The sequence below is a fragment of the Azotobacter bryophylli genome, assembly GCF_042643485.1.
GTDB lineage: Bacteria > Pseudomonadota > Gammaproteobacteria > Pseudomonadales > Pseudomonadaceae > Azotobacter > Azotobacter bryophylli.
This window is the reverse complement of the sequence record NZ_JBHRSJ010000012.1, coordinates 427,832-482,691: the sequence shown is the minus strand read 5'-3', so window position 1 is coordinate 482,691 and position 54,860 is coordinate 427,832. Positions and strand designations below refer to the sequence as shown.

Genomic DNA, 54,860 nt, shown 5'->3' with positions numbered 1-54,860 from the left:
CGAGCGGGTCTACCGGCCGTGGCTCAAGGACGTGCCGGTGGTAGTGCTGAGCAACAACGACGGCTGCGTGATCGCCCGCACCCGCGAGGCCAAGCGCCTGGGCATCCCCATGGGCGCCCCGTATTTCCAGTGGCGGCAGCGCCTGCGGCAGTGGGGCGTGGCGGTGTTCTCCTCCAACTACGAGCTCTACGGCGAGATGAGCGCACGGGTGATGGCGACCCTGGAAGGCCTGTTCCCCAAGGTGGAGGTCTACAGCATCGACGAGGCCTTCGCCGACCTCGCGGGCCTGCCCGGCGATCTCGAGGCCCTCGGGCAGCGGGCGCGGGAGCGGGTCTGGCGCTGGACCGGCCTGCCGGTAGGAGTCGGCATCGGGCCGACCAAGACCCTGGCCAAGCTGGCCAACTGGGCGGCGAAGACCTGGGGCAAGTGCGGCGGGGTGGTCGACCTGCGCGACCCGCTCAGGCGCGAACGCCTCCTGCGGATCGCCGAGGTGGGCGAGGTCTGGGGCGTGGGCCGGCGCCTGTCCGCCCGGCTCGCGCCGCTGGGCATCCGCAGCGCCTGGGACCTGGCGCACTTCGAGCCGGCGACCCTGCGCCGCCACTTCAGCGTGGTCCTGGAGAAGACCGCCCGGGAGCTGCGCGGCATTCCCTGCCTGGAACTGGAGGAGGCGGCGCCGCGGCAGACGATCTGCACCTCGCGCATGTTCGGCCGGCGCCTGCACGAGCTGGCGCCGATCCGCGAGGCGCTGGCGAGCTACGCCTCCACCGCGGCGGAGAAGCTGCGCCGCCAGGGCTCGCTGGCCGGCGCCCTGCAGGTGGCGATCCGCACCGGCATGCACGCTCCCGGCGAGCCCCGCTACTGCGGCGTCATGCCCTGTCCGTTGCCGTATCCCACCGACGACACCCGGGTGCTGGTCGACGCCGCACTGCGCGGCCTCGAGGCGATCTACCGGCCCGGCTTCGCCTACAGCAAGGCCGAGGTCCTGCTGCTGGACCTGCGCCGGCGCGGCGAGTTCACCGGCGACCTCTTCGCTCCGCGCCCCCGTCCCGGCGCCGACCGCCTGATGGCGACGATCGACCGGATCAACGCCCGCCAGGGCCGCGGCAGCATCCGCCTGGGGCGAGTGCCGGCCGAGCCGGCGTGGGCGATGCGCCGCGAGCTGATGTCCCAGCGCTACACCACGTGCTGGGACGAGCTGCTGCAGGTGAGCTGAGCGTCCTCCTCGATCCGCCACCAGGACGGCAGCAGGCGGCGGACTTGGGGGCGGGCGAAGCGGTCGTCGATCAGGTGCACCACGCCCTCGTCCTGCGGCGTGCGGATGACCCGGCCGGCGGCCTGCACCACCTTCTGCAGGCCGGGGTAGAGGTAGGCGTAGTCGTAGCCGCTGCCGAACAGCGCCGCCAGCCGCGTCTTGAACTCCTCGTTCACCGGGTTGACCTGGGGCAGGCCGAGGGTGGCGATGAAGGCGCCGATCAGCCGCTCGCCGGGCAGGTCGATGCCCTCGCCGAAGGCCCCGCCGAGCACGGCGAAGCCGATGCCGCGCCCGCCCGCCTGGAAGCGCTCGATGAAGGCCTGGCGCGCGTCCTCCTCCATGCTGCGGGTCTGCTCCCAGAACGGGATGTCCGGATGGCGCTCGGCCAGCAGGGCGCTGACCTGCCGCAGGTAGTCGAAGCTGCTGAAGAACGCCAGGTAGTTGCCGGGACGCTCCCGGTACTGGCGGGCCAGCAGCTCGACGATGGGTTCCAGGGAGGCGGCGCGGTCGCCGTAGCGGGTGGAGATGTGCCGGGCGATGCGCACGCTGAGCTGCTCGGCGCGAAACGGCGAGTCCGCCTCCAGCCAGACGCTGTTGGTCGGCAGGCCCAGGGTGTCGGCATAGAACCGGCGCGGGCTCAGGGTGGCGGAGAACAGCACGGCGGAGCGCGCCTGGGCCAAGCGCGGGGCGAGGAAGGGCGCCGGCAGCACGTTGCGCAGGCACAGCCGGGAAGCGGCACGGCCCCGGCGATCCGGCGGCAGCAGGCTGCAGTCGAACAGCGAATGGCGGTCGAACAGCTCGGCCAGGCGGCAGAACTGCAGCATGTCGAAGTAGAAGGCCTGCAGTTCGACGTCCAGCCCGGCCGGGGCGTCGGCAAGGAAGTCGTTGATCGCGCCGATGGCCTGCTGCAGGGCGGCGAGCAGCTTGCCGGGCAGCTCTTCCTTCACCTCGTAGGGCCGGACCTGCTCGCGGGCGAGGGCGCTCCAGGCGCGCTGGATGCGCTCCAGCGGCTTCTTCAGTTCGGCCGGGGCCTGACGGCGGGCGGCGCGCAGGTCGCGCTGGTCCAGCTCGGCGCTGTACATGCCGCGGCCGCGCTCCAGCAGGTTGTGGGCCTCGTCCACCAGCACGCCGACGCGCCACTGGTTGGCCTGGGTCAGGCCGTGGAGCAGGGCGGTCAGGTCGAAGTAGTAGTTGTAGTCGCCGACCGTCACGTCGACCCAGCGCGCCAGTTCCTGGCCCAGGTAGTAGGGGCAGACCCGGTGGGCCTGGGCCACCTCGCGCAGCCGGGCCTGGTCGAGGAAGGGCGTCTCCAGGGCTGCGGCGCGAGCCTCCGGCAGGCGGTCGTAGAAGCCGCGGGCCAGGGGGCAGGACTCGCCGTGGCAGGCGAGATCCGGATGCTCGCAGGCCTTGTCCCGCGCCGTCAGCTCCAGCACCCGCAGCGGCCGGCCGCGGCCGAGGGTGGCCAGCGCATCCAGCGCCAGGCGCCGGCCGGAGGTCTTGGCGGCGAGGAAGAACAGCTTGTCCAGTTTCTGTCCGGGGCAGGCCTTGAGCTGCGGGAACAGGGTGGCCAGGGTCTTGCCGATGCCGGTGGGCGCCTGGGCCATCAGGTGGGTGCCGGTGCAGGCGGCCTTGTACACGGCCTCGGCGAGCTGGCGCTGGCCCGGGCGGAAGTTGGGGTAGGGGAAGCGCAGTTCGGCGAGGGCCCGGTCGCGGGCCTCGCGGTGCGCCAGCTCCTGTTCCGCCCAGGTGAGGAAGGCCTGGCACTGGGCCTCGAAGAAAGCGCGCAGCTCTTCGGCATCGCGGCGCTCCAGAAGCAGGGTTTCCTTCTGGCTGGCCACGTCGAAGTAGACCAGCGCCAGCTCGATGGCGGGCAGGTTGCGGCTCCGGCACAGCAGCCAGCCGTAGACCCTGGCCTGGGCCCAGTGCAGCGCGCGATGGTTGGCCGGCTGGCGGGCCAGGTCACCCCGATAGGTCTTGATCTCCTCCAGGCGGTTGAGCGCGGGGTCGTAGCCGTCGGCGCGGCCGCGCACCAGGAGTTCCCCGTAGCGGCCCTCCAGCGCGACCTCGCGCTCGTAGCCTGCACCGCGCCGCCCGGTCACCAGGCCATGGCCGACGATGCCTTCCTGGGCGCTGGGCGAGGGGGTGAAGCGCAGGTCCAGATCGCCCTGCTTGGCAGTGAACTCGCAGAGGCTGCGCACCGCCACCCGGTAGCTCACCGCGGCTCCTCCGCCCACTGCACGTAGCACACCGCCACGGGAATGCCGTGCTCCAGGGCGTAGTCCAGCCAGCGGCACTGGTTGTCCTGCAGACGGTCGCCGGGCCCCTTCACCTCGATCATCCGGTAGCGCGCCTCCTCCGGCCAGAACTGGATCAGGTCCGGCAGGCCCGAGCGGTTGGCCTTGACGTCGCGCAGCAGGCGTTCGAAGACCAGCCGCAGGTGCCGCGCCGGGATGCAGGCCAGGGCCTGGCGCAGCAGGGGTTCGTCGAGCAGGCCCCAGGCGACGAAGGGCGACTGGAGGCCGTGTTTCTCGGCGAAGGTACGCAGGATGGCCTCGTGGTGGCTGCCGTCGTCCAGGCGCGCCAGGCAGCGCTCGAACGGCTCGCGGCGGCGCTCGGCGAAGTCCGGCCGGGTCAGGTCGGCCGGGCCGCTGTGGAAGGGGTGGAAGAAGGCGCCCGGCAGCGGGGCGAAGATCGCCTCCCAGCAGAGCAGGCCGAGCAGCGAGTTGAGCAGGGTGTTCTCCACGTAGTGCACCGGCGCCTCCGGCCGGTCGAGGTGCTCGCGTACCGCCCATTCCACGCCGGCTGCCGGCTGTGGCAGGCGCAGATCCAGGCGCTCGACGCGGCGCGCGGCGCGGCGGGGGACGGGCGGCTGGCCCAGGGCGCGGCGCAGGCGCGGCAGCAGGCGCTCCAGCTGCTGGGCTTCGGCCTCGCTCTCCGGCGCGGCCTCGGCCGCCAGGGCCAGCTCCAGCGCCGCCTCGACCTGAGCGCAGCGCTCCAGCATGCGGATGCAGCGCTGGCGCGCCTCCGGGTAGCGGTTGCCGGCGTGCAGGCGCAGGGCTTCCGGCCAGTTGCCGTCGCGCTCGTGCTGCTGGGCCAGGCGGAACAGCAGCTTGCCGCGCCGCCGCTCCAGCCAGGGGTTGGCGTAGGGTTCGGCGGGGATCCCCGCCAGCACCGCGTCCGGCGCCGCGCCGGCCTCGAAGCGCTCGCGGCAGCGCTGCAGGTGCAGGTAGTCGTCCAGCTCCCGGCGGCTGTGGAAGGCCCGCGACTCGGCGGAGAAGGGCACCTGTTCGTAGCGGTAGATCCCGAGGTCGGCGAGGACGAACTCGCTCCAGTCCTGCCGCAGGTTGCCGAAGAACATCAGGCGCAGGCGCTCGCAGAGTCCGTCGATGGCCAGGCCCAGGACCCGCTCCGGCAGCGCCGGGCACCATTCGGCCAGCGGTCGCGGCGGCTCTGCTTCGGCGGCCAGGGCGGCGCGCAGCTCGTCCTTGCGCAGCTTCGCCGGCAGGCCGAAGGCCTGGGCGATCTCGCCCTTGGTCAGCAGACCGAACAGCTCGTCGAGGCCGAGCGCCGGCGCCGCCTCGACCCAGCCTTCGGCGATCAGTGGCGCGGCGGCTTCCAGCGGGCAGCCGATCTCCGCGTAGCGCAGCTTGCCGGCGCGGAACAGCCGGCCCTTGCGCATCGCCATGCGCACCAGCAGGGCGCGGGAGGCGCGGGGCAGTCGCGGGAAGCGGTCGAGGAAGGCGCGCTCGGCCTCGTCCAGCAGATCGCCGTGGCGCACGCCGACCCAGTCCAGCACCTGCTGGAAGTTCTCCAGGTAGTAGAAGGGGTTTTCCAGGGACTGGCGCGGCGGGCGCTCGCCGGGTTCGAGGTCCTGCATGTCGGGTCCGAAGGCAAAAAACGCTGTACTTATCCACAGGCCGCCCGGCTTGGCAATCGTCGGCGGATCGGTGGCGGACGCAGCCGCGCCCGGGTGGCGCGGCGATCGGCTGCTATGATGCCTTCTGGTCGTTTTTCATACACCCGCAAATGCGCCCGCCGCCCATCGACCCCGTGCGGCCGCCGCTGCCGCTGGCCCTGCCCGGCGGGCAGCGCGGCCGGCTGATCGCCCTGCCGCCCGGTTCGCGGGCGGCGGCGCTGCTGCGCGTGGGAGCCGGCTCCCACGACGAGCCGGCGGAGTATCCGGGGCTGGCGCACTTTCTCGAGCACCTGCTATTTCTCGGCAGCCGCGCCTATCCGCAGGCACGGAGCCTCATGGCCTTCGTCCGGGGCTGCGGCGGCCGGCTCAACGCCTCGACCCGCGAGCGGCATACCGACTTCCTCTTCGAGGTGCCGGCCGATCTGCTCGGCGAAGCCCTCGGGCGCCTGCTGGACATGCTCGCCCGGCCGCTGCTCGACATCGATGCGCAGCTCGCCGAGCGCGAGGTGCTGCAGGCCGAGTTCCAGGCCCGCGGTGCCGAGCGGGAGACCCTGTGCGACGCGGCGCTCGGCACCGCCCTGGCGGCGCCCCATCCGTTCGGCGCCTTCCATGCCGGCAACCGCGCGACCCTGCCAGTGGAGCGGCCGGCCTTCCAGCGGGCGCTGCGGGAGCATCACCGGCGCTTCTACCAGGCCGGGCAGAGCGAGCTGCTGCTCGCCGCCCCGCAGCGGCCGGCGGCGCTGGCAGACTTGCTGCGGGCGACCGAATGCCGGCTGGCCCGCGCGCCCTGGGTGGAGCGCCGGCCGCCGCCGCTGGGGCTGACGGCCGGGCGCTGGCTGCGCCTGCAGAGCGACGGACGGCCGCGCCTGGAACTGGCCTTCGCCGTCGAACACCTGCCGGCGGGCGGCGAAGCGGCACTGGACCTGCTCGCCGACCGACTGACCGGCGAGGCGCCCGGCGGCCTGGCCAGCCGGCTGCGCGAGGCGGGCTGGTGCGAGGCGATCGATCTGCGCACGCCGTACCGGTTCGCCGGCCAGGGGCTGGTGGCGATCGGCCTGGAGCTGACGGAAACGGGGCTGTCGGCGCGGGCGGCGTTGGTCGAGGCGGTCTGCGACTGGCTGCGCTTCTTCGCCGAAGCGGCCGACTGGCATCGGTGCTGGGACGAATACCGCCGGAGCCGGCAGCGACAGCTGTCGTGCCTGGGGCCGCTGGAGCGGGTGCGCTACTGGGCGGAGCCGGGGGCCTGGTCGGCGGCGACCGCCGAGGCCGCCGTGCGCCAGGCCCTGTCGGCGCTGCTCGGGCAGATGCGGCGCCTGCGGCCCCTAGTGCTGACCTGCGACCGGCGGCCCTGCGAGCCCCGGCAGGCGGGCGGCTTTCCCCTGCGGCTGGACGGCGAGGTGCCGCCGCGGGCCGAACCCCGGCGGTGGCGCTGGCGCCAGCCGGAACCCAATCCCTGGCTGCGGCCGGCTCCCGCGGCGCTGCCGGCGGCCGCCATCGACCCGGCCCTGCGCTGTCTGGAGCGGGGCGATACGCCCGGGCCGGGCGCCCTGTTCCTGCGCTGGCGCCTGGCCGAAACGCCGCCGGGGCTCTGGCGGGCGCTCGGCGCGGCATTGCGCCCGACGCTCTGGGCGGCGCGGCAGGCCGGCGTCGAGTCGCGCTTCGAAGACGGCGAGGGCGGCTGGAGCCTGCAGCTCCACGGTCCGGCGGACCTGCTGCCGCAGGTTCTGGGTGCACTCGCCGGGCTGCTGCGCGCGCCGCCCCGGGCGGCGCTGGCCGAGGCGCTGCGGCGGCAGGCGGACGAGGCGGGCGACGGCGGCGAGATGCCGATCCGCCGGCTGCTCCGGCGCCTACCTCAGTTCTGGACGGCCGAGTCCGCCGCGGCGTCCCGGCCGCAGGATCTGGCCCGGGCCTGGCATGGCGCCCGCTGGGACGGCCTGGCCGCGGGCCTGCCGGCGGCGTCGAGCGGCCGGCTGCAGGCGGCCCTGGCAAGACTCCCCGGCCAGCCGGTGCGCGGCGATTCGGCCGGGCTCGCGCCGGACGCCGGCCTGCGCTGGTGGCAGGCGGCGGATTCGGGCGAAAGCGCCCTGCTGCTGTTCTGTCCGCTGCCGTCGTCCGCGCCGGCTACCGAGGCCGCCTGGCGTCTGCTGGCGCAGCTGATGGAGGGGGCGTTCTACCAACGGCTGCGTGGCGAACTGCAGCTGGGCTATGCGGTGTCCTGCAGCTTTCGCCAGGTCGGCGGGCGGAGTGGCATCCTCTTCGCCGTGCAGTCGCCGAGCGCGTCGGTCGGGCAGCTCCTCGCCCATGTCGAGGCCTTTCTCGACGAACGGCAGGCATGGCTGCAGGCCCTCGAAGCGGCGCCCTTGGCCGAGGAAAAGGCCCGGCTGGTGGCGCGCCTGGCCGATGCCGCCTCCAGCCCGCACGAGCTGGCGGAATGGGCCTGGCAGGCCCGTCTGGCTGGCCGGGACACGGGCCATCCCGAACGGGTGCGGGCGGCGCTGGAGCGCCTGCGCCGGGACGAGGCGGTGCGCCAGCTGGCGGCCCTGCGCGCCGCGGCGGGCGGCTGGTGCGCCCTGGCCAACGCGCCGCCCCCGCCGGGCTGGCGGCGTCGCTGAGGCCGGCGCGGCGAGGGACGCTCCGTCGGCGCGGCGTTGAAGAGAACCGCCGGGCCGACTAATGCTTTCCTGTGTGAGTCGGTGCCGGAAACCGCCGGGCCGACGGCCAGCAGGAGGAGATCCGCCATGTGGAGCAAACCCGCGTTCGTCGATCTGCGCATCGGCTTCGAAGTCACCCTCTACGTCGCCAACCGCTGAGCGCCGGCGCGCCTGCCGTGCTCGTCCGGGTGCTCGGCTCCGCTGCCGGCGGTGGCTTTCCCCAGTGGAACTGCAACTGCCGCAACTGCCGGGGCCTGCGCGAGGGGCGGCTGAACGCCCGGCCGCGCACCCAGTCGTCCGTCGCCCTGTCCGACGACGGCGCGGCCTGGGTGCTGTGCAACGCCTCGCCGGATATCCGCGCCCAGCTGGCGTCCTTCCCGGCCCTGCAGCCGGCGCGCCGGCCGCGCGACACGGCGATCGGCGCGGTCGTGCTGCTGGACGGGCAGATCGACCATGCGGCGGGCCTGCTGAGCCTGCGCGAGGGCTGTCCCCTGGACGTCTGGTGCAGCGAGGCGGTCCACCGCGACCTCAGCGACGGCTTCCCGCTGTTCGCCCTGCTCGCGCATTGGAACGGCGGCCTGCGCTGGCGCCCCATCGCCCCGGACGGCCCGTTCCGCGTGCCGGCCTGCCCGGCCCTGCGCTTCACGCCGGTGCCGCTGGGCAGCGCCGCGCCGCCGTATTCGCCGCGCCGACGGGCCCCGCAGCCGGGCGACAGCCTCGGCCTGCTGGTCGAGGACGCGAGCAGCGGCGGCCGGCTGTTCTACGCCCCGGGCCTGGGCCGGGTCGATGCGGCGCTGCGGGAAGTCCTGCGCGGCGCCGACTGCCTGCTGCTGGACGGTACCTTCTGGCACGACGACGAGCTGCGCCGCTGCGGCGTCGGCGACCGGCTCGGCAGCGAGATGGGCCACCTGGCCCTGAGCGGTCCGGGCGGCCTGCTGGAGGCGCTCGAAGCCCTGCCGGCGGTGCGCCGGGTGCTCGTTCACATCAACAACACCAACCCGATCCTGGACGAGGCCTCCGCCGAGCGGGCGCTCCTCGACCGGCGGGGCATCGAGGTGGCCTGGGACGGCATGAGCATCGAGCTGTAGGCGCGGCGGCCCGGCCGCCAGCGAACCCCGGTGCGTCCGCGCACCCCTGGCCACAGGAGCCGACATGGGCACGACCGCCATGAGCCCCGCCGAATTCGAGCAGGCGCTGCGCGCCAAGGGAGCCTGCTACCACATTCACCATCCCTTCCATCGCGCCATGCACGAGGGCCGCGCCAGCCGCGAGCAGATCCGTGGCTGGGTGGCCAACCGCTATTACTATCAGCGCAACATCCCGACGAAGGATGCGGCGATCCTCGCCAACTGCCCGGACCGCACGGTCCGCCGCCAGTGGCTGCGGCGCATCCTCGAGCAGGACGGCGCGCAGGAGGGCGAGGGCGGCATCGAGGCCTGGCTGCGCCTGGCCGAGGCGGTCGGCCTGGAGCGCGGGCAGGTGCTGTCCGAGGAGCTGGTGCTGCCCGGCGTGCGCTTCGCCGTCGACGCCTACGTCGATTTCGCCCGCCGCGCCAGCTGGCAGGAGGCCGCCGGCAGCTCGCTGACCGAGCTGTTCGCCCCGCAGATCCACCAGTCGCGCCTGGACGGCTGGCCGCGCCACTACCCCTGGATCGAGCCGGGCGGCTACGACTACTTCCGCCGCCGCCTGGGCGAGGCGCGCCGGGACGCCGGGCACGGCCTGCGCATCGTCCTCGAGCACTGTCGCAGCCGCGAGTCCCAGGAGCGCATGCTGGAGATCCTGCAGTTCAAGCTGGACGTGCTCTGGAGCCTGCTCGACGCCCTGAGCATGGCCTACGAACTGGGCCGCCCGCCGTACCACACGGTGACCGCCGAGCGTGTCTGGCACCGGGGGATCGCCCCGTGAGCGCGCACGACGAACGCCTGGACAAGGTCCCGGCGCTGCGCCGCGGTTTCCGCTTCCAGTGGGAGCCGGCGCAGGGCTGCCACGTGCTGCTCTACCCCGAGGGCATGGTCCGGCTCAACGACAGCGCCGGGGCGATCCTCGAACGGGTGGACGGCCGGCGCAGCGTCGCCGCCATCGTCGACGAACTGGCCCGGCGCTTCCCCGAGGCCGGGGGCATCGAGGCGGACATCCTGGAATTCCTGGAGGTGGCCCGTGAACGCTTCTGGATCGAACTGCGCTGAGCCCGCTTTCGCGCCTGGCCCGCCGCTCTGGCTGCTGGCCGAGCTGACCTACCGCTGCCCGCTGCAGTGCCCGTATTGCTCCAACCCGCTGGATTTCGCCGGCCAGGGCGAGGAGCTGTCCACCGCGCAGTGGATCGAGGCGTTGCGCCAGGCCCGCGAGCTGGGCGCGGCGCAGCTCGGCTTCTCCGGCGGCGAACCGCTGCTGCGCCGGGACCTGGTCGAGCTGATCCGGGCTGCCCATGAGCTCGGCTATTACACCAACCTGATCACCTCCGGCATCGGCCTGGGCGAAGCGCGCCTGGACGCCTTCGCCGCGGCCGGCCTGGATCACGTCCAGATCAGCCTGCAGGCCGCCGACGAGGCGCTGAACGACCGCCTTGCCGGTTCGCGCCGGGCCTTCGCCCGCAAGCTGGCCATGGCCCGCGCGGTCAGGGCCCGCGGCTTGCCCATGGTGCTCAACGTCGTCGTCCACCGGCACAACATCGACGACATCGGCCGCATCATCGAGCTGTGCCTGGAGCTGGAGGCCGATGCCGTCGAGCTCGCCACCTGCCAGTTCTACGGCTGGGCTCGGCTCAACCGCGCCGGGCTCCTGCCGAGCCGGGAGCAGCTGGCGCGGGCCGAGCGCATCACCGGCGAGTGGCGGGCGAAGCTGGCGGCGCGGCGGCATCCGTGCAGGCTGATCTTCGTCGTCCCGGACTACCACGAGGAGCGGCCCAAGGCCTGTATGCACGGCTGGGGCAGCCTGTTCCTCGCCATCGCCCCGGACGGCACCGCGCTGCCCTGCCACAGCGCGCGGCAGTTGCCCCTCGAATTTCCCAACGTGCGCGAATACGGCCTGAAGCACATCTGGTACGACTCCCCCGCCTTCAACCGCTTCCGCGGCTTCGACTGGATGCCCGAGCCCTGCCGCTCCTGCGCCGAGCGGGAGCGGGACTTCGGCGGCTGCCGCTGCCAGGCCTTCCTGCTCAGCGGCGACGCCAGCAACGCCGACCCGGTGTGCAGCAAGTCGCCGCACCACGACAAAATCCTCGCCGCCCGCCGGGAAGCGGAGCGGACCCCATCCGCCGCGGACCGGCTGATCCTGCGCAACGCCCGGACCTCCCGGCTGATCGCCAGGGCCCGCTAGAGCAGCGAGCGGTAGCCCTCTTCCTCGAGCACCTGGCGCACCGCCCGGCGCTGCAGCAGCCGCCGGTAGTGGTCGCGGCAGTTGGGCGGCAGGGGGATGCCGATGCGCTGGGCCCAGAACTCGACGTAGAACAGCGCGCAGTCGGCGATGCCGAAGCGCCCGGTGACGTATTCCTGCCCGGCCAGCCGCGGGTCCAGCCCGGCGAAGCCCCGGTCGACGATCTCCCGGCCGCGGGTCCGGATCGCGGCGTGCTCGGCCGGGTCGGCGCTGTAGCGCTCGGTGGTGAAAATGCGGGTGAAGCCCTGGCCGTGCAGGTGCTGGGTGACGTACTCCATCACCTCGCGCACCCGCGTCTCGGCCTCGGTGGTTTCCGGCAGCAGCTTGCCGCGCGGGTAGTTGCAGGCCAGCCACCAGGCGATGGACTGGAAGTCGGTGAGGGGGCTGCCGTCGTCCAGCACCAGGCTGGGGATGGTGCCCTTGGGGTTGATCGCCAGGTATTCCGGCTTGAGGTGGTCGCCGGCCGGCAGGTTGACGACATGGGCTTCGAACACCAGCTCCAGTTCTTCCAGCAGGATGTGGATGCCCGTGCTGCAGGAACCGGGCGTCATGTAGAACTTCATCAGTCGGCTTCCTCCTGATCGTGCCGGGGGTTGAGCAGACCCCGTTCGCGGATCGCTGCCTTGAAGCCTTTCATCACCGGCCGCGAGATGACCGTTTCGGCCAGCACGCGCTGCTCGTAGACGCGCTCCCTCATGGCGTCGTCGAGCCGCGCGCGAGCCTCCCGGATCAGCTCGTGCACGGCGGGATCCAGGCGTTCGCCCGGCTGCGTTCGGATCGCGTCGTAGAGCAGCGCCATGACCTGCTTCTCGGTCGGACGCATCTTGCATTTGCCGTCGAGGATCTTGAGCATCACCGCCGTGGCGCAGTCCACCTGGATCGGCGTCAGGGGATTGGCCCGCAGCCAGTCGGCGACCTGCGCGGGCGTCATGCCGGGACCTCGCCGGCGGCGAGGCGTCGGGCGTAGTCGAGCAGGGACTCCTCGATGGCTTCCCAGGCGTAGCCCGAGACGGCGCGCACGCCGATGGCCGCCAGTTTCTCCGTCGGCCCGTCGCCGATCTTGGCGACGAACACCGCCTGGCAGTCCCTGATCGCTTCGAGGATGCCGGCCATGGCGCTCTGGCTGGAGCTGTTGCCCAGGCAGTAGTGCTCCACCTCGCGGGTTTCCAGCAGGCGGCAGCTGTCCGGTGCGACCGCGTAAATGGCGAAGCGCTTGGCGTGGCCGAAGTGCTCGCTGATCGCCCGGCCTTCCTTGCTGGCCACCGCCAGCTTCAGCGGGAAGGCGGTCATGCGGCGGTATGCCGGAGCAGCTTCAGGCAGGCCCGCGAGGCCGCCAGCTCCACCGCGCGCATGTCGTCGAAGTTGCGCACCTGCGGATCGGCACCGGCCTCGAGCAGCAGTTCGAGCAGCTCCGGGCGGTCGCTGGAGGCGGTGTACATCAGCGCGGTGGAGCCGGCGTCGTTGCGGTTGTCCAGCTCGATGCCGGCGGCGATCAGCTCGCGCACGAGGCCGGCGTCGCGGGACACGCAGGCCAGCCAGAGGGCGGTGTTGCCGTCGTCATTGCGGGCGTGGAGGTCGACGCCGAGGGCCAGCAGTTCCCGGACGATCTCGCCCTGGCCCTGCAGCGCGGCGCGCATCAACGGGGTCAGGCCGTGCAGGCGCCTGGCGTTGAGGTCCTTGGGATCGAAGTCCCAGTCGAGGAGGAAGGCCGCCAGGGCCGGGCTGAGGTCGGCGGTCGGCTCCGGCGCGGCCGGTGCGGCCAGGGCGGTGGCCAGCGGCCGGTAGCCGCCGTCGACGCTGTAGACGCGGGCGAAGCGGAAGTCGCTGAACGTCTGGGCGAAGGTCTTGCTGGAATTGCCGTGGTAGCAGTAGACCAGCACCGGGGCCTCCTTCGGCAGGCGGCCAAGCCAGAGCGGCAGGCGGTCCTCGGAGAGGTGCATGGCGCCGTCCAGGTGCTCCTGCTGGTAGCTGTGCAGGTCGCGCACGTCGAACAGCTTGAGGTCGGGTTCGGCGCGGATCAGGGCTGCGGCCTCGGCCGCGGAGAGGCATTGGTAGGGAATCCGTTCGGTTGTCGCCATGGGTATCTCCGCCGTCATCGGGGGGAAGGGTCGTCGGCATAGGCCGGGGCGGACTCGATGCGCGGGTCGTCCAGCGGCCGGCCGACGGTGAAGTGATAGAGGCTCTGCCAGGCGCTGCCGGCCAGGCCGAGTAGGTCGTGCACCGGGTCGTCGAAGAAGCAGCCGATGCCGGTGCCGCGCAGGCCCTGGGCCTCGGCCTCGAGATAGAGCGCCTGGCCGATCAGCCCGGCCTCGCGGTACAGGCTCCGGTAAGCGGCCGGGCCGCCGGCCAGGGCCGCGTCGAATTCGCTGAGCATGCCGAGGGCGAAGCAGGCGTTGGCGGCCAGTTCCTGGTGGCAGTGCAGGCCGCGGGCGATGCGCTGCAGCACGGCGGGCTCGAAGAGGCTCAGGCGTAGCAGCCCGTCGACGCCGGGCACCGGCTCGGGCTGGAAGCGCTCGCCCAGCAGTTTGAGCAGGGCGACCTGCTGGGCCTTGCTGCGCGGCAGCAGATAGAGGCCCGGCTGCAATCCCTCGACCCGCGAGACGAACAGCGCCAGCGCCGCGCGCGGCGTTTCGCCGAAGGTATCCCAGGGCAGGCCGGCGGCCGGCAGCAGGCGGGCGAGGATGGCCGCGAACTGGGCGAGGGGCATGACGTGGCGGTGGTCGAAGCGCTGGGCGCTGCGCCGCTCGCTCAGCAGCTGGCGCACCGGCTTCTGCGCCATGCCGGCCGGCCGCGGCGGGGCCGGCGGCAGGGCGGCGGGCGCTTGCGGCTGGCCGTCGGCGCGGCGGGTGGCCCGTGCCACCTCGGCGATCACCGGCCAGCCGTACATGGGATGGCGGTCGATGGTCGAAGCCATACCGTGCCAGCGGGCGGTCTCGGCCAGGGCGCACAGTTCGGCGGGCGCCAGCGGGGTTGGCGCTGCCGCGTCGAAGCCCACCGCCAGCAGGATCTCCGCTTCCTCCACCTCCGTCTCGGCGCGGCGCCGGGCCGGGAATTCCGCCAGCCGGTCGATGCCGGCCAGCCGCGCCAGGGTATCGCTGCCCACCTGCGGCTGCTCGGCCAGCCGCCAGCCGAGGCTCGCGGCGGCATAGCGCAGGGCGCCGGCGGCATGGCCGGTGTCCAGCTGGCAGTAGCGGAAGGCGCGCTCGCCGTACTTCCAGGCTTCGCGCCACATCACCGAGGTCAGCAGGATGGCCAGGCGCGGGCCGCCACCGGCGGCCATGTGGGCGGCGCGCAGTTCGAGGGCATGGTCTTCCGGCCGGTAGTGGTAGAGCCCGTCGGCCAGGCCGTCGATGCCGGCGAGCAGCAGGTAGGCCTCGGTCGGGTGCAGATTGCCGCTGGAGGGATTGGCGCGTACCGCCCAGCGGTCCGGGCCGTAGCTTTTCCAGGCGGTCAGTCCGAGCGACAGCTGCAGCAGGGCGCCGATGCTCTCCAGGTCGGGCGGCAGGGGCGCCAGGCCCGGTTCGTCGAGTGCGGCGAACGGCCGCTGCAGGGCGCGCTGCAGGGCCGTGTCGGGGGCCTGCCGGGACAGGCGCGGCAGCCGCACCTGGGGGGCGCCGACGAAATGGCGGAACGGCGCCGGCTGCTCGTCCCAGTCCAGGGTGCCGGGGCCGGCCGCATAGGCTTCGAAGCGGTGCTTGGTGCGCTGGTGGTAGTCCCGCACGACCGCCAGGTCGGCGGCGGAATCGGCTATCTGGATCGGCATGAATGGGCACACTCGGGTAGTCCGGGGGAATTTTGCAAGACTAGTACCACTGCCCCGGCCCGCGCGCCATGCGGGCTGCGGGCGATCGGCCGGGGCGGCGAGTGCGACATTGTCGGGTTTGCGACTGTCGTTCCGGAAAAGGCGGGCGTCAGGCGGCGGCGGGCGAGCGGTCGGTCTCCGCGTCGAGCAGGCGCGCGAAGTCCGCGTAGGGCAGGGGACGCGAGAGCAGATAGCCCTGGAACTCGTCGCAGCCCTGCTCGCGGAGGAAGTCGAACTGCGCCTGGTTCTCCACGCCTTCGGCGACCACGGTCTTGAGCAGGCTCTGGCCGAGGGAGATGGCGGCGCGGGCGATCATGGCCTCATCGCCCTCGTGCTCGATGCCGGTGACCAGCGAGCGGTCGATCTTGATGATGTCCAGGGGGAAGCGGCGCAGGTAGCCGAGGGACGAATAGCCGGTGCCGAAGTCGTCCATGGCCAGGCTGCAGCCGAGCGCCTTGAAGCCGCGGAGAATGGCGATGGCGCGCTCGCCGTCGCCGAGGAAGACGTTCTCGGTGATCTCCAGCTCGACCAGAGAGGCCGGCAGCTGCGCCTCGCTCAGCAGGCCGGCGATGTGGGGCACGATGTCCTCGCCGAGGAACAGCTGCGGCGACAGGTTCACCGCCAGGCGCAGCGGCGTCTGGCGCTCCCGGTTCCACTGCCGTGCGGCGGCGAAGGCGCGGCGCAGGATGGCGGTGGTGAGCGGCAGGATCAGCCCGGCCTCCTCGGCGATGGGGATGAAGCGGTCCGGGGTGACGGTGCCGAGTTCCGGGTGGAACCAGCGCGCCAGCGCCTCGACGCCGATGATCCGCCGGCGGTGGTCGACCTTGGGCTGGTAGTGCACGTCGAACTCGTCGCGCTCCAGGGCGCCGCGCATGGCGGTCTCGACGGTCAGCCGTTCGTTGGCGAGACGGTTGAGTTCGTGGGTGAAGAACTGGAAGTTGTTGCGGCCGCGCCCCTTGGCCGCGTACATGGCGGCGTCGGCGTGCTTGAGCAGGGTCTGCGCGTCTTTGCCGTCGTCGGGATACAGCGCCACGCCCAGGCTGGCGCCGATGTGGAAATCGCGCCCGGCGAGGCGCACCGGCCGGCCGATCTCCTGCAGCACGTGTTCCAGCACGGTGATCACCGTGCCGGGCTGCTGGTGGTCGTTGAGCAGCAGCACGAACTCGTCGCCGCCCAGGCGCGCCACCGTGTCGGACTCGTGCAGGCTGCCCCTGAGGCGTCCGGCGATCTGCTTGAGCAGCTCGTCGCCGGCGGCGTGGCCGAGGCTGTCGTTGATGAGCTTGAAGTTGTCCAGGTCGAGGAACACCAGGGCGAGCCGGCGCTCCAGCTCGGCGGCGCGGGCGATGCCCTGGCCGATGCGGTCCTGGAGCAGGGCCCGGTTGGACAGGCCGGTCAGCAGGTCGTGGCTGGCCTGGTATTCCAGCTCCCGCTGGTAGCGCTTGCGCTCGGAGATGTCCTGCACCGTGCCCTCGTAGCAGATGAACTCGCCCTCGGGGCCGCGCACGATGTGGGCGTTTTCCGAGATCCAGAGGCGCGAGCCGTCCTGGCGGTAGACCTCGGACTCGAAGTCGTGCACTTCGCCGTAGAGTTCCATCAGGTGGTGGAAGTCGTCCCGCCGGCGGCTGTCCACGTAGAGCCGCCGGCCGATGTCGGACAGGTCGGCGATCAGCTCCTGCGCCGTGGCGTAGCCGTACAGCCGGGCCAGCGCCGGGTTGGCGGCCAGGTAGCGGCCGTCGCTGGTGGTCTGGAAGATGCCCTCGCTGGCGTGCTCGAAGATGCTGCGGTAGCGCAGCTCGGCCCGCTCCAGCGCGACATGGGTTTCCTGCTGCGCGGTGATGTCCTCGATGAAGCCCTCGAGCACCAGTTCGTCCTGCTCGTCGGTCACGGCGATGCCCCGCTCGAGGACCCAGCGGATCTCGCCGGACAGCATGACGATCCGGTAGCTCACGGCGAAGCGCTGGCGGTTGTCCATGGCGCGCCGGATGCTGGCGCGGACCCGCTCGCGGTCTTCCGGATGGGTGATCTCCTCCCAGCTCACCCGGCTGTTGCCGATCAGCTCGTCGGGGCCGTAGCCGGTCAGCTCGGCGCAACCCTGGCTGACGAAGATCATGGTCCAGGTGCTGTCGTGATGACAGCGATAGGCCATGCCTTCCAGGTTGTTCACCAGGGTGTCGAGGACGCGCGAGCGATCGAGGATCTCGCAGCTGAGCAGGCTGGCCGGGTTGGAGCCGGCACAGTGTGCAGGTGTGGGAATAAGCATGGTGCCGGACCGCTGTGATGGCATAACGCAATGCATAGCAAGCAACGTACCCACACGGATTCGGTCGTTTATCGCAGGTTTATGCGCTGAATTGGTGCGAGGCGTTTATAGGGGGGCCGAAGTGGGGCCCGGTGGCTGGCCACCGGGCGGAAAGGCAGCGACTGCGGGCTGGTGCCTACTGCATCGAGCTCCGCGGGCCCACCGGCTGGTTGTCGTTGGAGATGGTCACCTCCACCCGCCGGTTCATGGCGCGCCCGGCAGGGGTGCCGTTGCTCGTCACCGGGTACTGCTCGCCGTAGCCCTGTACGGTGATCCGTTGCGGGTCGACCCCGTCCCTGACCAGTGCGGTGCGCACCGCTTCGGCACGCCGTTCGGACAGGCTCTGGTTGTAGGAGTCGGAGCCGGTGCTGTCGGTGAAGCCTTCGACGACGATCTGCCGCTGCCGGTTGGCGTTGAGATAGTCGGCCAGCCGTTGCACGTTGCGCAGGCCGCCGGGCTTGAGGTCGGCGCGGTTGCGGTCGAACAGGACGTCGCCGAAGGTCACCAGGGTGCCGCGCTCGGTCTGTTTGGCCTGCAGTTCCTCCTGCAGCTTGCTCAGTTGCTCCTCGGCGCGCTCGGCGGGAGCCTGCTCGATTTCCTGCTCGGTTTCGCGCAGAGCAATGGTCTGCTCGGCGAACTCGATGCGGCGCCGGGTCAGGTAGGCGAGCTGATCGACGTCCCTCTCGTCGGCGCCGGACAGGTAGGCCTTCTGCGCCTTGTCCAGCATCTTGCCGGCATCCTCTGTCTCCAGGGCGGCCAGCTTGTTGGCGCGGGGATCGCTCTGCAGCGTCGAGAAGGCGCTGCGGACTTCCTCCAGGTTGTGATTGGGCTTCGAGGCGCAGGCGGCCAGGCCGATGGCCACCGCCAGCAGGGCGGGTAGGGTGACGAGCTTGTGCATGGGATACATCCTCCACAATGGGGTGAGATTTGCAGGCGTCATTGCTGGATGTTGCGCATGCGTTCCTCATGCTGCATGTCGATACCCTTCTTGGCCTCTTCCAGGGCCTTCTGCGCCTTGGCCACGCGGGCCTTGCGCTCGGCGACGTGGGCATCCCATTCGGCCTGCTCCGCCAGGGAGCGGGCCCGGTCGTAGTCCTTCTTCTCCATGGCGACTCCGGCGTCCCGCCATTTCTCCTGGGCCGCCTTCATCTCCACCGGTGCGTGCTCGGTACCGCCGGCGCTCACGGCTTCGTTGACCGCGGTCTCGGTGAGCGCGAATTGTTCGGTCGGCGGATTGCCGGCGCAGCCGGCGAGGATCAGCCCGCTCAGGGCCAGGCCCGCGAGCCTGGCCGGCCGAACATGTGACAGGTGATAGGCGCGGGGGGGATTCTTCTTCATGGTTTGCCTCCGATCGGAATTGCCTGACAACGGATGAGCCGCGGGGCAGGGGCTGTCTGCAAAGGGCAGCCGCCTAGATGTTGTGAGGACGGGCGGCGACAAACGTTCGGCCGAAGCGCCGAGAGCGGATGCTGGGCGCCAGCGCAGCCATCGGCTGCGCCGTGCCGTGGGAGGGACAGGGGAAGGGCTACCGGCGATGTGGGGCCGGCATCACAGCGGCCCGCTCCACAGACTGAAGGCCAGGCTGGCGCTCTTGCCGGGGGCGAGTTCCACGGCATCGTCCAGCACGTTCGCCGTCTCGATGCAGAGCATCCGCTGCCAGGCGTCGTCGGCGAACTGGGAAAGGCGCCTGGCCTTGTCGATCCAGGGGTTCCAGACGATCGCCGAGTGCGAACCGCTGGCCGCCAGGTGGATCCGCCGGCCCCAGGCCGGGTCCCTGAGGGTGAACTTGGGCGGTGTGCCCAGGTAGATGCGGTCGGTTTCGCCGGTGAAGCGCAGCTCGCCCTGCTGGCGGCGCTCCTCCCAGTTCTCCAGGGTCTCGATGTAGCGCTGGCCGTCCAGTCCTTCCAGGCTGACCTGATGGATGTCGCCGAGCGCCAGGTAGGTGTGCAGAGCCTGGGTCAGGGCCACCGGATGGTCGTCGCGGTTGTGGCTGGTCAGGCAGAGGGTCAGGCGCTCGTCGAGGCGGATGGCGAGGTTGAGGTCGACCGCGTGGGGCCAGTGTGGCAGTCCGCCCGCCGGGCGGACCAGCTCGAAGGCCAGGCTGACGGAGCCGGAGTCCTTGACGATATCCAGCAGCCGCCAGTCCAGATTGCGCACCTCGCCATGGGCCGGGGCCGGGCCGGTGGATTGGCGCATGGCCTGTACGGCGGGTGGGTTGCGGGTCAGGTCGCCGAACCATGGCCAGCATACCGGTACGCCGCCGCGCACCGACTGTCCGCGGCGGAAGCCCGCCTGTTCGCTGAGCCAGATCAGCGGGGCTTCGCCATTGCGCTGGTAGCTGAGGACCTGGGCGCCCTGCTCGGCGACCAGCAGTTCCGCCGTGGCGGTCTTGACGCGCCAACAGGGCAGCTCGTCCATCTCTACCCGTTCGACCTGGGGGGTTGCGAGTTGGCTGTGCATCGACTGAGTTCCTTTCGGGGGAGGTCCCTCATTAGAGCCCCCCGCGGCGAAAAGCTCCAGCCGGGTGCTAAAGTCGCGGTACCGGACGGGTCCGACCGCTGCCGTCGATGGCGACGAAGACGAATACCGCCTCGGTCACCTTGCGCCATTCGTTGGACAGCGGGTCGTCGCTCCACACCTCGACCAGCATCTGGATCGAGCTGCGGCCCACCTGCAGCAGATGCGTATAAAAGGAAAGCTGGGAGCCCACCGCCACCGGCACCAGGAAGGCCATGCGATCGATCGACACCGTGGCCACGCGCCCACCGGCTACCTTGCTGGCCGTCGCGGTCCCCGCCAGGTCCATCTGGGATACCAGCCAGCCGCCGTAAATATTGCCGAAACCGTTGGTTTCGCGGGGCAGCGCCGTGATCTGCATGGCTAGATCGCCCAGAGGAATGGGCTCGTCCTGTTCTATTTCGTTCATAGACTGAAGTCTGGCGAGGTTGTCGTCCGGTAATGATACAGGCCCGCAGGGGGGCGGCGACGATTATAATGATGGCCTCCTCGAGGCATGATCGTTTTGGGCTTGCCGATTCCACGTCCGCGAGCGGTAGTTGCGGATGGAAGGCTTCGCGTGGTGCGAAGACGAAGGTTCGCGGCAGTTCCGGGGAGCGTCGTTTCCCACCGAACTTTCGTCGCGGCGGATACTCCACGAATTGATCATTTCGTGAATCAGTGAAAAGTTCCCACGTCCCGTCGGTGGTAATGCAAATGTCACACGGGCTTCATAGAGTATTAATGCGGCCTGCCGATACTGGCCCTCGTTTTCAACAATCCCCACCCTGCTAGGGAGCAAGGCATGAAACTGAAGCGTTTGATGGCGGCCATGACGTTCGTCGCCGCTGGTGTGGCGACTGCCGGCGCAATCGCCGCTGTCGATCCGGCTCTGCCGTCTTATCAGAAGACCTCGGGCGTTTCCGGCAACCTGTCCAGCGTCGGCTCCGACTCCTTGGCCAACCTGATGACCCTGTGGGGCGAAGAGTTCAAGCGCCAGTATCCCAACGTCAACATCCAGATTCAGGCCGCCGGCTCCTCCACCGCACCGCCGGCGCTGACCGAAGGCACCTCCAACCTGGGCCCGATGAGCCGCCCGATGAAGGACAACGAGCTGCAGGCCTTCGAAGAGAAGTACGGCTACAAGCCGACCGCCGTGCCGGTCGCCATCGACGCCCTGGCCGTATTCGTGCACAAGGACAACCCGATCAAGAGCCTGGACATCAAGCAGGTTGACGCCATTTTCTCCAGCACCCGTCTGTGCGGCGGCGAGAAGGACATCAAGACCTGGGGCGATCTGGGTCTGACCGGCGAGTGGGCCAACAAGCCGATCCAGCTGTTCGGCCGCAACTCGGTGTCCGGCACTTACGGCTACTTCAAGGAAGAGGCCCTGTGCAAGGGTGACTACAAGCCGAACGTGAACGAGCAGCCGGGCTCCGCTTCCGTGGTGCAGTCGGTTTCCAGCACCCTGAACGCCATCGGCTACTCCGGTATCGGCTACAAGACTTCCAGCGTCCGCGCCGTGCCGCTGTCCAAGAAGGGCGGCGAAGCCTACGAGGCCAGCGAGGCCAACGCCCTGGCCGGCAAGTTCCCGCTCGCCCGCTACTTCTACGTCTACGTGAACAAGGCGCCGAACAAGCCGCTGAACCCGCTGGAAGCCGAATTCATCAAGATGGTCCTGTCCAAGCAAGGCCAGGAAGTGGTGGTGAAGGATGGCTACATTCCGCTGCCGAGCAAGGTCGTGGAAAAGACCAAGAAGGAACTGGGCCTGTAATCCAGGTCTGTCAGCCGGCAGGGAAGCCGACGGGTCGAGGTCCGACCCCGACAAGCCCGCTACTCCTCCGGAGTGGCGGGCATTGTCTCGTCACCGCACTGTAATCTTTCTGTCACAAGGGGTGGCTAGAGTGCCAGCGGTGGATAAATGCCCACGCAACAGAGCCTTTCTGCATGTCTGACATGGCCAAAGATTCCATGACCGCCTCCCCTTCGCCGAGGCTGGACTTCAATACCCCCGCCCTGCAACGCAAACGACGCCTGCGCGCCTTCAAGGATCATCTGACCCGCTGGTACGTGTCGGTAGGGGGATTGGCAGTGCTGGCTGCCATCACGCTGATCTTCTTCTATCTGGCCCAAGTGGTCCTGCCCATGTTCAAGGGCGCCGAGCTGAGCGCGAGCGGCGAGCCGCAGCAGCCGGCCTGGCTCGCCGAGCAGGGGAAGCCGCTGCTGCTGGCGCTGGAGGAGCAGAATCAGGTGGCCATGCGTCTGGACGCCCAGGGGCAGGTGTCGTTCTTCGAGGCGGCCAACGGCGCGTTGCTGAATCGCGTGGCCCTGCCGCTCCCCGCCGGTGTCCAGATCGTCTCGCGCGGGCTGGATCTGCCGGGTAGCAACCGCGTGGTGCTGGGCCTGTCCAACGGTCAGGCGCTGGTGTTCCGGCACAGCTACAAGGTGAGCTATCCGAACAACCAGAAGACCATCGTTCCGCAGATCGAATACCCCTTCGGCGAAACTCCGATCCAGATCGATCCCCAGGGGCGCGCCATCGACCAGATCGCCGTCAGCGTCAACGGCGACACCCTCATGCTGGCCGGCTCCACCAACGGCCAGGTGCACGCGCTGAGCCTGACCCGCGAAGAGAACCTGATGACCGGCGAGGTCACGCTGGACGAGCAGCGTCTGAATCTGCCGCAGCTCGACGAGCCGATCGAGAAGCTGGTCATCGATCCGCGCCAGCTCTGGCTGTACGCGTTCAGCGGACGCGCCACGGCGGACGTGTTCGACCTGAACAAGCAGCATCTCAACGGGCGCTACAACCTGCTCGAGGATGCCCAGGCCGAAGTGACCGAAGTGACGCCGCTGCTCGGCGGCATCTCGCTGATGATCGGCGACTCCAAGGGTGGCATCCACCAGTGGTTCATGGTCCGCGGCGAGAGCGGCGCGCAATTCCGGAATATCCGCGACTTCCAGCTGAATGGCAGCCCGATCACCCAGATCCTGCCGGAGGAGCGTCGCAAGGGCTTCGTGGCCCTGGATGCCGCCGGCAACCTGGGCGTCTTCCACAGCACCGCGCACCGCACCCTGCTGATCGCGCCGGTGGCCGAGGGCGCGGCGCTGGCCGCCCTGTCGCCGCGCGCCAACCTGCTGCTGGTCGAGTCCGCCGGCAAGCTGAAAAACTTCGCGCTGGACAACCCGCACCCGGAAGTCTCCTGGAGCGCTCTCTGGGGCAAGGTCTGGTACGAAAGCTATGACGAGCCCAAGTACGTCTGGCAGTCGACTTCCGCCAACACCGATTTCGAGCCCAAGCTGAGTCTTTCGCCGCTGACCTTCGGCACCTTCAAGGCAGCCTTCTACGCCATGCTGCTGGCCGCGCCCATGTCCATCGCCGCGGCCATCTACACGGCCTATTTCATGGCGCCGGCCCTGCGCCGCAAGGTCAAGCCGGTGATCGAGCTGATGGAGGCGCTGCCGACGGTGATCCTCGGCTTCTTCGCCGGCCTGTTCCTCGCGCCCTACGTGGAAGGCCACCTGCCGGGCATCTTCAGCCTGCTGCTGCTGACCCCGCTGGGCATCCTGCTCGCCGCCTACGTCTGGAGCCTTTTGCCCGAGCGCATCCGCCTGGTCATCCCGGATGGCTGGGAAGCGGCCCTGCTGGTGCCGGTGATCCTCGCCGTCGCCGCCTTCGCCCTAGGCATGAGCGGCCACATGGAGAACTGGTTCTTCGGCGGCGACATGCGCCTCTGGCTGTCCAACGACCTAGGCATCCCGTTCGACCAGCGCAACGCCCTGGTGGTCGGCCTGGCGATGGGCTTCGCGGTGATCCCGAACATCTACTCGATCGCCGAGGACGCCGTGTTCAGCGTGCCCAAGAGCCTGACCCAGGGCTCCCTGGCCCTCGGTGCGACGCCCTGGCAGACCCTGACCCGCGTGGTGATCCTCACCGCCAGCCCGGGCATCTTCTCGGCGCTGATGATCGGCCTCGGTCGGGCCGTGGGCGAAACCATGATCGTGCTGATGGCCACCGGCAACACGCCGATCATGGAGGCCAACATCTTCGAAGGCCTGCGTACCCTGGCGGCCAACGTGGCGGTGGAGATGCCGGAGTCGGAAGTCGGCAGCACCCACTACCGCGTGCTGTTCCTCGCAGCCATGGTGCTGCTGATGTTCACCTTCGTGATGAACACCCTGGCCGAACTGATCCGCACCCGTCTACGCAAGAAATATGCGTCGCTCTGAGTTCTGAAAGGTAGATGTCAGTGAAACAGCAAAACCTGAAAACCTGGTTCAAGAGCGGCTCTCCCTGGGTGTGGATGACGGCCGGCGGTGTGTCCATCTCCGTCATCATGACCATCGGTCTGCTGACGCTGATCGCCGTGCGCGGCCTGGCCCACTTCTGGCCGGCCGACGTGCTGGAGGCCGAATACCGCGTGCCCGGCCAGGAAGCCCGGGTGCTCGCCGGCGAGCTGGTGGAGGCCGAGGAGGTGCCGCGTGCGCGCCTCGCCGACAGCGGCCTGCCGGTCGACGTGAACGGCGGCGAGTTCATGACCCGCGAGCTGTTCAAGGTCGGCAACCGCGAGCTGTACGGCGCCGACTTCTCCTGGGTGGTCAAGGAGTGGCTGGAGAACTCGCGCAAGCCGAGCAATCTAGTCGTCCTCGAGCGCCGCGAGTGGGGCAACTTCTATGGCTATCTGCTCGGGGTCAAGGAAAGCGGCCGGGTGGTCGCCGAGGGCGATGCGGCCTGGAACGAGCTGCAGGCGCGTATCGAGAGGGCCAACGAGCTGCACGGGCAGGTCGCCCATCTGGAGCAGAAGGAGATCGGCCAGATCAACTACGCCCTCGAACGCCTGCGCCTGAAGACCCGTAGCCTGGAGCTGGCGGGCAAGCTGGATGCCGTGGCCCAGGCCGATCTGGACGCCGAGCGCGCCCAGTGGGACGCCCGTTACAAGGAGCTGGAAGCCAAGCTGGTCGCCCTGCAGCAGGAATTCAACCGCGACAGCATGCTGGTCAGGAGCGTCGATGGCCGCGAGCTGGAGGTCAGCCTGGGCAAGGTGGTCCGCGCCTACCAGCCGAACGCCATGGGAACCGCCGACAAGCTGGGCTTCTACGGCAGCAAGCTGTGGGAGTTCGTCAGCGACGAGCCGCGCGAGGCCAACACCGAGGGCGGCATCTTCCCGGCGATCTTCGGCACCGTGCTGATGACGCTGATCATGGCGGTGATCGTCACCCCGTTCGGCGTGATCGCCGCGGTCTACCTGCGCGAATACGCCAAGCAGGGCGCCCTGACCCGCATCATCCGCATTGCCGTGAACAACCTGGCCGGCGTGCCGGCGATCGTCTACGGCGTGTTCGGCCTGGGCTTCTTCGTCTACGTGCTGGGCGGCTCCATCGACCGTCTGTTCTTCCCCGAGGCGGCGCCGGCGCCGACCTTCGGCACCCCGGGCCTGCTCTGGGCCTCGCTGACCCTGGCGATCCTTACCCTGCCGGTGGTCATCGTCGCCACCGAGGAAGGCCTCGCGCGCATCCCGCGCGCCCTGCGCGAGGGCTCGCTGGCCCTCGGTGCGACCAAGGCCGAGACCCTGTGGAAGGTGGTGATCCCGATGGCCAGCCCGGCGATGATGACCGGCCTGATCCTCGCCGTGGCCCGCGCCGCCGGCGAAGTGGCGCCGCTGATGCTGGTCGGCGTGGTCAAGCTGGCCCCGGCGCTGCCGCTGGACGGCAACTACCCCTACCTGCACCTGGATCAGAAGATCATGCACCTGGGCTTCCACATCTACGACGTCGGCTTCCAGAGCCCCAACGTCGAGGCAGCCCGCCCCCTGGTGTACGCCACCGCGCTGCTGCTGGTACTGGTGATCGTGCTGCTCAACATGAGCGCCGTGTACATCCGTAACCACCTGCGCGAGAAGTACAAGGCGCTGGACCATTAAGGCGGCTACAGGTCGCGCTGCGGGGCACGGGTTTCGGCCCGGTCCGCAGCTTGAGCCCTGAAGCCTGTAGCCTCCGAAGGAGACCTGATATGCAACATGAAACGCCGACCCACGGTATCGACCTCTCCGCCCTGGGCCGTGACAAGCAGTCCCTGAAACTCGCCAACGAGGCCGTGGGCATCGCCGTTCCCGGTCTGAACCTGTTCTACGGCGAGAAGCAGGCCCTGTACGACGTCAACATGAACATCCCCAAGCAGCGCGTGACCGCCTTCATCGGCCCGAGCGGCTGCGGCAAGTCGACCCTGCTGCGCTGCTTCAACCGGATGAACGATCTGGTCGACGGCTGCCGGGTGGAGGGCGAGATCAACCTGGACGGCAAGAACATCTATCGCAAGGGCGTGGACGTCGCCGAACTGCGCCGCCGGGTCGGCATGGTGTTCCAGAAGCCCAACCCGTTCCCCAAGAGCATCTACGAGAACGTGGTCTACGGCCTGCGCATCCAGGGCATCAACAAGAAGCGCGTGCTCGACGAGGCCGTGGAATGGGCGCTGAAGGGCGCGGCGTTGTGGGACGAGGTCAAGGATCGCCTGCATGACTCGGCGCTCGGCCTTTCCGGCGGCCAGCAGCAGCGATTGATCATCGCCCGCACCATCGCGGTCGAACCGGAGGTGCTGCTGCTCGACGAACCTTGCTCGGCGCTCGACCCGATCTCCACGCTGAAGGTCGAAGAGTTGATCTTCGAGTTGAAATCCAAGTACACCATCGTCATCGTGACCCACAACATGCAGCAGGCTGCGCGAGTGTCCGACTACACGGCGTTCATGTACATGGGCAAGCTGATCGAGTTCGGCGATACCGACACCTTGTTCACCAACCCGGCGCAGAAGCAGACCGAGGACTACATCACCGGTCGTTACGGCTAGGGCTCCGGGATGAGGCTGCAGGCGACAGACAAACTGCTCGCCCGGCCACCGCTCCAGCCTGTAGTTTGCAGCATGTAGCCTTTTTTGACGGAGCTTCCATGATCAACAAAGACAACATCACCCATCACATCTCCCAGCAGTTCAACGCCGAGCTGGAGGAAGTGCGCAGCCGTCTCCTGGCCATGGGCGGGCTGGTCGAGAAACAGGTCAACGACGCGGTCAACGCCCTGATCGAGGCCGACTCCGAGCTCGCCCAGCAGGTGCGCGACGTCGACCAGCAGACCAACACCATGGAGCGCGACATCGACGAGGAATGCGTGCGCATCCTCGCCCGCCGCCAGCCGGCCGCCTCCGACCTGCGTCTGATCATCAGCATCTCCAAGTCGGTGATCGATCTGGAGCGGATCGGCGACGAGGCGACCAAGATCGCCAAGCGCGCCATCGAGCTGTGCGAGGAGGGCGAAGCGCCGCGCGGTTACGTGGAGGTGCGCCACATCGGCGAGCAGGTGCGCAAGATGGTCCAGCAGGCACTCGACGCCTTCGCCCGCTTCGATGCCGACCTGGCCCTCTCGGTGGTCCAGTACGACAAGACCATCGACCGCGAATACAAGACCGCCCTGCGCGAGCTGGCCACCTACATGATGGAGGACCCGCGTTCGATCTCCCGGGTCCTCAGCGTGATCTGGGCGCTGCGCTCGCTGGAGCGCATCGGCGACCATGCCCGCAACATCGCCGAACTGGTGATCTACCTGGTGCAGGGAACCGACGTGCGGCATACCGGCCTGGCACGCATGGCCGCCGCTCAGGCTGCGAAGGACGAGGGGCAGGGGCGCGGCTGAGGTGGGTGGTCCGCGCCTTTCATTTCTATCGTCGCAATCTGCATCACAGCTTGATGCAGGTCTCCTCGTGGCAGCGAGGCGGCATGCTAGGCTAGCTGCTCCCCTACATGATCCTCGAGCTGTGAATCTATGCTGGGACGCCCGCTGCTCCTGCTCTGTCTTCTGGCCGCGGCAACCCAGGCCGCGGCTCTGACCATCTACAAGTACACCGATGCCAACGGTGTGGTCACCTACAGCGACCAGCGGGTCCGCGGGGCCGAGGTCTTCACCTTCCGCCCCGGGCCGGCCGTGCGGCCCGTCGTGGTGCCCGACATGGGCGGGCAGAAGCCGGAGCCGCTGCCGGACGAGGTCCGGCTGGAAACCCGCCGCCATGCCGCCGGCGAGACCCTGCTGGTGCACAACGAACTGCATGCCCCGGTCCAGGTGGAGCTGAGCCTCGATGGGGTGGAAAACGCCCTCGGCGTGCCGGACCAGCCGATTCGCTGGATTCTGCCGCCGCGGAGCCAGATCCGCCTCGCGACCCTGGCTCCGCGCGATCCGTCCAAACCCCTGCGCTATACCCCCAAGCTGCGCCATGCCCTGGGAGACCCGCGCCTGCTGCCCAAGCCCCAGCACTATCCCTTGCCCTGGCGCGGCGGCCCGTTCCGCCAGACCCAGGGAGCCAACGGCCAGTACAGTCACTTCACGCCCAAGGGCCGCCATGCCGTGGACATCGCCATGCCCGAGGGCACGCCGATCGTGGCGGCCCGCGCTGGCGTGGTGGTGCAGGCGGAGAGCCGTCAGCAAGGTCGGGAGCCGCGTCCCGGCGGCAACTACGTGCGCATTCTCCACGATGACGGCACCATGGGGGTCTACCTGCACCTGATGCAGGGCTCGGTGAGCGTGCGGCCGGGGCAGCGGGTCGAGACCGGGATGCCGATCGCCCGCTCCGGCAATACCGGCCGCAGCACGGGCCCGCACCTGCATTTCGTGGTGCAGCGCAACGTGGGGTTGGCGGTGGAGTCGATTCCCTTCCAGTTCACCCAGCCGGTCAACTCGTTGCCGAACTTCGCGGTGGGCGGCGAATGAGGGATTGCCGCGCCTAGGCCGGGCCTCGCGACACGAAGCCCGACGGGGGGATAGGGGGAGTTAGAGCTTGAGGACCTTGGCCAGAATGATCTTCGGGCCTTTCATCTTCTTGATGATGATGCGGAGTCCTTCTGCGTCCAGTACCTCGTCTTCTTCCGGAACGCGCTTGAGGCTGTCGTAGACCAGGCCGGCCAGGGTCTCGGCCTCGAGATGGTCGAGGTCGATGCCCATCAGCCGCTCGATCTTGAACAGCGGGGTATCGCCCCGCACCAGCAGCTTGCCCGGTTGGTAAGCGACGATGCCGCGCTCGGCCTTGCGGTGCTCGTCCTGGATGTCGCCGACCAGCGCCTCGAGCACGTCCTCCATGGTCAGGTAGCCGATGACCTTGCCGTCGGCCTCCTCCACCAGGGCGAAGTGCGAGCCGCCCTTGCGGAACTGCTCGAGCAGGTCGGACAGGGGCATGTGCCGGGATACCCGCTCGATCGGACGCATCAGCTCGTCGATCTTCAGCGCCGAAGGCAGCATCTCCAGCAGGGACAGGTGCATCAGGAGATCCTTGATGTGCAGGACTCCGACGAACTGGCCGGTTTCCTCGTCATGCACCGGATAGCGGCTGTACTTGTGCCGACGGAAGATGCTCATGACCTCGTCCAGCGAGGCATGGCGCTCGATGTAGATCAGATCCTCGCGGGAGTTGGCCCAGTCCGCCACTTCCAGTTCGCCCATTTCCACCGCCGAGGCCAGCACGCGCATGTCCTGGTCGCTGGCGTCATGGGCGCGGCTGGAGTGCAGAATCAGCTTCAGCTCCTCGCGACTATAGTGGTGCTCGTGGTGGGGGCCGGGCTCATTCTGGCCGGCGATGCGCAGGACGGTGTTGGCGCTGCTGTTGAGCAGCCAGATCGCCGGGTACATCAGCCAGTAGAACAGGTAGAGGGGCACGGCCGTCCACAGCGAGAGCAGCTCGGGCTGGCGGATCGCCCAGGACTTGGGGGCCAGCTCGCCGACCACGATGTGCAGGTAGGAGATGATGAAGAAGGCGCTGAAGAAGGCGATGCCGTGCACCAGGGCCGGCGAGTCGACGCCGAACTGCTCCATCAGCGGTTCGAGCAGGTGGGCGAAGGCCGGTTCGCCGACCCAGCCGAGGCCCAGCGAGGCCAGGGTGATGCCCAACTGGCAGGCGGAGAGATAGGCGTCTAGCTGCTGGTGCACGCGGCGCAGGATCTTGCCGCGCCAGCCGTGGTCGGCGGCGAGCAGCTCGACGCGGGTGGCGCGCAGCTTGACCATGGCGAATTCGGCGGCGACGAAGAAGCCGTTCAGCACCACCAGCAGCAGGGCGAAGAGAATCAGGCCTAAATCGGCGAAGTAGGAAGCGGCGACGTAGCTAGGGGAAGGGTCCATTGGCAGTTCGTTGGATGAATGACCGGAGCAATGTGAGGGCAGGCAGCAACCTTTTCAAGAGCGATTCGTAGTTTGCGGGCTGGCCGGATGCCATGCCAGCCCGCTCCTCGTCCGCTCTAGCGTCCTACCACCTGCTCGACGGGAAAGTGGCAGGTGAAGGTGCTGCCCTTGCCGGGTTCGCTGCTGATATCCAGCCGGGCGTGGTGGTGGATCAGCACGTGCTTGACGATGGCCAGGCCGAGGCCGGTACCGCCGGTGTTACTGGCGCGGCTGGAGTCGACTCGGTAGAAGCGTTCCGTGAGGCGCGGCAGGTGCTTGGCTTCGATGCCGATGCCGGTGTCCTGCACGCTCAGGTGCCCGCCCTTGCCGTCGGCCCACCAGCGGATGCGGATCTCGCCTTCCGCCGGGGTGTACTTGACCGCGTTGAAGATCAGGTTGGAAAAGGCGCTGCGCAATTCGCTCTCGCTGCCCCGGAGGCGGAACCGCGGATCGGCCTCCAGCAGGATGCGGTGATTGCGTTCGCCGGAAAGGGCCTGGGCGTCGCTCTTGATCGACTGCAACAGCTGGTCGACGGCCACCGGCTGGGTTTCCGCCGGGTCGTCGCTGGTCTCGAGCTTGGCCAGCAGCAGCAGGTCGTTGAGCAGGTTCTGCATGCGCGAGGCCTGCTGCTGCATCTGCTGCAGGGCGCGGCGCCAGCGCGGGTTCACCTCTTCGACGTTGTCCAGCAGGGTCTCCAGGTAGCCGGCGATCACCGTCAGCGGCGTGCGCAGTTCGTGGGACACGTTGGCGACGAAGTCCTTGCGCATCTGCTCCAGCTGGTGGATGCGGGTCACGTTGCGGACCAGGACCAGCTGTTCGTTGTTGCCGTAGCGGGTGACGTAGAACTGCAGGTGCAGGCGATCATTGATCGGCGAGGGAATGTCCAGCGGCTCCTGGAAATTGCCCTTTTCGAAGTATTCCTTGAAGCGCGGGTGGCGGATCAGGTTGCTGATCGGCTGGCCGCTGTCCTGCGGAGTCTTCAGCCCGATCAGGGTTTCCGCGGCGCGGTTCCACCACTCCAGGTTGCCGTCCTGGTCGAGCATGATCACCGCGTCCCGCAGGGCCGCGGTGGATTCCTGCACGCGATCGATCACCGCCTGCAGGCGTCCGCGGACGCGCTGGTCGCGGCGTTGCACCTGATAGATGCTGTCGAACACATCGCCCCACAGGCCGTGGCCGTCCGGCGGGGGGACGTCGGGCTGGTACTCCTTCAGCCAGCGGTGCAGACGCAGCAGTTGGGACAGATGCCAGATCAGGTAGGCGCCGAGGCCGGCGGCCAGCGACCAGCCATAGGCCCCGGTGATCAGGCCGAGCAGCAGACAGCAACCGATCAGGGGAAGCAGGCTGCGCAGCAACAGGCCAAGCCAGTTGTGCTTCAAGAACGGTTTTCCTTATGCGCGGCGCGGGCCGACGCCTCAGCTTTTGGTGGAGAAACGATACCCCGTGCCGCGCACGGTCTGCACCAGATTCTCGTAGGCGTCGCCGAGAGCCTTGCGCAGCCGGCGGATATGCACGTCGACGGTTCGTTCCTCGACGTAGACGTTGCCGCCCCAGACCTGGTCGAGGAGCTGGCCGCGGGTATAGGCGCGCTCCTGATGGGTCATGAAGAACTGCAGCAGGCGGTATTCGGTGGGGCCCATCTCGGCGGGCTTGCCGTCGATGGTCACGCGGTGGCTGATCGGGTCGAGCAGCAGCCCGCCGACTTCGATCGGCGCTTCGCTGTCGCTGGGACCGGTGCGGCGCAGCACGGCCTTGAGCCGCGCGACCAGCTCGCGGGGGGAGAAGGGCTTGGTGATGTAGTCGTCGGCGCCGACCTCCAGGCCCTGGATCTTGTTGTCCTCTTCGCCCTTGGCCGTGAGCATGATGATCGGGATGTCGTCGGTCAGCTCGTCGCGCTTCAGGCGGCGGGCCAGTTCGATGCCGGAGGTGCCCGGCAGCATCCAGTCGAGGAGGATCAGGTCGGGTTTGCGATCGACGATGATGGCATGGGCCTGCTGGGTGTTTTCCGCTTCCAGGCACTCGTAGCCGGCCATCTCCAAGGCAACGGCGATCATTTCGCGAATGGGTGCCTCGTCGTCGACGATCAGGATTGTCTTGCCAACCATGGGGCGTAGCCTGTCAGTGAGTTCCTCAAGTGTAGGGCATTAGATAACGGAATTATTGCAGTCATGTGACATAAGCGCGGCAGCCCGGGGCGCTCCCGGGCTGCCGCGGAGGTGGGAGCTAGCCCTTCAGCGCGTAGTCGAGAACCACGCCGAGGAGGATGGCCAGTCCGGCCCAGTGGTTGTGCAGGAACGCCCTGAAGCAGACCTGCGGCTCGCGCCGGCGGGTGGCGTGGAACTCCCAGGCGAAGCAGAGGGCGGCGACGGCCAGGCCCAGATAAAAGCAGGTTCCGAGTTCGAAGCGCGAGCCGGCCAGCAGCAGGCAGAGCAGGCTCAGGCCCTGCAGGCCGAGAATGATCGCCCGGTCGGCATCGCCGAACAGGATGGCGGTGGATTTCACGCCGATCTTCAGGTCGTCCTCGCGGTCGGTCATGGCGTAGTAGGTGTCGTAGGCTACCGTCCACAGCAGGTTGGCGAAGTACAGCAGCCAGGCCCCGGCCGGCAGGCTGCCGGTCTGGGCGGTGAAGGCCATCAGGATGCCCCAGGAATAGGCGGCGCCGAGCACCACCTGCGGGCAGTAGGTGTAGCGCTTCATGAACGGGTAGAGCGAGGCCACCGCCAGGGCGCCGAAGGACAGGCCGATGGTCACGCCGTTGGTCAGCAGCACCAGGCCGAAGCTCAGGCCCACCAGTATGGCGAACAGCACCCAAGCCTCGCGCGTCTTGATCCGGCCGGCGGCCAGGGGGCGCTGCTGGGTGCGGCTGACGTGGCCGTCGAAGTTGCGGTCGGCGAAGTCGTTGATCACGCAGCCGGCCGAGCGCATGAGGATCACGCCGAGGGTGAAGATCAGCAGGTTCTTCAGGCTGGGGGCGCCCTGGGCGGCGATCCACAGGGCCGAGAGGGTCGGCCACAGCAGCAGGTAGATGCCGATCGGCTTCTCCATCCGCATCAACTGGATGAAGTCCCAGGCGCGGGGATGCAGACGGTTCATCGATTGCAGCAGGGCGGTGTACATGGCAGGCTCCCTCGGGACGTTCCGCCGGATTATAAGCGCCCCGGATTGATCCGTACCCGTTCCCAGAAGGCGGGCAGGAAGACTTCCGTCACCAGCACGCCGAGCGCATCGCGCTGGAAGCAGGAGCGCCGGCTCCAGAGGTTCTCGCGGCGCAAGGCGGCCGGCAACCAGCCCGCCGGATAGCGGGCCATCTGGAACGCACCGCGCTGGAAGGCGGTGTGCTCGCCGAACAGCAGCTCGCCGAGCGGGCGGTTGCCCAGCCCGTCGAGGGCCAGGCCGGCGCCCTCCAGGATGCTGCGCAAGGCCACGCTGCGGGCGAACACCCAGGGCTGCTCCTGGCCGAACATGCAGACCTCGCGTACCCAGCCCTGGCAGTCCCCGGTCACGCCGAGGGTGGCGCATTCGTCGCTGCGCAGCGGCATCCAGCCTTCATCGAGCACCGAGATGCCGAAGGTTCCGCCGGAAAGAGCGGTCAGACGCTGGGTGAGCGAGCCGGCATCGAGCAGCCAGTCGGCCACTCCGTCGGCAAGGGCGGGGTGCAGTTGATCGGCACCGAGCCAGAGGGGCGGGTGGGCACAGACAACGGTCACGGGACATTCCTGGGGGGATTGGGGCATCGAGGGAGTCTAGCACGCGCAGTCCGCTGCCAACGACCGTGCCGCCCGGCCGGATGCGGCTTGGCGCTGCCGGCGACTTGCAGTAGCGTGGAGGCATTCCGGATCTGTCGGGAGACCACCATGCGCAAGTGGCAATGCATCGTCTGCGGCTTCATCTACGACGAAGCCCTCGGGCTGCCGGAAGAGGGCATCGCTCCGGGGACCGCCTGGGAGGATGTTCCGGCGGACTGGGTATGCCCCGTATGCGGCGCCGACAAGAAGGATTTCGAGATGATCGAGATCGCCTGAGCGCGTCGCTCCCTTCCTCGCATTTCTCGTCCGCGGCAGGCCCTTCGGGTCTGGCTGGCCGACCCTGCCTGTCGGTTGGCCGCGGGCGAATTCCGGGGAAAACTGGCGCGGCACCGGATGCCATGCCATCCTGCCTGTGTCGTCCGCAGCGTAGAGCCGTTGCGGCGTCTGGAGCAGAACCGTACGGACACAACAACAACAAACCGTCAACGAGGCATTGTATGCGTAAACCGGAACTAGCCGCCGCCATTGCAGAAAAGACCGAGCTCAGCCGTGATCAGGCCAGTCGCGTGCTCAACGCGATGCTCGATGAGATCACCAACGCACTGAATCGGAAGGACAGCGTCACCCTGGTCGGTTTCGGCACCTTCATCCAGCGCCACCGTGGCGCCCGCACCGGAAAGAATCCGCAGACAGGTGAGCCGGTGACGATCAGGGCCAGCAACACCGTCGCCTTCAAGCCGGGCAAATCGCTTCGGGATGCCGTGAACTGAGAAGACCCTCACCGTCCGGGACGAGGGGGCCGGGCGGCGTTCCAGCCGTGTCGGTTCTCTGCGCTTTTTTCGCGGAGGCGCGGCGCAACCCGCCCCCCTTCCCCTGTCAGGGCTGCGCCAGCAGCATGCGCAACGCGGTTTCCGCCGCCAGCACCCGGTCCAGCGCTTCCTCGGCCTTGGCCCTGGAAAGCTCCAGGCGCTCGAGCAGCGCCTGCGGAATGGCCTCCTGCGGACCGCTGCCGATGCCGCGGTTGCGCAGCAGGTTGGCCGCCAGGTAGATCAGGTTGGCGTACACCGCGTGCCGGTCCCGGTACTGCGGGGCGTCCTGATGGAGCAGGGCGACCGCCAATTCCTCCGGCATCTTCCAGTGCTCCATCAGCCAGGCGCCGATCTGCTCGCGGGTGATGCCGAGCAGATGGTGCTCGACCAGTCCGTGCGGCACGTGCGGGTTCACCTGCAGATGCTGGCTGAGCAGCCGGAAATGGGGCGGAAAGATGTGCGCGAGGATCAGGTAGCCGAAGTTGTGCAGCAGCCCGGCAAGGTAGGCCAGGCCCGGCTCCGGCCGCTGCGGGCGGGGGATGGCACGGCACAGGCCTTCCATCAGGGTGGCCGTGTAGATGGCCTGCTCCCAGTAGGGCGTCATGATCTCCTGCAGCTCGGGCGATTCCGCGGGCTTGTCCCGGGACAGGCCGAGGGACAGGTTGAGCACCAGATCGAAGCCCAGCACCCGCACGATGGCGTCCTCCACCGAGAGGATCCGCTGCGGCGCCGGATCCTCGGCGCCGAAGGCCAGACCGGCCCAGCTGACCACCTGGGCGGCCAGCGCCGGGTCGGTCTCGACCAGATCGGTGATGTCGTCGGCGCAGAGGTGGGCGTGCTCGCGCAGTTCGAGGATCTTCTGCGCGGTCTTCTGCAGCGGCGGGATCTCCACCCGGCGCTCCAGGCGCTGGCGGATGCGCCGGGCGGTGAAGCCCTGCACGGCCTCCATGGGGTCGTCCGGCGGACGCTTGAGATTGAGGCGCAGGCGCCTGAGCGGGATGCCGAAGCGTGCGGCACTCGCCTGGTCCAGCAGGCCGCGGTAGGTCTCGGTGTCGATTTCCAGCAGCACGTGCGGCCGGCCGGAGTCGAGCAGCAGGGTCTGTCCGTGCAGCAGGCGCTCGTCGTACAGGCAGGGCACCCCGGTCAGCGCCGGCAGGCCGGGGAGGGCGCTCAGTCGCTGGGGGCCGATCAACTGTTGCAGCCGGGCCGCTCCGGCCGCGGCGAGGGTGCGGCCGGTGACCGCCTTCAGGCGGTTGAGATCCAGCAACTGGTCGTGGGGGAACAGCACCAGCAAGGTGCCCACGGCATCCTCCAGCAGCGCCGCCTGCACCCGTGGCTGACTGGAATCGGGCGTTTCGTGGACGACCCGGGCGGCGATGCCGAGTCTCTTCAGCAGTTGTTCGACGACCTGGGGCAGCCGGGGTTGCAGGAGGTTGGAGGCGGGAAGGGCACTTTGGCGCATGAGGCATCCTGCCGATCAAGTGAGTTTGCAGTATAAACAAGCCACCTTGCGGCTGTGTTCATGACGTTGGCGATATTTTCAAACCTGGCCGTACTGCTGGCCATGACGCAGCCAGCGTTCCAGCAGCGGACTGACATGCTGTGGCCAGCGTGCTAGCAGCTCCTGAGCCGCCTCGCGCACCGCCGGCAATAGGTCGGCGTCGCGCATCAGGTCGGCCACCTTGAACTGCAGCAGGCCGGTCTGGCGGGTGCCGAGCATCTCGCCGGGGCCGCGCAGCTCCAGATCCTTCTCGGCGATGACGAAGCCGTCGTTGGTCTCGCGCATGATCGCCAGACGTTCGCGACCGATCTGCGACAGCGGCGCGTGATAGAGCAGCACGCAGTGGCTGACCGCACTGCCCCGGCCGACCCGGCCGCGCAGCTGGTGCAGCTGGGCGAGGCCCAGGCGCTCCGGGTTCTCGATGATCATCAGGCTGGCGTTGGGCACGTCGACGCCCACCTCGATCACCGTGGTGGCGACCAGCAGCTGCAGGCGGCCCTGCTTGAATTCGTCCATCACCGCGGCCTTCTCCGCTGCCTTCATGCGGCCGTGGATCAGCCCGACCCTAAGCTCGCCGAGCGCGGCCGATAGCTCCTCGTAAGTGGTTTCCGCTGCCTGGCAGGTCAGCTCCTCGGATTCCTCGATCAGGGTGCAGACCCAGTAGGCCTGGCGGCCTTCGGCGCAGGCGGCGCGCACCCGTTCGATCACTTCCGGGCGCCGGCTGTCGGCGATCACCAGGGTGTTCACCGGCGTACGGCCGGGCGGCAGTTCGTCGAGGATCGAGGTGTCCAGGTCGGCGTAGGCGCTCATCGCCAGGGTGCGCGGGATCGGCGTGGCGGTCATGATCAGCTGGTGCGGGCAGAGCCGCCCGGCGACGCCCTTCTGGCGCAGGGCCAGACGCTGCTGCACGCCGAAGCGGTGCTGCTCGTCGATGATCACCAGGGCCAGGTTGCGGAACAGCACCTCGTCCTGGAACAGCGCATGGGTGCCGACCACCATCGGGCAGCCGGCGGCGATCTTCTCCAGGGCGGCGCTGCGGGCCTTGCCCTTGAGCTTGCCGGCCAGCCAGGCGATGTCGATGCCGAGCGGCTCCAGCCAGCGGCTGAAGTTGAAGAAATGCTGCTCGGCGAGGATCTCGGTGGGCGCCATCAGCGCTACCTGATAGCCGGCCTCCAGGGCCTGTAGCGCGGCCAGCGCGGCGACCACCGTCTTGCCGGCGCCGACGTCGCCCTGCACCAGGCGCAGCATGGGCTCGCTCTGGCTGAGGTCGTAGGCGATCTCGGCGCCGACGCGCTGCTGGGCGCCGGTGGGGGCGAAGCCGAGATTCTCCAGGAACAGCTTCGGCAGGCGCAGGGCCTTCGGCAGCGGCGGGGCCTGCTGGGCGCGCACCTGCTCGCGCAGGCGCTGCAGGGACAGCTGGTGGGTCAGCAGTTCCTCGAAGGCCAGGCGGTGCTGGGCCCAGTGCCGGCCTTCGGCGAGCTCCTCCAGATCGGCGTCCGGCGGCGGCCGGTGCAGGTAGCGGATGGCTTCGTCCAGCGGGCCGAGGCGGTGCTCGCGGGCCAGTTCCGGCGGCAGCCAGTCGGGCAGACTCTGCGGGCCGAGGCGGGCCAGCGCCTGTCCGGTCAGGCTGCGCAGGCGCTGCTGGGTCAGGCCCTCGGTGGACGGGTAGATGGGCGTCAGGGTCTGTTCCACCGGCGGCAGCTCGTTGCCGGTCAGGGCGCGGTATTCCGGGTGGTAGATCTCCAGGCCGGTGGCCCCGGGGCGGACCTCGCCGTAGCAGCGCAGCGGCGTGCCGCGCTTGAGTCCTTCCTTCTGCGCCTGGCTGAAATGGAAGAAGCGCAGGCTGAGGGTGCCGCTGTCGTCCTGCAGGCGCACCAGCAGGCTGCGACGGCGGCCCATGACCACGTCGGCGCCGGTCACCACGCCCTCGACCACCGCGTCCTGGCCGGGGCGCAGGGCGCCGATCGGGGTGATCCGGGTGCGGTCCTGGTAGCGCAGCGGCAGATGGAAGAGGACGTCCTGCAGGTTCTCCAGGCCGACCCTGGCGAGCTTTTCCGCCAACGCGGCGCCCACGCCCTTGAGGGCGGTCACCGGAACCGCCGCCAGCTCGGTCATGCCGTCTGCTTGGCCTTAGTGGTCGCGGCCGGCGGCTGGGCCACCGAGCACAGGCGGATGGAGTCGGCCAGCAGCTCAATGGCCTTGGGCCGCGGGAAGCTGGCGCGCCAGGCGATGGCCACGGTGCGGTACGGCGCCGGCGCGGTCAGCGGGCGGACCTCGATCACGCCGGGCGCGTAGTGGTGGCTGTCCACCGCGGTGAACGGCAGCACCGAGATGCCGAGGCCGGAGGCGACCATGTGGCGGATGGTCTCCAGGGAGCTGGACTCCACCGTGGTGTAGCGGTGCGCCTCGTCGCTCTTGCGCAGGGTCGGGCAGGCTTCCAGCACCTGGTCGCGGAAGCAGTGGCCTTCGCCGAGCAGCAGCAGGCTCTTGTCGTTGAGCATCTCGGTGTCGATGCTCTCGAGCCTGGTCCACGGGTGGTCGGCCGGCAGCAGGGCATAGAAGGGCTCGTCGTAGAGCGGCTTGGTCAGCACGTCCGCCTCGTTGAAGGGCAGGGCGACGATGATCGCGTCGAGCTCGCCGGTGCGCAGCTTGTCGCGCAGCACGTGGGTGAAGTTCTCCTCGATGTACAGCGGCATCTGCGGCGCGACCCGGTGCAGCTGCGGGATCAGGTGCGGGAACAGGTAGGGGCCGATGGTGTAGATGGCGCCGACCTTGAGCGGCGCGGCCAGTTGGTTCTTGCCGGCCTGGGCCAGTTCGCGGATGCTCTGCGCCTGCTCGAGCACCTTCTGCGCCTGGGTGACGATGCCCTCGCCGACCGGCGTCAGGCGCACCGCGGTCTTGCTGCGTTCGAAGATCAGCACGCCGAGCTCGTCCTCGAGCTTCTTCACGCCCACCGACAGGGTCGGCTGGCTGACATGGCAGCGCTCGGCGGCGCGCCCGAAGTGCTGCTCCTGGGCGAGGGTGACGATGTAGCGCAGTTCGGTCAGGGTCATAGCGTATTTCCATCAGGCTGCCGTCAAGCATAGCCTTTGCTCGGCACCGAACCAACCATACTGAAAAAGCAAGCCTTTGCAGAGGGGCCCATATGCCATCAACCCAGCCTTCCCTGTTGATCGCCGGCTGCGGCGACGTCGGCAGCCGACTCGGCGAACAGCTGGCCGCCGCCGGCTGGCGCGTGTACGGATTGCGCCGCCGGGTGGCGGCGCTGCCGCCGTCGATCCGGCCGGTCGCCGGCGACCTGGAGGCGCCGCAATGCCCGCCGGACTGGCCGGCCGGCGCGATCGACTACCTGGTCTACTGCGCGACTCCGAGCCAGCACGACGAGGCCGGCTACCGCGCCGCCTACCTGGACGGCCTGCGCCACGTGCTCGGCTGGCTGGGGCAGCACGGCCAGCGGCCGCGGCGTCTGCTGTTCGTCTCCAGCACCGGGGTCTACGGCCAGAAGCAGGGCGAATGGATCGACGAGCGTTCGCCCACCGAGCCGGCCGGCTTCTCCGGGCGGGTCCTGCTGGAGGCCGAGCGACTGGCGCTGGACAGCGACGTGCCGGCCAGCGCGGTGCGCCTGTCCGGGATCTACGGGCCGGGGCGGGAGTGGCTGCTGAACCAGGTGCGCCGGGGCTGCCGGGTGCCGGGCGAGCCGTCGGCGTACGGCAACCGCATCCACCGGGACGATGCCGCCGGCCTCCTGGCCTTCCTGCTCCGGGCCGACGCCCGCGGCGAGCGGCTCGACGACTGCTACCTGGGCGTCGACGACGAGCCGGCGCCGCTGCACGAAGTGGTCGACTGGCTGCGCGAACGGCTGGGCGTGAACACGGAGGCGGCGGAAGCCTTCAGCCGCCGCGCCGGCAGCAAACGCTGCAGCAACGCCCGGGCCCGGGCCCTGGGCTGGGCGCCGGTCTACCCCAGCTATCGCAAGGGCTATGCGGCGCTGCTCGGGGAAGAGCGGACTCGCCCCTAGGGTTTCTCCTGCCAGTCGCAGAAGCAGGCCCGGGCCAGGGTTCCGGCGGCCCGCACCGGGCGGTCCTGGAGCAGGGCCTCGAGGATGGGCTCGACGAAGCTGTTGCTGGCGCTGCACACCGCGCCTTCGCTGTACGGGCCGAAATAGGCGAGGCGACCCTGGCGATCCCAGATGGCCACCGCCGGGCTGGCCGGCAGTGCCTCGCTGCCGGGAATCGCCGCCAGCGGCCGGAGCGCAGCCAGGGACGGCGGCAGGTGCCCCCGGCTGCCCGGTTTCTGCACCGAATGGAAGGTCACGCCGCGGGAGGCGTAGCGTTCGATCAGCTCGGCCAGATGCTGCTGGTTGCCGACGTTGCACGGGCAGGCCGGGTCCCAGAAGTGCACCAGGCGGACCGGGCCGGGGCCGGCCAGCTCGAGGGGCAGGCGCAGCTCCTCGCCGGCGAACACCACGGTGCGGATGTAACGGTTCCGGTACCAGTCGTAGGTGGCGACCAGCGCGGCCAGGCAGAGAAGGCCGAGCAGGCCGGCGAGCAGAGTCTTGCGCTTCAAGATGGGCATGGCGTCATGGCGGGTGGGGACATAGCTTGCCACGCCGCGCGGTCCGACTGAATATCGGGCGACGTCACGTCTGCCAGCGCGAGCCGCCCATGACCGAGCCCTTCCAGCCCGACCTGCTGCGCCCGCTCCTGCGGCCCCTGGCCATGGGCGGCGACGAGCTGCCGCAGGCCACGGCCTACCGCCGCTTCTACGGGCTCGACCTGGGCCGGCAGCGGCCGCAGGTGCAGAGCCGTCTCGGCTGCTTCGAGGTCGCCGGCTACCGGATCGTCGCCCAGGTCTGGTGGCCGCCGCGGCCGCGCGCCACGCTGCTGTTGATGCACGGCTACTACGATCACATGGGGCTGTACCGCCACGTGCTCGATTGGGCGCTGGGCATGGGCTTCGCCGTGCTCGCCTGCGACCTACCGGGGCACGGCCTGTCCAGCGGTTCGCGGGCCAGCATCGGGGACTTCGCCGAGTACCAGGCGGTGTTCCAGGGGCTGCTGGCGGAGGCCGCCGCCCTCGATCTGCCCAAGCCCTGGCACCTGTTCGGGCAGAGCACCGGCGGCGCCATCCTGCTCGATCACCTGCTGACCGGCGCGCCGCGCCCGGATCTGGGCGAGACCATCCTCTTCGCGCCGCTGGTGCGGCCGCGCGGCTGGTCGCTGTCGAAAGCTGGCTACCGGCTGCTGCGGCCGTTCGTCGAGTCGATCCCGCGGCGTTTCACCGCCAACACCACCGATATCGAGTTTCTCGATTTCATCCAGAACCGCGATCCCCTGCAGCCGCGCATCCTGCCCACCGCCTGGGTCGGCGCCCTGGCGCGCTGGATTCCGCGGATCGAGTCGGCGCCGCGCAGCGGCCGCAGCCCGCTGATCGTGCAGGGCGGCGCCGACCTCACGGTCGACTGGCGGCACAACCTCGAAGTGCTGCGGGCCAAGTTCCGCGACCCGCCGCTGTTGCTGCTGCCGGAGGCGCGCCATCACCTGGCCAATGAGCGTGCGGCGCAGCGCCAGCGCTATTTCGATTTTCTCCGCGAGCGGCTCGGTTAGGCCCGATGCCTGGCGAAGTCGGTCAGCGCCTCGCTCAGGCGTTCCACGGCCTGCTCGCTGACGGCGTTGTACAGCGAGGCGCGCAGGCCGCCCAGGGAGCGGTGTCCTTCCAGGCCGCTCATGTCCCGCTCGTGCGCCGCGGCGAGGAAGGCCGCGTCGAGGCGCGGATCGCCGAAGCCGAAGGCCACGTTCATCTGCGAGCGCCAGGGGCGGTCGGCGTGCAGGCTGACCGCGCCTTCCAGGGCGTCCAGGGTCTGGTACAGGCGAGTCGCCTTGCGCGCGTTGATCGCCTGCATCGCCGCCAGCCCGCCGATCTCGTCGCGCAGCCAGCGGGTGATCAGGGTCAGCACGTAGATGGCGAACACCGGCGGGGTGTTGTAGTTCGAGCCGTGCTCGACGTGGGTGCGCAGGTCGAGGATGACCGGCAGTCCGTCCGGAACCCGCTCGAGCAGCTCGCGCTTGATGATCGCCACCGTCACCCCGGCCGGACCGAGGTTCTTCTGGGCATGGGCGTAGATCATCGAGTAGGCGTCGGGGTTGAGCGGCCGGGACAGGAAGTCGGAGGACATGTCGGCGATCAGCGGCACCGCCGGCGGCTCGTCGAACAGGGGGAACTGCAGGCCCTCCACCGTCTCGTTGGAGACGTAGTGCAGGTAGGCGGCGGTGCGGTCGATGTCCAGGGCGCGCAGGTCCGGCAGCTGCCGGAAGCCGCCCGCGCGACCGTTCCAGGCCTCCCGGCAGGCCGTCACCCGGGCCGCCTCCGCGGTGGCCTTGGCGCTCCAGTAGCCGGAGGTCACGTATTCCGGCCTGGCATGGACGGCGGTCGCGAAGTTCATCGGGATCATGGCGAACTGCAGGCTGCTGCCGCCCTGCAGGAAGGTGACGGCGAAGTCGTCCGACAGCCCGAGCAGGGCGCGCAGGTTGTTCTCGGCCTCCTGCAGGATCGCCCGGAACCAGTCGGAGCGGTGGCTCATGCCGAGCACCGAGAGGCCGGTTTCCGGCAGTTCCTCGATGGCCTGGCGGGTCTGTTCCAGCACGGACTCCGGCAGCGCGCCGGGGCCGCCGGAGAAGTTCAGAGCGTTGGCTTTCATGCGGGGGCGTTCCCTTGCTCGGGGCGCTGCGCCGCCCGGCGCAGCATTGCGTGGAAGGCGGCGAAGACGCGGTGCATCTGCGGGCGCTTGTAGGGGAAGGTCTGCGGATCGTCCATGTCGTGGATGACCAGCGCGGTGGCCAGCTCGAACACCAGCAGGCGCCCGTCGCGGGTCTCGGCGCAGTCGAAGCCGACGTAGTCGAGGCCGGTGGCCTCGGCGATGGCACGCAGGGCCTGGTCGTGGCGGCGGGCGAAGTCCTCGTCGAGGGTGGCCATCATCTGCGCCTCCTCGGCCCGGCGCTCGGGGTGGGCGAGCATTTCCGGGTAGGGGTAGTGGACCATCCAGTGGCTGGAGATGCCCATGTGGCAGAGGAAGGGCCGGCCCTCGATCAGCACGATCCGGTACTTGCGGAACAGGCCGTCGGCGTCGCTGTAGTCGATGAAGGGCGCCAGGTAGTACTCCTCGGCGGTGTGGTCCTCCAGATAGCGGGCCAGTTCGGCGCGGTCGGCGACCCTGACCAGCCCCTGGCCGGCGTGGCTGCCGACCGGGCGGACGATGAACGGGTAGTCGCCCTTGACCAGGCTGGACGGCTCGAAGGCTCCGGCCGCCGCGTCCAGCAGCCGCGCCCGCGGTACGCGCACGGTGTGCGCCATGCAGATGCCGGGCGCCTCGCCGAGCAGGGCGTAGGCCGTCTCGCGCAGGGTCGAACCGATGCGCTCGGGGCGGTTCAGCACGCGACGTTCGCTGCCCTGCACGAGGCTGGCCATCTGCGCCAGCACGCCGGCGTTCTCGTCCGAGGCGCTGGGGGCGACGAAGATCAGGTCGTGCTCGGGCAGGGGCGTGTCGGCCAGCGGCTCGCCGGTGAGATAAAGGACCTCCAGCTGCAGGTCGTCGGCGCCTTCCAGCACGCACTCGATCGGCGTGTTCGCCTGCAGGTCGCCGGGGGCTTTGAGCACCAGGAGCCTGAGCGGCGGGGCGGTCGTGGCGTCCTTCAGGCGGTAGTGGCGGCGCAGCCGCAGTGCCAGATCCTGGACGGCGAGGGCGGCGTCCCGCTGCTGCTTGATCTGCAGCACCAGCGACAGATCGAGCAGGGCGCAGGGATCGTCGTGCCGCTCGGTGAGTTCGAGCAGGCTCTGGCCCAGCGGGGTCAGGTCGGTGCCCGCCAGCCCGGCCCGCAGCAATACGGCCAATCCCAGCGGCTGGTGCAGCTGCGGCTGAGTGGCGGCGCCGGTCAATCCTGATTCGTCGATAGTCATGGATGGAATGCTTCGCTGGTGAGGCGGCGCGGGAACGCCGCGCCGGCGCTGTCTTGACGGCCCGTCGTGGGCGGGCGGGAGCCGGTCTTCCGGCGTCGCGAAGGCGCTGCTGCGAGCGGGCGATGGCGACAGCCGATCACCTTGGGCTAGCCGGGAGGTATCGGGCTCAGGATAAGGCAATCGGGGGGCGGCCAAAGAAAGGATAAGGCGGGCCGATCTGCCGTTTATTCGCCGCTGGCCGCGGACGGTTCAGAGGCCGGCCGGCGTGCTGGCGGCGTCGACCGCCAGGCCGGCACGCAGGGCTGCCAGGGCGGCCTGGTAGTAGGCCTGGCCCTCGGCGGACTGGGCGAAGGCGACGAACTCCCCGAGTTCCGCATCGGACAGGTCGCGGTAGACGTAGAGCAGGGTGTTGTCGAGGTCCTTCTCGATCTGCTGCTTCAGGCGCTGGCGCTGGTCGTCGACCAGGCCGAGGGTCTGGCTGCCGCCCAGCAGGCTGAGTCCAGGGAGCATCTGGCTGAGGCTGTCGGCGGCCACGCCGGCCAGTGCCAGGCTGAGCTCGGCGCCGGCCGCGGCGGCGGGAATGGCCTGGGCCAGACGGTGGACCAGCTGGCGGCGGCCAGCGTCGGCCGGCATGCGCGGCAGGCCGTTGGCGTATTTCGCCAACTGGTCGCTGCGCGTGGCGAACAGCTCGGCTTCGACGATCTTGCGCCCCAGCGGGCTCTGGAAGAAGGTCAGGGCCGGCCCGGGAGCGGCCAGCTGCGCGCGCAATGCTTCGAGGGCGCGGCTGTCCATGGCCTCGGCGGCGAAGCGGCGGTTGCTGTTGTCCAGCAGGGCCTGGAAGATCGCCGGCGGCAGCTTGCTGCGGTAGCGCTGCTGGGCCGCGGAGAGGGCGTCGTGGAAGTGTTCGCGCTGCTGCGGCCAGCCGCCGCTCTGGTAGAGCTGCTGGTAGTCGTCGGCGAGGCCGGGCAGGCTGAACAGGGCGAGGACGAGGAAGGCAAGGGCGCGCATGAGTACTCCGGTCGTGCGTGGGGCTATTGTCGATGGCTGACGGCGCAAAAGTCGAGGCATCCGCAACAGGAATTTCCGCCGGAGCGTGAGCGACCGGCCCGGCGCTGCTAGAATGCCGCCCATGCATATCTCCAGCGATCACCCCCTTCTGCTGCGCATCGCCGACGATCTGGCGACCCATGGCTGGTCGCAGCAGAGCATCTTCTTGCCGCAGGCTCTGACCGCCGAACTGGCCGGCGAGTGCCGCCGGCGGTCGGCGACGGGCGAGCTGACGCCGGCCGGCATCGGCCGCGGCGAACAGCAGCAGGTGCAGGAAGGCATCCGCGGCGACTGCATCGACTGGCTCGAGCCCGGCCAGTGCGCCTCCGGCGACGCCTATCTGGCGCTGATGGAGAGCCTGCGCCAGGCCCTCAACCGCGAGCTGTTCCTCGGTCTCGAGGAACTGGAAAGCCACTTCGCGCTCTATCCGCCGGGGGCCTACTACCAGCGCCATCTGGACCGCTTCCGCGACGACGACAGCCGCACGGTGTCGGCGGTGCTCTACCTCAACGAGGCCTGGCAGCCGGACGAGGGCGGCGAGCTGCGCCTGTACCTGCCGGACGGCCGGGTCCACGACGTGGTGCCCCAGGGCGGCTGCCTGGCCTGTTTCCTCTCCGCGGACATCCCCCATGAAGTGCTGCCGGCGACCCGCGAGCGCCTGTCGCTGACCGGCTGGTTCCGTCGCCGCGCCGGCGCTCCGCGGTAGGGCGGACGCGCCCGCCCGCAGTGTCGTTCGGCCGGCAGCCGAAACCGTTCCTCCACATCCGATCCGCAGGAGGCATTGCATGCAGAAGATCCTCGTCAGCCGCTGCCTGCTCGGCGAGCGGGTCCGTTACGATGGCGGCAGCCACGGCCCCTTCGACCGGCTTGAGATATGGCGGCGGGAGGGGCGTCTGGTGCCTGTCTGTCCGGAAGTCGCCGGCGGCCTGCCGACGCCCCGGCCGCCGGCCGAGATTCCCGGCGGGCAGGGCTACCGGGTGCTGGACGGCGAGATCGGCGTGCTCACCCTCGCAGGGGAGGATGTCGGCGCCGCCTTCCGCGCCGGTGCCGAGGCGGCCCTCGCTCTGGTGCGCGATCATGGCATCCGCATCGCCGTGCTCAAGGCGCGCAGCCCTTCCTGCGGCAACCGCGAGAACTACGACGGCAGCTTCAGCGGTCGGCGGGTGCCCGGCGAGGGCGTCACCGCGGCATTGCTCCGGCGCCACGGCGTGCAGGTGTTCAGCGAGGAAGAGCTGGAAGCCGCGGCTGCGGCGCTGGCCGATCTGGAGAAGGGGTAGGGGCGAGCGAACCCGTCCCGCGCAAACGAAAAAGGGAGGCCGAGGCCTCCCTTTTCGCTTCGCTGCCGGAGCTTAGAACAGCACGCGGGTGCGGATGGTGCCGTTGACGTGCTGCAGCTTCTCCAGCGCCAGGTCGGAGTACTCCTTGTCCACGTCGATCACCACGTAGCCGACCCGCTCGTTGGTCTGCAGGAACTGGCCGGCGATGTTGATGCCGTTCTCGGCGAAGATCTTGTTGATCTCGCTCATCACGCCCGGGATGTTCTGGTGGATGTGCAGCAGACGGTGCTTGCCCGGGTGCGACGGCAGCGCCACTTCGGGGAAGTTGACCGAGGACACCGAGGTGCCGTTGTCGCTGTACTTGACCAGTTTCTCGGCCACTTCCAGGCCGATGTTGGCCTGGGCTTCGGCGGTGGAGCCGCCGATGTGCGGGGTGAGGATCACGCGATCCAGGCCGCGCAGCGGGCTCTCGAACTCCTCGTCGTTGGACTTGGGCTCGACCGGGAACACGTCGATGGCGGCGCCGATCAGGTGCTCGTCCTTGATCGCCTCGGCCAGGTGGTCCAGCTCGACCACGGTGCCGCGGGCGGCGTTGATCAGGATGCCGCCCTTCTTCATGGCGCGGATTTCCTTCTCGCCGATCATCCACTGGGTGGACGGCAGTTCCGGCACGTGCAGGGAGACGATGTCGCACATGCCCAGCAGCTCGTGCAGCGAGCCGATCTGCTGCGCGTTGCCCAGCGGCAGCTTGGTCACCACGTCGTAGAAGTACACCTGCATGCCCATGGCTTCGGCCAGCACCGAGAGCTGGGTGCCGATGGAGCCGTAGCCGACGATGCCGAGCTTCTTACCGCGGATCTCGAAGGAGTTGGCCGCCGATTTGATCCAGCCGCCGCGGTGGCAGGAGGCGTTCTTCTCCGGGATGCCGCGCAGCAGCAGGATGGCCTCGGCCAGCACCAGTTCGGCCACCGAGCGGGTGTTGGAATAGGGGGCGTTGAACACCGCGATGCCGCGCTCGCGGGCAGCGTTCAGATCGACCTGGTTGGTGCCGATGCAGAAGCAGCCGACGGCGACCAGCTTCTTGGCGCAGTCGAACACCTCGGCGGTCAGCTGGGTGCGCGAGCGGATGCCGATGAAATGCACGTCGGCGATCTTTTCCTTCAGTTCGTCGCCGGACAGCGCGCCCTTCAGGTACTCGATGTTGGTGTAGCCGGCGGCCTTCAGTGTGTCCACGGCGTTCTGGTGGACACCTTCGAGAAGAAGGAACTTGATCTTGCTCTTGTCGAGAGAGGTCGTCTTGCTCATCGGCGTAAACCTGTAGTCCTGGGGGGTGAGTGGCAAGGGGACGGGCAGTGTCGAAACTGCCCGGAACGGCTGCTGCAGCCGGCCCGGCAATCGGCGGAAGGCACGACTAACGGGGCGCATATGCTAGCATATGGGGCCTGCCAAACCGCCATCCCTGGGACTTGAAGGGTACTCAGGGCGGCCATGAATCCTTTGAGAGTTGCCACGATGACCAATCCTGTCCTGATCGACGAGCTGAAGACCCTGGTGGAGCCCGGCAAGGTGCTGACCGACGCCGATTCCCTCAACGCCTACGGCAAGGACTGGACCAAGCAATTCGAGCCGGCGCCCCTGGCCATCGTCTTTCCCAAGAGCATAGAGCAGGTTCAGGCCATCGTTCGCTGGGCCAACGAGCGCAAGGTGGCGCTGGTGCCCTCGGGCGGCCGTACCGGACTCTCCGCCGCCGCCGTCGCCGCCCATGGCGAGGTGGTGGTGTCCTTCGACTACATGAACCAGATCCTCGACTTCAACGAGGTCGACCGCACCGTGGTCTGCCAGCCGGGCGTGGTCACCGCCGCCCTGCAGCAGTTCGCCAAGGACAAGGGCCTGTACTACCCGGTCGATTTCGCCTCCGCCGGCTCCAGCCAGATCGGCGGCAACATCGGCACCAATGCCGGCGGGATCAAGGTCATCCGCTACGGCATGACCCGCAACTGGGTGGCCGGCCTGAAGGTGGTCACCGGCAAGGGCGACCTGCTCGAGCTGAACAGGGACCTGATCAAGAACGCCACCGGCTACGACCTGCGCCAGCTGTTCATCGGCGCCGAAGGCACCCTCGGCTTCGTGGTGGAGGCCACCATGCGCCTGGACCGCACGCCGACCAACCTGACCGCCATGGTTCTCGGCGTTCCCGACATGGACGCCATCATGCCGGTGCTGCACGCCTTCCAGGACAAGCTCGACCTGACCGCCTTCGAATTCTTCTCCGACAAGGCTCTGGCCAAGGTGCTGGCCCGCGGCGACGTGCCGACGCCGTTCGAGACCGACTGCCCGTTCTACGCGCTGCTGGAGTTCGAGGCCACCACCGACGAGCGCGCCGACCAGGCGCTGGCCACCTTCGAGCACTGCGTCGAGCAGGGCTGGGTGCTGGACGGGGTGATGAGCCAGAGCGAGCAGCAGCTCGCCAACCTGTGGAAGCTGCGCGAGTACATCTCCGAGACCATCTCCCACTGGACCCCGTACAAGAACGACATCTCGGTCACGGTCAGCAAGGTGCCGGCCTTTCTCAAGGAGATCGACGCCATCGTCGGGGAACATTACCCGGATTTCGAGATCATCTGGTTCGGCCACATCGGCGACGGCAACCTGCACCTGAACATCCTCAAGCCCGAGGCCATGGCCAAGGAAGAGTTCTTCGCCAAGTGTGCGACCGTCAACAAATGGGTGTTCGAAACCGTACAGAAATACAACGGATCGATCAGCGCCGAGCACGGCGTGGGCATGACCAAGCGCGACTATCTGGGCTACAGCCGCTCGCCGGAGGAGATCGCCGTGATGAAGGCGATCAAGGCGGTGTTCGATCCGAACGGGATCATGAACCCTGGCAAGATCTTTGCCTGAAGGATCGGCGGCGGGCGACCGGCTCGCCCGCCTGCCGGAACGGCATGGTGAGATTCAGTCCCCACAAGGATTAACAGGATGAGCTATCAGCACCGCTACCTCGACGGAACTCGTATTCACTACCCCCTGGGCAAGGTGGTCTGCGTCGGCCGCAACTACGCCGAGCACGCCAAGGAGCTGAACAACCCGGTGCCCAGCGAGCCGTTGCTGTTCATCAAGCCGGGCAGCAGCGCGGTCGCCCTCGACGGCGGCTTCACGATTCCCCAGGACCGCGGCGCGGTGCACCACGAGGCGGAAATCGCCGTGCTGATCGGCAAGCCGCTGTCGCGTCAGCCGAGCGATGAGGAGGCGCGCGACGCCATTTCCGGCTTCGCCCCGGCCCTCGACCTGACCCTGCGCGAAGTACAGGACCGGCTCAAGGCCAAGGGTCATCCCTGGGAGATCGCCAAGGCCTTCGACGGCGCCTGCGTGCTGGCACCCTTCGTTCCCGGCGACGCGGTGACCGATCCGGCCGATATCGGCATCCGCCTGAGCATCAACGGCGAACTGCGCCAGGACGGCAACAGCCGCGACATGCTGACCGCGATCCTGCCGCTGATCCGTTACATCTGCGGCCATTTCAGCCTGCAGCCGGGCGATGTGGTGCTGACCGGCACTCCCGCCGGGGTTGGTCCCCTGCACAAGGGCGACCAGCTGGTTCTGGAGCTGACCGGCCTGTCCCGCTTCGAAAGCCAGGTGCTCTGACGAGCGCCTCGTCGGCGCGTCGATCCTTCCTTCCACAAGGCGAATCCGCCGCTTTCCCGGGTGGCCCGTGATATGAGTGCCCTCTCTTCCGCCGCCCGAGCACCCCGCCGGCGTGCTCTCCGTCTCCTCCTCCCGCTGCTGATCGTCGTCGCGCTCCTGGTCGTCGGCCATCTCTGGCGCTGGGACGGCCAGTTGCGTCTGTACTGGCACGAGCGAGCGCTCGGCGAGGCGCAGCGCACCGCCAGCATCTGGCTGCCGGATTACCGGCTGGTGCTGGAAACCACCCTGACGGGGCTGGAGGAGGACGAGGCGTCCGGGCTGACCTGGAGCCCGCAAAGCAATACCCTGTTCACCGTCACCGGCAAGACCCCGCTGCTGGTGGAACTGGCGCCGAACGGGGCGATCCTGCGGCGCATCCGGCTCGACGGCTTCGCCAACCCGGAGGCGGTGGAGGACCTGGGGGACGGGCGTCTGGCGATCGTCGACGAGCGCCGCCACCGGCTGGCGGTGGCCCGTCTGGAACCCGATACGCAAAGCCTGAACCTGGCCGATCTGCCCAGCTACGACCTGGGCTACGCCGAAGCCGGCAACAAGGGCTTCGAGGGGCTGGCGTGGGACCCGCAGGCGCGGCGCCTGCTGCTGGCCAAGGAACGCTCGCCGCTGGGGTTGTTCAGCCTGCCGCTTCCCGAGGCCGGCGCGGCCGTTGTGCCCGAGCCGTTGCCCAGCGAGCACCTGCCGGTGCGCGACCTGTCGTCGGTGGCTGTCGATCCGCGCAGCGGCCATGTCCTGCTGCTGTCCGACGAGTCGCGCCTGCTGCTGGAACTCGACCGGCAGGGCCAGCCGCGCAGCTTCATCAGCCTGCTGCGCGGCCTCCACGGCTTGCCCCACGGCATCGACCAGGCCGAAGGCGTCGCCATGGACGCGGCGGGCAACCTCTATCTGGTCGAAGAGTCGGGCCGCTTCTACGTCTTCAGCAAGACAGCGGCGCGCTGATCCTCAGCGCTTGTGGGTTTCCACGCCCTTGCCGGTGCCGAGCAGCAGCACGTCGGCCGGGCGCGCGGCGAACAGGCCGTTGGTGACCACGCCGACGATGTTGTTGATCTTGGCTTCCAGCTCGCGCGGATTGGTGATCTGCAGGTTGTACACGTCGAGGATCACGTTGCCGTTGTCGGTCACCACGCCTTCGCGGTAGATCGGGTCGCCGCCCAGCTTGACCAGCTCGCGCGCGACATGGCTACGGGCCATGGGGATCACCTCCACCGGCAGCGGGAAGGCGCCGAGGAAGTCCACGCGCTTGCTCTCGTCGGCGATGCAGACGAAGGTCCCGGCTACCGCGGCGACGATCTTCTCGCGGGTCAGCGCGGCGCCGCCGCCCTTGATCAGCTCCAGGTACTTGTTGCACTCGTCGGCGCCGTCCACGTAGAACTCCAGCTCCTGGACGCTGTTCAGGTCGTAGACCGGGATGCCGTGGCCCTTCAGGCGGGCGGCGGTGGCTTCGGAGCTGGCCACGGCGCCGTCGAAGTCCATCTTGTGCTTGGCCAGCAGGTCGATGAAGAAGTTGGCGGTGGAGCCGGTGCCGATACCGACGATGCTCTTCTCGGTGAGCTGCGGGAGGATGAGGTCGACGGCGGCCTGGGCCACGGCCTGCTTGAGCTGGTCCTGAGTCATGGCGAATCTTCGTGAATGGGTGTAGTGGGGCTGGATTATAGCCGCGCCCGGACGGGCTTGGGACTTCGGTGCCGATTCCCGCTTGGTGGGACGGGGCGATGGGTGGTCGGCCGACCTGCAGGGGGAGTAGACTGCCGGCTTCCTATCTTCGCAGCTTGATGCCCGCCGATGCTCGAACAGTACGTCAAGAAGATCCTTACCTCGCGCGTCTACGACGTCGCGGTGGAAACTCCCCTGCAATCTGCCCGACAGCTCTCCGAACGGCTCGGCAACCAGATCCTGCTCAAGCGCGAGGATCTGCAGCCGGTGTTCTCCTTCAAGATCCGCGGCGCCTACAACAAGGTGGCCCAGCTCAGCGAGGCGGAGTTGGCCCGCGGCGTGGTCACCGCTTCGGCCGGCAACCACGCCCAGGGCGTGGCCCTGGCGGCCAAGCACCTGGGCATCAAGGCGACCATCGTGATGCCGCGCACCACCCCGGAGATCAAGGTCCAGGCGGTGCGCGCCCGCGGCGGCAAGGTGGTGCTGCACGGCGACGCCTTCCCCGAGGCCCTGGCGTACTCGCTGAAGCTGGTCGAGGAGAAGGGCTTCGTGTACATCCACCCCTACGACGATCCGGACGTGATCGCCGGGCAGGGCACCGTGGCCATGGAGATCCTCCGCCAGCAGCCCGGTCAGCTGAACGCGGTGTTCGTGCCGGTCGGCGGCGGCGGACTGGTGGCTGGCATCGCCGCCTACGTCAAGTACCTGCGCCCCGAGGTGAAGGTGATCGGCGTCGAACCGGAGGACTCCAACTGCCTGCAGGCGGCCATGGCCGCGGGCGAGCGGGTGGTCCTGCAGCAGGTCGGGCTGTTCGCCGACGGCGTCGCCGTGGCGCAGATCGGCCAGCACACCTTCGACATCTGCCGGCGCTATGTGGACGAGGTGGTCACCGTCAGCACCGACGAGATCTGCGCGGCGATCAAGGACATCTACGATGACACCCGCTCGATCACCGAGCCGGCCGGCGCCCTGGCGGTGGCCGGGATCAAGAAGTACGTGGAACGCGAGGGCGTCAGCGGCCAGGCCCTGGTGGCCATCGACTCCGGCGCCAACGTCAACTTCGACCGCCTGCGCTACGTGGCCGAGCGCGCCGAGCTGGGCGAGAAGCGCGAGGCGATCATCGCGGTGACCATTCCCGAGCAGCCGGGCAGCTTCAAGGCCTTCTGCCAGGCGATCGGCAAGCGCCAGATCACCGAGTTCAACTACCGCTACCACAACGACCGATCCGCGCAGATCTTCGTCGGCGTGCAGACCCACCCGGAGAGCGATCCGCGCCAGGGGCTGCTGGACAGCCTGCGCGAGCAGGGCTTCCCGGTGCTCGACCTGACCGACAACGAGCTGGCCAAGCTGCACATCCGGCACATGGTCGGCGGCCATGCGGCGAACGTCAGCGATGAGATGGTGCTGCGTTTCGAATTCCCCGAACGCCCCGGCGCGCTGTTCAACTTCCTCAGCAAGCTCGGCGGGCGCTGGAACATCTCGATGTTCCACTACCGCAACCACGGCGCCGCCGACGGTCGTGTGGTCGCCGGGCTGCAGGTGCCGGCGGCCGAGCGCCATCTGCTACCGGCGGCGCTGGACGCCATCGGCTATCCCTACTGGGACGAGACGGACAATCCGGCCTATCGTCTGTTCCTCGGCTGAACCCGGCGCCGGCCCGGCCGGCGCCGAGCTTCTTCTTCATTCGCCCGAAGCAAGGACTGCCCCGATGGATGGTTTCCTGCTGGTAAAGAGTCTGCACTCGCTGGCCACCGTGCTGCTGTTCGGCACCGCTCTGGCGTTGGGCTGGCGGCGCTGGCGGCTGAACCGCGGCGCCCTGGAGGGCTTGCCCGCGCGCCTGTTCCGCTGGCCCGCCCTGTACGTCGGCGGGCTGGTCCTGGGCGTCCTGAGCCTGCCGGTGACCGGCTGGTGGCTGGCGCACCTGGCCGGCTGGCCGCTGGGACAGCTCTGGCTGCTCGGCGGCTCGCTGCTCTATCTCCTCGGCGCAGTCTGCTGGCTGTGGCTGCTGCTACGGGCCCTGGGCCGGCCTAGCGTGCCGCGCTCCCGCTCCGACCTGGCGCTCGCCGGGTTCGGCCTGCTCTGCTTCGTCGCCATCGCGGTGCTGATGGTAGCGAAACCGGTCTAATGGCGATCTGGAGTCGTCCCCAATGAGCGCCGATCAGGCATCTCCCCGCGAAACCGCGCATCGTCAACCTCCGGCCGCGCTTCCCTGGCGCTGGCTGGATCGTTTCACCGCCTACCGCAAACCCATCGGGCTGGCCCTGTCCGGGCTGCTCTTCGCCCTGGGCCTGCTCGCCTGCTGGCATCTGCTGGATCAGCTCGATCCGGCCAGCGTCAGCGCCGCCATGCACGACGTCTCGCCGGCATCCCTGCTGGGTGCCCTGCTGGCGACCGCGGCTGGCTTCGCCATGCTGATCAGCTACGAGTGGTCGGCCTGCCGCTTCGCCGGCGTGCATCTGCCCGGACGCACCGTGGCCCTGGGCGGTTTCACCGCCTTCGCCGTCGGCAACGCCATCGGGCTGTCCATGCTTTCCGGCGGCTCGGTGCGTTACCGGCTGTACAGCGGCAAGGGCATCGGCGCGACCGAGGTCGCCACGATGTCCATGTTCGCCAGCCTCTCGCTGGGCGTGACACTGCCGGTGCTGGCGGCCATCGCCGCGCTGATCGATCTGCCTGACGCCGTCGCGGCGCTACGCCTGGACGAGCCCGTGCTGGTCGCGGCCGCCGTCGCCACGCTGGCCCTCTACGCCGTGGCGATCGGCTTCCTGGCGCGCCGCCGGCTGGCCGACCGGCCGTCGCCCGACAGCCGCCTGTACCGCTTCGGCAAGGGCACCCTGCGGCTGCCCAGCACGCGCCTGGCGGTGCTGCAGATGCTGATCTCCACCCTCGACGTGCTGGCCGCGGCTTCGGTGCTCTACCTGCTGCTGCCGGAGGCGCCGCCCTTCGCCCCCTTCGTGCTGGTCTACCTGCTGGCCCTGGCCGCCGGCATCCTCAGCCACGTGCCCGGCGGCGTCGGGGTGTTCGAGGCGATCCTGCTGGCAGCCTTTTCCAGTCAGCTGGGGGCGGCGACGCTGGCGGCTACCCTGGTGCTCTATCGCCTGATCTACGTGGCGCTGCCTCTACTGCTGGCCATGCTCGTGCTGTTGGTCGGCGAGGCGCGGCGCTTCGGGCCGGCCCTGTCGGCGCTGCGGGTCGC

Annotated in this window: 51 protein-coding genes (1 of these 51 cut by a window edge); 25 read left to right on the top strand and 26 right to left on the bottom strand. The window is 69.1% G+C overall.

The genetic code is table 11. The annotated features are described in order from the left end of the window. On the top strand, positions 1-1,213 hold the 3' portion of the coding sequence (locus ACFOJE_RS08405) for a Y-family DNA polymerase (RefSeq protein ID WP_377813860.1). 44 nt of this gene lie to the left of the window's left edge; only the last 1,213 of its 1,257 coding nucleotides appear in the window; the start codon falls outside the window, past its left edge; its stop codon occupies positions 1,211-1,213. On the opposite strand, the gene ACFOJE_RS08400 is transcribed toward ACFOJE_RS08405, so the two are convergent. Together ACFOJE_RS08400 and ACFOJE_RS08395 are read right to left on the bottom strand one after the other, a co-directional pair. Continuing rightward, positions 1,174-3,468: a helicase C-terminal domain-containing protein gene (locus tag ACFOJE_RS08400; RefSeq protein WP_377813859.1), complete on the bottom strand. Its 2,295-nt coding sequence runs from the start codon at positions 3,466-3,468 to the stop codon at positions 1,174-1,176. The two genes, ACFOJE_RS08405 and ACFOJE_RS08400, sit on opposite strands and share 40 nt — an antisense overlap. After that, positions 3,465-5,129: a VRR-NUC domain-containing protein gene (locus tag ACFOJE_RS08395; protein ID WP_377813858.1), complete on the bottom strand. Its 1,665-nt coding sequence runs from the start codon at positions 5,127-5,129 to the stop codon at positions 3,465-3,467. The genes ACFOJE_RS08400 and ACFOJE_RS08395 overlap by 4 nt, the downstream gene beginning before the upstream one ends. A gap of 149 nt (positions 5,130-5,278) precedes the next feature. On the opposite strand from ACFOJE_RS08395, the gene pqqF reads away from it, so the two are divergent. The 6 genes from pqqF to pqqE all read left to right on the top strand — a co-directional run bounded on the left by pqqF (position 5,279) and on the right by pqqE (position 11,134). Further along, positions 5,279-7,780, top strand: coding sequence for a pyrroloquinoline quinone biosynthesis protein PqqF (gene pqqF / locus ACFOJE_RS08390; RefSeq protein WP_377813857.1), 2,502 nt, complete (start codon positions 5,279-5,281; stop codon positions 7,778-7,780). Positions 7,781-7,906: 126 nt separating this feature from the next. Next, a complete protein-coding gene (gene pqqA / locus ACFOJE_RS08385) occupies positions 7,907-7,978 on the top strand; it encodes a pyrroloquinoline quinone precursor peptide PqqA (protein WP_377813892.1) in 72 nt (23 codons plus the stop codon). A 17-nt stretch (positions 7,979-7,995) separates the two neighbouring features. Then, complete coding sequence (pqqB, locus tag ACFOJE_RS08380; RefSeq protein ID WP_377813856.1) at positions 7,996-8,907, top strand: pyrroloquinoline quinone biosynthesis protein PqqB; 912 nt, start codon at positions 7,996-7,998, stop codon at positions 8,905-8,907. A 64-nt stretch (positions 8,908-8,971) separates the two neighbouring features. Then, positions 8,972-9,724 carry a pyrroloquinoline-quinone synthase PqqC gene (gene pqqC, locus ACFOJE_RS08375; RefSeq protein WP_377813854.1) on the top strand — a complete coding sequence of 251 codons (753 nt, stop codon included), beginning with the start codon at positions 8,972-8,974 and terminating at the stop codon, positions 9,722-9,724. Continuing rightward, on the top strand, positions 9,721-10,005 hold the full coding sequence (gene pqqD / locus ACFOJE_RS08370; protein WP_377813853.1) for a pyrroloquinoline quinone biosynthesis peptide chaperone PqqD: 285 nt from the start codon (positions 9,721-9,723) through the stop codon (positions 10,003-10,005). The genes pqqC and pqqD overlap by 4 nt, the downstream gene beginning before the upstream one ends. Continuing rightward, a complete protein-coding gene (gene pqqE, locus ACFOJE_RS08365) occupies positions 9,977-11,134 on the top strand; it encodes a pyrroloquinoline quinone biosynthesis protein PqqE (RefSeq protein ID WP_377813852.1) in 1,158 nt (385 codons plus the stop codon). The genes pqqD and pqqE overlap by 29 nt, the downstream gene beginning before the upstream one ends. On the opposite strand, the gene ACFOJE_RS08360 is transcribed toward pqqE, so the two are convergent. The 10 genes from ACFOJE_RS08360 to ACFOJE_RS08315 form a co-directional block, all read right to left on the bottom strand. Continuing rightward, entirely contained in the window at positions 11,131-11,754 is a 624-nt protein-coding gene (locus ACFOJE_RS08360; protein WP_377813851.1) for a glutathione S-transferase family protein, read from the bottom strand. The genes pqqE and ACFOJE_RS08360 overlap by 4 nt on opposite strands. Further along, the gene (locus ACFOJE_RS08355; protein ID WP_377813850.1) at positions 11,754-12,122 is read right to left on the bottom strand and encodes a hypothetical protein; all 369 of its coding nucleotides are present in this window, start codon (positions 12,120-12,122) and stop codon (positions 11,754-11,756) included. Before ACFOJE_RS08355 ends, ACFOJE_RS08360 begins: the two co-directional genes overlap by 1 nt. Continuing rightward, complete coding sequence (locus ACFOJE_RS08350) at positions 12,119-12,481, bottom strand: NifB/NifX family molybdenum-iron cluster-binding protein (RefSeq protein ID WP_377813849.1); 363 nt, start codon at positions 12,479-12,481, stop codon at positions 12,119-12,121. Before ACFOJE_RS08350 ends, ACFOJE_RS08355 begins: the two co-directional genes overlap by 4 nt. Continuing rightward, positions 12,478-13,269 carry an ankyrin repeat domain-containing protein gene (locus ACFOJE_RS08345; protein ID WP_377813848.1) on the bottom strand — a complete coding sequence of 264 codons (792 nt, stop codon included), beginning with the start codon at positions 13,267-13,269 and terminating at the stop codon, positions 12,478-12,480. The genes ACFOJE_RS08350 and ACFOJE_RS08345 overlap by 4 nt, the downstream gene beginning before the upstream one ends. Positions 13,270-13,283: 14 nt before the next feature. Further along, positions 13,284-14,954: a SagB family peptide dehydrogenase gene (locus ACFOJE_RS08340; RefSeq protein WP_377813847.1), complete on the bottom strand. Its 1,671-nt coding sequence runs from the start codon at positions 14,952-14,954 to the stop codon at positions 13,284-13,286. A gap of 148 nt (positions 14,955-15,102) precedes the next feature. Beyond that, complete coding sequence (locus tag ACFOJE_RS08335) at positions 15,103-17,253, bottom strand: putative bifunctional diguanylate cyclase/phosphodiesterase (protein ID WP_377813846.1); 2,151 nt, start codon at positions 17,251-17,253, stop codon at positions 15,103-15,105. A 175-nt stretch (positions 17,254-17,428) separates the two neighbouring features. Then, the gene (locus ACFOJE_RS08330; RefSeq protein WP_377813845.1) at positions 17,429-18,190 is read right to left on the bottom strand and encodes an OmpA family protein; all 762 of its coding nucleotides are present in this window, start codon (positions 18,188-18,190) and stop codon (positions 17,429-17,431) included. Between the two features lie 38 nt (positions 18,191-18,228). Then, on the bottom strand, positions 18,229-18,630 hold the full coding sequence (locus ACFOJE_RS08325; RefSeq protein ID WP_377813844.1) for a DUF4398 domain-containing protein: 402 nt from the start codon (positions 18,628-18,630) through the stop codon (positions 18,229-18,231). A gap of 210 nt (positions 18,631-18,840) precedes the next feature. Further along, the gene (locus tag ACFOJE_RS08320; protein WP_377813843.1) at positions 18,841-19,752 is read right to left on the bottom strand and encodes a D-hexose-6-phosphate mutarotase; all 912 of its coding nucleotides are present in this window, start codon (positions 19,750-19,752) and stop codon (positions 18,841-18,843) included. Between the two features lie 67 nt (positions 19,753-19,819). Further along, complete coding sequence (locus tag ACFOJE_RS08315; RefSeq protein ID WP_377813842.1) at positions 19,820-20,218, bottom strand: acyl-CoA thioesterase; 399 nt, start codon at positions 20,216-20,218, stop codon at positions 19,820-19,822. Between the two features lie 375 nt (positions 20,219-20,593). Between ACFOJE_RS08315 and ACFOJE_RS08310 the strand changes: the two genes are divergently transcribed. From ACFOJE_RS08310 to ACFOJE_RS08285, 6 genes are all read left to right on the top strand, one after another. After that, a complete protein-coding gene (locus ACFOJE_RS08310) occupies positions 20,594-21,562 on the top strand; it encodes a PstS family phosphate ABC transporter substrate-binding protein (protein ID WP_377813841.1) in 969 nt (322 codons plus the stop codon). Positions 21,563-21,735: 173 nt separating this feature from the next. Beyond that, positions 21,736-24,018, top strand: a complete 2,283-nt coding sequence (locus ACFOJE_RS08305) for an ABC transporter permease subunit (RefSeq protein ID WP_377813840.1) — start codon at positions 21,736-21,738, stop codon at positions 24,016-24,018. Positions 24,019-24,038: 20 nt separating this feature from the next. After that, positions 24,039-25,709, top strand: coding sequence for a phosphate ABC transporter permease PstA (gene pstA, locus ACFOJE_RS08300; RefSeq protein ID WP_377813839.1), 1,671 nt, complete (start codon positions 24,039-24,041; stop codon positions 25,707-25,709). Positions 25,710-25,798: 89 nt separating this feature from the next. Then, on the top strand, positions 25,799-26,632 hold the full coding sequence (gene pstB, locus ACFOJE_RS08295; RefSeq protein ID WP_377813838.1) for a phosphate ABC transporter ATP-binding protein PstB: 834 nt from the start codon (positions 25,799-25,801) through the stop codon (positions 26,630-26,632). A 98-nt stretch (positions 26,633-26,730) separates the two neighbouring features. Further along, a complete protein-coding gene (gene phoU / locus ACFOJE_RS08290) occupies positions 26,731-27,471 on the top strand; it encodes a phosphate signaling complex protein PhoU (RefSeq protein WP_377813837.1) in 741 nt (246 codons plus the stop codon). Positions 27,472-27,600: 129 nt separating this feature from the next. Next, positions 27,601-28,539, top strand: coding sequence for a peptidoglycan DD-metalloendopeptidase family protein (locus tag ACFOJE_RS08285; RefSeq protein WP_377813836.1), 939 nt, complete (start codon positions 27,601-27,603; stop codon positions 28,537-28,539). A gap of 60 nt (positions 28,540-28,599) precedes the next feature. Here ACFOJE_RS08285 and ACFOJE_RS08280 read toward each other — a convergent pair whose 3' ends face one another. The 5 genes from ACFOJE_RS08280 to ACFOJE_RS08260 form a co-directional block, all read right to left on the bottom strand. Further along, positions 28,600-29,937, bottom strand: a complete 1,338-nt coding sequence (locus ACFOJE_RS08280) for a hemolysin family protein (protein WP_377813835.1) — start codon at positions 29,935-29,937, stop codon at positions 28,600-28,602. Between the two features lie 116 nt (positions 29,938-30,053). After that, a complete protein-coding gene (phoR, locus tag ACFOJE_RS08275; RefSeq protein ID WP_377813834.1) occupies positions 30,054-31,355 on the bottom strand; it encodes a phosphate regulon sensor histidine kinase PhoR in 1,302 nt (433 codons plus the stop codon). A 36-nt stretch (positions 31,356-31,391) separates the two neighbouring features. Beyond that, a complete protein-coding gene (gene phoB / locus ACFOJE_RS08270; protein ID WP_377813833.1) occupies positions 31,392-32,081 on the bottom strand; it encodes a phosphate regulon transcriptional regulator PhoB in 690 nt (229 codons plus the stop codon). 118 nt (positions 32,082-32,199) lie between these two features. After that, positions 32,200-33,093, bottom strand: a complete 894-nt coding sequence (gene ubiA / locus ACFOJE_RS08265) for a 4-hydroxybenzoate octaprenyltransferase (RefSeq protein WP_377813832.1) — start codon at positions 33,091-33,093, stop codon at positions 32,200-32,202. A 29-nt stretch (positions 33,094-33,122) separates the two neighbouring features. Further along, positions 33,123-33,683 carry a chorismate--pyruvate lyase family protein gene (locus ACFOJE_RS08260; protein WP_377813831.1) on the bottom strand — a complete coding sequence of 187 codons (561 nt, stop codon included), beginning with the start codon at positions 33,681-33,683 and terminating at the stop codon, positions 33,123-33,125. Positions 33,684-33,830: 147 nt separating this feature from the next. Between ACFOJE_RS08260 and rd the strand changes: the two genes are divergently transcribed. Continuing rightward, the gene (gene rd, locus ACFOJE_RS08255) at positions 33,831-33,998 is read left to right on the top strand and encodes a rubredoxin (RefSeq protein ID WP_377813830.1); all 168 of its coding nucleotides are present in this window, start codon (positions 33,831-33,833) and stop codon (positions 33,996-33,998) included. Between the two features lie 221 nt (positions 33,999-34,219). Continuing rightward, complete coding sequence (locus ACFOJE_RS08250; RefSeq protein ID WP_377813829.1) at positions 34,220-34,492, top strand: HU family DNA-binding protein; 273 nt, start codon at positions 34,220-34,222, stop codon at positions 34,490-34,492. 106 nt (positions 34,493-34,598) lie between these two features. Here the strand turns inward: ACFOJE_RS08250 and ACFOJE_RS08245 are convergent, their stop codons facing one another. The 3 genes from ACFOJE_RS08245 to ACFOJE_RS08235 all read right to left on the bottom strand — a co-directional run bounded on the left by ACFOJE_RS08245 (position 34,599) and on the right by ACFOJE_RS08235 (position 39,085). Further along, positions 34,599-35,993 (bottom strand): aminoacyl-tRNA deacylase and HDOD domain-containing protein, encoded by a 1,395-nt coding sequence (locus ACFOJE_RS08245; protein ID WP_377813828.1) that lies wholly within the window; start codon positions 35,991-35,993, stop codon positions 34,599-34,601. A 78-nt stretch (positions 35,994-36,071) separates the two neighbouring features. Next, complete coding sequence (gene recG / locus ACFOJE_RS08240) at positions 36,072-38,147, bottom strand: ATP-dependent DNA helicase RecG (protein WP_377813827.1); 2,076 nt, start codon at positions 38,145-38,147, stop codon at positions 36,072-36,074. Beyond that, the gene (locus tag ACFOJE_RS08235; RefSeq protein ID WP_377813826.1) at positions 38,144-39,085 is read right to left on the bottom strand and encodes a hydrogen peroxide-inducible genes activator; all 942 of its coding nucleotides are present in this window, start codon (positions 39,083-39,085) and stop codon (positions 38,144-38,146) included. Before ACFOJE_RS08235 ends, recG begins: the two co-directional genes overlap by 4 nt. Positions 39,086-39,177: 92 nt before the next feature. Here ACFOJE_RS08235 and ACFOJE_RS08230 point away from each other — a divergent pair, with 92 nt between their 5' ends. Further along, entirely contained in the window at positions 39,178-40,050 is an 873-nt protein-coding gene (locus ACFOJE_RS08230) for an SDR family oxidoreductase (protein WP_377813825.1), read from the top strand. Here the strand turns inward: ACFOJE_RS08230 and ACFOJE_RS08225 are convergent. Next, a complete protein-coding gene (locus ACFOJE_RS08225; protein ID WP_377813891.1) occupies positions 40,047-40,607 on the bottom strand; it encodes a DUF6436 domain-containing protein in 561 nt (186 codons plus the stop codon). The genes ACFOJE_RS08230 and ACFOJE_RS08225 overlap by 4 nt on opposite strands. Positions 40,608-40,696: 89 nt before the next feature. On the opposite strand from ACFOJE_RS08225, the gene ACFOJE_RS08220 reads away from it, so the two are divergent. Beyond that, complete coding sequence (locus ACFOJE_RS08220) at positions 40,697-41,638, top strand: alpha/beta hydrolase (protein WP_377813824.1); 942 nt, start codon at positions 40,697-40,699, stop codon at positions 41,636-41,638. Here the strand turns inward: ACFOJE_RS08220 and ACFOJE_RS08215 are convergent. The 3 genes from ACFOJE_RS08215 to ACFOJE_RS08205 form a co-directional block, all read right to left on the bottom strand. Continuing rightward, positions 41,635-42,729, bottom strand: a complete 1,095-nt coding sequence (locus ACFOJE_RS08215) for a phosphoserine transaminase (protein ID WP_377813823.1) — start codon at positions 42,727-42,729, stop codon at positions 41,635-41,637. The two genes, ACFOJE_RS08220 and ACFOJE_RS08215, sit on opposite strands and share 4 nt — an antisense overlap. Then, entirely contained in the window at positions 42,726-43,985 is a 1,260-nt protein-coding gene (locus tag ACFOJE_RS08210) for an ATP-grasp domain-containing protein (RefSeq protein WP_377813822.1), read from the bottom strand. The genes ACFOJE_RS08215 and ACFOJE_RS08210 overlap by 4 nt, the downstream gene beginning before the upstream one ends. Before the next feature lie 249 nt (positions 43,986-44,234). Then, complete coding sequence (locus ACFOJE_RS08205; protein ID WP_377813821.1) at positions 44,235-44,993, bottom strand: hypothetical protein; 759 nt, start codon at positions 44,991-44,993, stop codon at positions 44,235-44,237. A 112-nt stretch (positions 44,994-45,105) separates the two neighbouring features. On the opposite strand from ACFOJE_RS08205, the gene ACFOJE_RS08200 reads away from it, so the two are divergent. Together ACFOJE_RS08200 and ACFOJE_RS08195 are read left to right on the top strand one after the other, a co-directional pair. Beyond that, complete coding sequence (locus tag ACFOJE_RS08200; protein WP_377813820.1) at positions 45,106-45,738, top strand: 2OG-Fe(II) oxygenase; 633 nt, start codon at positions 45,106-45,108, stop codon at positions 45,736-45,738. A gap of 79 nt (positions 45,739-45,817) precedes the next feature. Next, positions 45,818-46,309 (top strand): DUF523 domain-containing protein, encoded by a 492-nt coding sequence (locus ACFOJE_RS08195; RefSeq protein WP_377813819.1) that lies wholly within the window; start codon positions 45,818-45,820, stop codon positions 46,307-46,309. Between the two features lie 72 nt (positions 46,310-46,381). On the opposite strand, the gene serA is transcribed toward ACFOJE_RS08195, so the two are convergent. Beyond that, on the bottom strand, positions 46,382-47,614 hold the full coding sequence (gene serA, locus ACFOJE_RS08190) for a phosphoglycerate dehydrogenase (RefSeq protein WP_377813818.1): 1,233 nt from the start codon (positions 47,612-47,614) through the stop codon (positions 46,382-46,384). Positions 47,615-47,821: 207 nt separating this feature from the next. On the opposite strand from serA, the gene ACFOJE_RS08185 reads away from it, so the two are divergent. The 3 genes from ACFOJE_RS08185 (at position 47,822) to ACFOJE_RS08175 (ending at position 50,950) form a co-directional block, all read left to right on the top strand. Then, positions 47,822-49,213 carry an FAD-binding oxidoreductase gene (locus tag ACFOJE_RS08185; RefSeq protein ID WP_377813817.1) on the top strand — a complete coding sequence of 464 codons (1,392 nt, stop codon included), beginning with the start codon at positions 47,822-47,824 and terminating at the stop codon, positions 49,211-49,213. A 78-nt stretch (positions 49,214-49,291) separates the two neighbouring features. Then, a complete protein-coding gene (locus ACFOJE_RS08180) occupies positions 49,292-49,957 on the top strand; it encodes a fumarylacetoacetate hydrolase family protein (RefSeq protein ID WP_377813816.1) in 666 nt (221 codons plus the stop codon). Between the two features lie 72 nt (positions 49,958-50,029). Continuing rightward, complete coding sequence (locus ACFOJE_RS08175) at positions 50,030-50,950, top strand: SdiA-regulated domain-containing protein (protein WP_377813815.1); 921 nt, start codon at positions 50,030-50,032, stop codon at positions 50,948-50,950. Positions 50,951-50,953: 3 nt separating this feature from the next. On the opposite strand, the gene rpiA is transcribed toward ACFOJE_RS08175, so the two are convergent. Then, entirely contained in the window at positions 50,954-51,625 is a 672-nt protein-coding gene (gene rpiA / locus ACFOJE_RS08170; protein ID WP_377813814.1) for a ribose-5-phosphate isomerase RpiA, read from the bottom strand. 168 nt (positions 51,626-51,793) lie between these two features. Here rpiA and ilvA point away from each other — a divergent pair, with 168 nt between their 5' ends. From ilvA to ACFOJE_RS08155, 3 genes are all read left to right on the top strand, one after another. Next, positions 51,794-53,308, top strand: coding sequence for a threonine ammonia-lyase, biosynthetic (ilvA, locus tag ACFOJE_RS08165; RefSeq protein ID WP_377813813.1), 1,515 nt, complete (start codon positions 51,794-51,796; stop codon positions 53,306-53,308). Between the two features lie 64 nt (positions 53,309-53,372). Further along, positions 53,373-53,789: a DUF2269 family protein gene (locus ACFOJE_RS08160; RefSeq protein WP_377813812.1), complete on the top strand. Its 417-nt coding sequence runs from the start codon at positions 53,373-53,375 to the stop codon at positions 53,787-53,789. 22 nt (positions 53,790-53,811) lie between these two features. Then, positions 53,812-54,860 (top strand): lysylphosphatidylglycerol synthase domain-containing protein (locus ACFOJE_RS08155; protein WP_377813811.1); only part of this gene is annotated, 1,049 nt, incomplete at its 3' end.

Coding starts and splice junctions, on each gene's coding strand:
- ACFOJE_RS08205 (WP_377813821.1), bottom strand. CDS start 44,993: ATGCGCGCCCTTGCCTTCCTCGTCCTCGCCCTGTTCAGCCTGCCCGGC.
- ACFOJE_RS08220 (WP_377813824.1), top strand. CDS start 40,697: ATGACCGAGCCCTTCCAGCCCGACCTGCTGCGCCCGCTCCTGCGGCCC.
- ACFOJE_RS08285 (WP_377813836.1), top strand. CDS start 27,601: ATGCTGGGACGCCCGCTGCTCCTGCTCTGTCTTCTGGCCGCGGCAACC.
- ACFOJE_RS08350 (WP_377813849.1), bottom strand. CDS start 12,481: ATGACCGCCTTCCCGCTGAAGCTGGCGGTGGCCAGCAAGGAAGGCCGG.
- ACFOJE_RS08235 (WP_377813826.1), bottom strand. CDS start 39,085: ATGACCCTGACCGAACTGCGCTACATCGTCACCCTCGCCCAGGAGCAG.
- ACFOJE_RS08345 (WP_377813848.1), bottom strand. CDS start 13,269: ATGGCGACAACCGAACGGATTCCCTACCAATGCCTCTCCGCGGCCGAG.
- pqqF (WP_377813857.1), top strand. CDS start 5,279: ATGCGCCCGCCGCCCATCGACCCCGTGCGGCCGCCGCTGCCGCTGGCC.
- ACFOJE_RS08225 (WP_377813891.1), bottom strand. CDS start 40,607: ATGCCCATCTTGAAGCGCAAGACTCTGCTCGCCGGCCTGCTCGGCCTT.
- phoU (WP_377813837.1), top strand. CDS start 26,731: ATGATCAACAAAGACAACATCACCCATCACATCTCCCAGCAGTTCAAC.
- ACFOJE_RS08315 (WP_377813842.1), bottom strand. CDS start 20,218: ATGAACGAAATAGAACAGGACGAGCCCATTCCTCTGGGCGATCTAGCC.
- ACFOJE_RS08280 (WP_377813835.1), bottom strand. CDS start 29,937: ATGGACCCTTCCCCTAGCTACGTCGCCGCTTCCTACTTCGCCGATTTA.
- ACFOJE_RS08310 (WP_377813841.1), top strand. CDS start 20,594: ATGAAACTGAAGCGTTTGATGGCGGCCATGACGTTCGTCGCCGCTGGT.
- rpiA (WP_377813814.1), bottom strand. CDS start 51,625: ATGACTCAGGACCAGCTCAAGCAGGCCGTGGCCCAGGCCGCCGTCGAC.
- ACFOJE_RS08395 (WP_377813858.1), bottom strand. CDS start 5,129: ATGCAGGACCTCGAACCCGGCGAGCGCCCGCCGCGCCAGTCCCTGGAA.
- phoB (WP_377813833.1), bottom strand. CDS start 32,081: ATGGTTGGCAAGACAATCCTGATCGTCGACGACGAGGCACCCATTCGC.
- ilvA (WP_377813813.1), top strand. CDS start 51,794: ATGCTCGAACAGTACGTCAAGAAGATCCTTACCTCGCGCGTCTACGAC.
- ACFOJE_RS08335 (WP_377813846.1), bottom strand. CDS start 17,253: ATGCTTATTCCCACACCTGCACACTGTGCCGGCTCCAACCCGGCCAGC.
- ACFOJE_RS08245 (WP_377813828.1), bottom strand. CDS start 35,993: ATGCGCCAAAGTGCCCTTCCCGCCTCCAACCTCCTGCAACCCCGGCTG.
- ACFOJE_RS08160 (WP_377813812.1), top strand. CDS start 53,373: ATGGATGGTTTCCTGCTGGTAAAGAGTCTGCACTCGCTGGCCACCGTG.
- recG (WP_377813827.1), bottom strand. CDS start 38,147: ATGACCGAGCTGGCGGCGGTTCCGGTGACCGCCCTCAAGGGCGTGGGC.
- ACFOJE_RS08320 (WP_377813843.1), bottom strand. CDS start 19,752: ATGCACAGCCAACTCGCAACCCCCCAGGTCGAACGGGTAGAGATGGAC.
- ACFOJE_RS08195 (WP_377813819.1), top strand. CDS start 45,818: ATGCAGAAGATCCTCGTCAGCCGCTGCCTGCTCGGCGAGCGGGTCCGT.
- pstB (WP_377813838.1), top strand. CDS start 25,799: ATGCAACATGAAACGCCGACCCACGGTATCGACCTCTCCGCCCTGGGC.
- ACFOJE_RS08305 (WP_377813840.1), top strand. CDS start 21,736: ATGTCTGACATGGCCAAAGATTCCATGACCGCCTCCCCTTCGCCGAGG.
- ACFOJE_RS08185 (WP_377813817.1), top strand. CDS start 47,822: ATGACCAATCCTGTCCTGATCGACGAGCTGAAGACCCTGGTGGAGCCC.
- ubiA (WP_377813832.1), bottom strand. CDS start 33,093: ATGTACACCGCCCTGCTGCAATCGATGAACCGTCTGCATCCCCGCGCC.
- ACFOJE_RS08360 (WP_377813851.1), bottom strand. CDS start 11,754: ATGAAGTTCTACATGACGCCCGGTTCCTGCAGCACGGGCATCCACATC.
- ACFOJE_RS08210 (WP_377813822.1), bottom strand. CDS start 43,985: ATGACTATCGACGAATCAGGATTGACCGGCGCCGCCACTCAGCCGCAG.
- serA (WP_377813818.1), bottom strand. CDS start 47,614: ATGAGCAAGACGACCTCTCTCGACAAGAGCAAGATCAAGTTCCTTCTT.
- ACFOJE_RS08215 (WP_377813823.1), bottom strand. CDS start 42,729: ATGAAAGCCAACGCTCTGAACTTCTCCGGCGGCCCCGGCGCGCTGCCG.
- ACFOJE_RS08200 (WP_377813820.1), top strand. CDS start 45,106: ATGCCGCCCATGCATATCTCCAGCGATCACCCCCTTCTGCTGCGCATC.
- rd (WP_377813830.1), top strand. CDS start 33,831: ATGCGCAAGTGGCAATGCATCGTCTGCGGCTTCATCTACGACGAAGCC.
- ACFOJE_RS08175 (WP_377813815.1), top strand. CDS start 50,030: ATGAGTGCCCTCTCTTCCGCCGCCCGAGCACCCCGCCGGCGTGCTCTC.
- ACFOJE_RS08250 (WP_377813829.1), top strand. CDS start 34,220: ATGCGTAAACCGGAACTAGCCGCCGCCATTGCAGAAAAGACCGAGCTC.
- ACFOJE_RS08325 (WP_377813844.1), bottom strand. CDS start 18,630: ATGAAGAAGAATCCCCCCCGCGCCTATCACCTGTCACATGTTCGGCCG.
- ACFOJE_RS08180 (WP_377813816.1), top strand. CDS start 49,292: ATGAGCTATCAGCACCGCTACCTCGACGGAACTCGTATTCACTACCCC.
- ACFOJE_RS08230 (WP_377813825.1), top strand. CDS start 39,178: ATGCCATCAACCCAGCCTTCCCTGTTGATCGCCGGCTGCGGCGACGTC.
- ACFOJE_RS08330 (WP_377813845.1), bottom strand. CDS start 18,190: ATGCACAAGCTCGTCACCCTACCCGCCCTGCTGGCGGTGGCCATCGGC.
- ACFOJE_RS08340 (WP_377813847.1), bottom strand. CDS start 14,954: ATGCCGATCCAGATAGCCGATTCCGCCGCCGACCTGGCGGTCGTGCGG.
- ACFOJE_RS08355 (WP_377813850.1), bottom strand. CDS start 12,122: ATGACGCCCGCGCAGGTCGCCGACTGGCTGCGGGCCAATCCCCTGACG.
- pqqC (WP_377813854.1), top strand. CDS start 8,972: ATGGGCACGACCGCCATGAGCCCCGCCGAATTCGAGCAGGCGCTGCGC.